Origin of the sequence: Endozoicomonas sp. ALE010 (assembly GCF_049310165.1) — a bacterium.
Classification (GTDB): domain Bacteria; phylum Pseudomonadota; class Gammaproteobacteria; order Pseudomonadales; family Endozoicomonadaceae; genus Endozoicomonas.
Genome location: NZ_JBLYNV010000044.1, coordinates 1 through 50,301, shown reverse-complemented (window position 1 = coordinate 50,301; position 50,301 = coordinate 1). Strand labels below are relative to the sequence as shown.

Sequence of the window (50,301 nt, the reverse complement as noted above, 5' to 3'; positions counted from 1 at the left end):
AGTGCTGGAAGGTGAACGGCGAATTCAGCCTGGAACTGCTGCGGGCCTTTTCCTCCATGATGAGCAGTAGGGGCTTGCCCGACAAAGCGAAGGTGGAAGCATTCGTTCAATGGCTACCCTCGGTTGAAAATAAGAATATTCTGAAACTTTCTTGCCGAATATTTGCAAGTTTTGGTTTGCCCTCAGCAGAAAAACTGACTGAAAATGAGAAAACACTTCGCCAATGTCTTAATCAGCATGGTTGTACCACTGAACATGGCGACGACAATAGTGATGAAGATCTTTTAGAATCGAGTCAAATGAAAGCACTGGCTCTGTTCTTCTCTGGGCCCGCAAAATGGCGCATGAAAATTGCCGAATTCCAACAATATCTGGCTGCCCACAAGAGTCCTCGAAATGACAGAGTGGCTGTTCGTGCTGCGCTGAAATCATTGCTACCGATATTGGCTATCCATGGAGGAACTGGTATCCAGTTCTGGATTGAAAAATATCGTGAAAATCCACGCGGCAAAGGAGTACTCACTAAAACATTATCCATTCCTGCACCATTGGCTTTAACAAAATTTGCACTAACGCAACTCCCTGAATCTGAGATGCAGGAATACCTTGAACTTTGCAGAAACCTGAAGCCAGCCCCAACTCAGGAACAGTGGTATGCATTAAAACCACTTTGCCAACAGCTTGGCCAGCAATTTGACTTCACGCAATCTAAACGCACGATGCTGGAGATTCTCTGGCAACAATCAGAAGATAACCGCTCAAAATACGCGGATAAGATGGATGAGCTATTCAAAACCTTGCCCACCGTCTCACAGTGGCGCGGGTTACATCGGGTGCTTGGACAACACAAAATGCAGCAATTCATGGATGCCTGTCTTGACTATCAGGCTACACCTGAAACCGCTCCTGATGTCACGATTCAGCAACGGTTGCTGGAAGGAATGCTGCTCACAAACCACTCTCTACCGGAACAAGAGAAAATACCGGATCTCTGCTTTTCAAATCGAGTGTCAACAGATGATAAAAGAGGGGTGATGGTCGGTGGTGATCCCGCCATGTCGGGCCAGGAACGCCTGTGGCGCTTTATCACGGCCATGTTAATTGAGCTTGAACAAACAGAATATCAATTCAAGAATCAAAGACTAACCGTTTTGCCAGCCGATGGCGATCCGGTTGTACTCCAAAATCCAGAGTTTACCCTCAGAGATACCGGCTTTGTTATAAAGAACTGGACATTGCAACAGTTAACCGCCTTTTTCAAGGCAACCGAGTTCACAGAACAATGGTATAAAAAGCCTCAGGACAAGCGCGATCCCTATGCGATCAGGCTTGAGGCAAAATTAGCCCAAATGAAAGCGAGAACCAAAGAGCCCAAGAAAGCCGAGCCTAAAAAAATACCACACCTGGTGGCACCCTCTCTGATTATCAGTCTAATCAATTGCAATAAACCATTAAAGCCTGCGGTCTGGTCATCTCTTGAACACTATGCCAGCAGCGGCCAGCTAAACGCCCGTTTATGCACGGCACTCAGCCCGGTTATCAAAGATGATAAAGACGGCATTGTTCCAGACCTCGTTAAGAAAGCACTGGTTGCAAAGTTGGAACAGATTGAGGCAGCAAAAACGCCAGTAGTAACATCAATCCCTCAGCAAGGACTTCCAGCAGGGGCAAGCATACCAACTCAAGGGAACCAGGTTGCCAACAGTCGCATTCAAGGGCCGCTATCTGACTTTGACGCGGCAATGGAAGCGCTGGATCGTTTTCGCGAATTGGGAAATGCAGAACTTGAACTGCTGGAACCCCACCGAAGCCGAATGACTTCTGTTGAATTAAGCACTGCTATCTGCAAAATGAGCTACGCAGTGGATTCAGAAACACGGAAAGAATGGAATGAAGCCAGCGAGAAAAGGAGAAGAGACCCACTTGGGCTTGATGAAATAGTGGAATGGGATTTGGATTCATTGGCGACATTGGATTCATTGGCGACAGAGTCAGAACTGGTCAACAACGATGACTGGATAGAAGAGTTCCTACAAGGGCTGTGATATGCATTAAGAAGGTCTTGAAACTGTTGGGACTGCATCACAGAATCTCCCATTTCAGGGCTTTACGACAGTTTAGACTCATCGCCCCTTAAGGAAAACATAGCCTCCTACAAGGATAAACCAGTTGCCCTGACACAAGCATTTTACGGTTAAAATGGCAACATACGCAGGTTAAATGGGCGCTTACCCCGGAACCGTCCCTTACAGTTATCCTCTTTATTGGCTTTTCAGGCTGATTTCTTAGTTGTGAACTCGCGGTTCAGGGAATAATAAGAAGAGGGCCGAAGACCTCTTTTATAAGTAGTTGGCCAAATGGAATCGTATATTTCTGGCTAAGTGGGCAGTTGCTATGCAAGGCGCAACGTAGGGAGCATAGCCGTAGCTATGTGACCGTAGTTGCAACGCCGCAGAGTGACTGACAACTTAGTCAGAAATATATGATTTCATTTGGTTAACTACTTACTACCAGATGATATCGTTACAAGTCTTGATAGCATCTTTCCGTTGTTCGCGGGACATTTCCTTAGGCTTCTTACGGAAGCCAAATTTGTTGGATACAACGGCCCAGTTCAAGGCAGCCTTATCACCGGCGAAGTTATGGTAGTAATCATCCGCCTTGGACTTGAAGATAGCCGCCAGGAGGGGGTTATCCTCCAGTCTGGCAATCTCCACGCACGAACGAACGCGGGTGTAGAGAGCCTTCTCAAGGCGAGGTGCATCCGCCATAGCCGTGGATGATACAAGCAGTGCAGCGATAATAAGCTTTTTCATTTAAAGCTCCTTAATAAGTTTGATAAGACGGTCGAAACCTTCGTTATTCTTGAATTGTTCCAGAACCAGTAAAAATCCCTCGTCATTTTATAGGATGAAAATTCAAACGAAATAAGTTGTAATACCAATAATAAAAAAGGAAACCCAAAGATTTTAAAGCCACGACAATCGTATTGGGTTCGCTAAAAGATCACTGTCTATTTCAGGATAACTCCCGACTCAGACTCGCTCTGGAGGTTTCCTGTCTGTTGGAAAAAAGCTGACCTGGGCATTATCTGTACCGCTGGCGTAATCGTTCAAGTCGCTGCATTTTCACCGTTATCTCTGTCGATAGAGCCCTGTTGGTGTCGACCTGTCGTGAACGTGCCTCAATGCAAAGCTGCCAGCTATTCAGCAATTGCCAATGAAACATTGCCCGATTGATGACTTGTATGCCCGTATACCCGGTTTGAGTATTTTGGGCCACTGTCGCACTGCCTGCCGTATCCAGTGTTTCGATTAATCGATTATGCTTTTCCAGTACTTCAAGCTGATGACGGATAGCACTCAGTCGCTGTTGATGTTGCAGCTCCTCAAGATGGAGTAAGCGGTTAATCATTTTTTTGCTGATGGCCATGACGAAGTCCGGAAATTAACGCCTTTAACTGCTGAACACTGTCTTCTAACGTCTCTCGCTCTTTGATATTTTGCTGCAAATAGCCAAGCATACCCGGCTCTGCAGCCATGGCCATATCCATATCAGCGTCATTACCCGGTTGATAGACCCCCAGTAATTTTAATTCACTCCCTTCACGGGCTTTTTCTAACAGTCGTCGGAAGGTCAACGACATCTTGAGGTGCTCTTCGGATACGGATTGCGGCATCGTCCGGCTGATGGAGGTCACCACGTCAATGGCTGGATAGTGTCCGGAGATTGCCAGAGCATGGCTGAGTACCAGGTGACCGTCCAGGATGGCCCTGGCGGATTCACCAATGGGGTCCGTATCTTGTTCCCCTTCCGTCAGAACGGTGTAAAAGGCCGTTAATGAACCACTTGATTGATAGCCATTGCCAGCCCTCTCAACCAACCGGGCAATCCTGTTAAAGACTGAGGGTGGGTATCCCCTGGCTGCGGGTGGTTCACCGGTAGCCAGGGCAACCTCCCGGCGGGCCTGGGCATAGCGGGTCAGGGAGTCCATTAATAACAGGGTATGATGTCCGGTATCCCGATAGTACTCGGCAATACGGTGTGCCACCAGCGCGGCTCGCAGCCGCATGACCGGTGAATGGTCGGCAGGGGCGGCAACAACAACGGAGCGCTGAAGACAGTGGTCATTGATATTCTGGCGGATAAAATCGCCAACCTCTCGTCCCCTTTCGCCAATCATGGCCAGTACCACAATATCGGCGCTGGTATTTCTGGCAATCATGCCCAGCAGTGTACTTTTGCCAGAGCCGCTCCCGGCAAACAGACCAATACGTTGTCCTCTGCCAATGGTCAGTAATCCATTAATAGAACGTACACCGACGTCTAATGGTGTGGCAACCGGGCATCGTTGCAGTGGGTTAATAGGAGGACTGTGAAGGCGGATATTAGCGCTGCCTGTGGGCTTTGCCTTACTGTCCAGTGGTCGGCCGACACCGTCAATAACCCGCCCCAGCAAGGCGTCGCCCACCACAATAGATGAATTATCCCCCATCGATGTGACTCTTGCGCCGGGGGATAATCCGTCATGGTAGTCAATCGGCATCAGCAGCAGCGTATTTCTGTCAAAGCCAACAACCTCGGCTTCTACAGTAAGACCATCACTGCCCTGAACCAGGCAACGCTGACCGGTCTGCATCCTGCAGCCCGCCACCTCCATAATCAGTCCGGATGCCTTGATCAGCTGCCCGGACAATCGCTGAGGTGTCAGCAGGGTGACCTGTTCTCCGGCCGACATCAATTGTCGGATTAGCCGGTCCCAGAGATCGGTTCTGGTATTGTGGGTTCTTTCAACCGGGGGGGAAGGAAGTGTCGAGAGGGGCACGCTGGCATCAACCATTCATTAATAACTGTTCATGCACCGTATCAATGCAGGCCATAACACGACTTTCCACTGTCGCATCAACTTCGCCATAATCGGTAATCAGACGACATCCGCCTGCTGTCAGACGGTCATCCTCCTGAATGGACCAGCCTTCCGGTAACTGTTTGACAATGTTGTCTATCAGAAGACGATCCACCGGATTGATCACCAGATGCCCCCCTTTAATATTCGGAAGCATGGTCAGAGAGTCGGTAACCAGTTGCTGTAATGACTCCCGCGAGGTCGCAAGTTCATGGTTTACTACCTGCCTGACCACTGTGCTGATCAGTTCGATCAGCGGCTGGCCTAAATGCAGCAGGGTCGATTGATGCAGGTTGTACAACTCATTCCAGAGGCTATTCATCAGAGCCAGCCATTGTTCCGCGCTGTCTTTCTGCTGTTGTTGTGATTCATGCAGTCCGGCCAGGTGTCCGGCTTCAAAGCCATTCTGATAGCCATCCTGGTAGCCGTCCTGTAAACCATGTTGCTGGCCTTCAGCATACCCGGCGTCTTCTGCTCTGCGACGATGGTCAAGTTGCCGTTTCCGGTTTCTTCGAACAATCTCACGCAGCATTTGGAAATTACCGGTTGGTGTTTGAGCAGGAGTCCCGTGGCCAGTGCCTTGGTCCTGTTGATAACAGGACGGTGGAAACTGATAGCGATGGATGCAGGGCTGCTCAGGTTCTGAGAACTCATCCCAGGGCAATCCGCCGTCCGATGGAGTCCCACTATTATGGGAATGGGTACGGGTCTTATTCCGGTCAGCACAGTGCATTTCAGCGCTTTGTCTTAATGCTGTGGTCTTGATCATCGGGTTACTCCAGCATTACTTCATTACCACGGGGCATTTCAATCTCTCCGCTTTTCAACAGATCGTCCATTACCTGCACCACTTTCTGCCTTGCCTCTTTGACTTTACTCTGTGGAACGGCACCTAATGCCTCTATTTCTTCCCGCAGGTAGTTGGCAGCTCTTTTGCCCATGGACTGGTAAATATGTTGACGAAAATCATCCGTTTCTCCTTTAAGCGCCATGGTTAAATCCAATGGATCAACACTGGTAATGAGTCTGGCAACATTATCTGTTGAAAGGTCGATGATTTGGGCAAATACCAGCATTTGCTCTTCTATTCGCACCGCCATGGCACTGTCAGATTGCTTCAGGTTGAGAAGAACCTGGTCCCTTGATTCACTGTCAAAAAGATTCAGAATGTTAGCGACTTGCTGCTCACCGTTAACGGGCAGAAAGTGGTCAATCGCCTGTTCATTAAGGAAAGACTGCAGAAAGGTTACAATGGCCCGCAGAGAAGTCTGGGACAAGCTGCCAAGATGGGCAATCCTTTCCAAAATACCCTGCACCCGTTCCCGGGGAAGCAGGTTAATGACATCCGAGGCCTGATCCGATTGCAGGCAGGCGAGCACTGCCGCCTGAAACTGCTCCGGTTCATCCCTGATCATGGTCGCCAGAAGTTCCGGCTTCATTAACTGCAGCCCGGTCAGTGGTTCCCGGTGGCTGCCAGGCGGGTTTACCAGACAGCGAGCCTGTTCTTTACCCAGTGCTTTTTGCAGGACCTGCCGCATCTGGATCTGATAATCACCCAGCAATAAACTGACATTGGCGTAAGACTGCTCGAACTGATTCAACATCATCATCAGCTGGTCACGATTCTTTACCCGTATTTTTTCAGAATATTGGCTGATGACTCTTATTTCGCCCGGTGTTAAGTGTTTTATCACGTTGGCGGCCGCCTGCTCACCGAGCAATAACAGAAAGACAGCAGCCTCCTCCCCGGAGCAATTGCTACCGGGCAGGCTCTGTGCGGAGCTGACAGGTTGCCCTGTTTGCGGCTCAGCCATTGGCGTGATTCCTGTTGATCCACTCTTTCAGTACGGCAGCGACTTTTTCCGGCTCATTCTGGGCCAGCTCCTGGTATCGGGCGACCTGCTCCTCCAGAGTGACCGGAGTCCGATCAGTGGGGATGTCACCATCGGCCACTGTTGACCTGAACTGATCCGCCATGGTGGAGACGGTGGTACTGTTACTGCCTGTCGGCCCGGGTGACGACAATAAGACTTCCCGTAAAAGCCTTCGACAACCCAATACAATTAACAGAAGGAGTGCCACCAATACTATCAATTGAATCACTTTGATACCGAGGTCAAGCCAGCGATGGAAGCTCTTCTGGTCGCTAGTGGTCAGGGGCGACGGAGTACTGGCAAAAGGGAGAATGGCGAGGCTGACGGCATCTCCCCTGGAGGCATCAAATCCTGCCGCTTGTTTGATCAGTGTCGTCAATCTTGCTTCACTGTCCTGTACCATTGTTTCGGGTTTTAACCTGCCGTCGTCAATGACCACGGCAATGGTTAATCGCTTGAGTTGACCGGGGTATCGGGTTTCGTTGCTGATCTGGCGGCTGACCTCATAATTACGAATCACTTTCTGTTTACCGACTTCTTCCTGACCGGGTTCAGGTGCTTTTGTCCCGGGTGCAGGAACTGCAGGTGCCTGGCCGACAGGGGCTGGTTTGTTCAGCAAAAACGGTGTACCGGACTCCATCGATTCGCTTCGTAAAACAATGTTTGGTTCAAACTGCTCGGAATTTTGTTCTATTTTGTCGTATGTCAGATCAACGGCGACATCGACCCGGTAGTAACCCGGGCCGACCACCGCATCGAGAATTTTCGATAACTGCAGCTCCAGATGGCTTTCAATACGGGTTCTGGCCGTAAGATAGGCATGACCGGTGCCATCAGTGCCGGTGATCAGTGAATTGGCAATAGCCTGGCTGAGCAGATTGCCGTATTGATCAACGACCGTAACCTCCTGTTCACTAAGCGTGGCAATACTGCCGCTCACCAGACGCATAATACCTTCAACCTGATCCGGCTGAAGCCGCATGCCACTGTAGAGTTCCAGATACACCGACGCTTTGGCTGCCGGGCGGCTCCGGAAAAAGACACTCTGTTCAGGGACAGATAAGTGGACGCGGGCATAGCGAACCGAATTGATACCACTGATGGTTTCGGATAACGATGTTTCCAACGCACCCAGAAACTGCATTTGCTCAACAAAGTGACTGCTGCCCAGCCCCGATGGCTCCGGCATCCATGGCTGTGAGCCGGTAGCGATAATTCCCCCGGTGGCCATGGTCATACGTGCCTCTGAAAGCTGGTTAGCGCGAACCAGTAGCTGCCCGTCGTCCGGGTTGATTCGGTAGCCAATTCCCTGTTTATCCAGAATGTCGATGATGGCTGACATATTGTAGTGTTCGCCATAACCATACAAAGGGCGGAAGCCATGGTCATGCCACCAGAGGGCGGTATTAATCAGCACCGCTATCAGCAAGGCACTGGCCACCAGCAGTATCAGCAGTCTCTGGTTGGTTCCAGAGCCTGTGGGCGTTTCTTTCAATATTGCAGCAAACCAGCCATACAGCTGGTGCCAGTATTTTTTAAACGCCGCACTGATACCATCTGACGATTGCAGGGAGGTGTTTTTATCCACCGTTTTTGCCCACTCTTTTCTTTGCCCACCAGAGATTCTAATCAGCCCCGGGCCTGTATTTTCACGACAATCTCAGGGTATATGTAATAAGTAGTTGGCCATGGGGGATCGAATATCTTTGGCTACTCAGGAATAGTTCCTGTACGGACGCTCCCCGCTGCCTGCCACCCGCTGCCCGAAAAGCCGTAACCGCTTGCGCTTTTGCGGGCAGCGACCTTTCCCAGACTGAGTAAAATGATGAAGCTGTTCCGGGACAAATCCTTAATAGACGACTGCTTGATTAAATCTGCTGATTAAAGGTTTCATGATATCCTTCAACGATACGATTTCTGACCTGTATCAGCATACTCATGGTCTGGCTCGCTTTTTGAATCGACATCACCGTCTCAATCAGATTATCCTGCCCCGCTTCCAGTTCAGTCATGTGCTGCTCTGCTTGCAGCTGGGTATTGTTGGTATGGTTCAACAGGGTGGCAAAGACCCGATGAAAAGAATCAGGTTGCTGAGCGCTGGCATTGATGGGGATTGGCATGAACTCCGACAGAGAACCTGCCTGAAACGCACTGTCCAAAGACAATATTACTGGATTGGGCATTGATAATTTACTCGCATACTTGAGCCGTCGCTTATTACTTCAATACACTCAACACGATGTTTAAAAGCAATGTTTAAAAAATGTTCTGATAACCGGTTCAGTTTTGAACCCTCTTAAAGATAGATTGTTTACTGGTACTTGCCATGATTAATGAGGCAGAGAATCTTCAGATTCTTCCATCGGGCCAGTGATGGTATCTCTCACAAGGGTAACCTCAACCCGTCTGTTTTTATATCGTCCGGCAGCAGTCGCATTGTTGGCGACAGGGTAGCGTTCGCCATGGTAACGGGTAATGACCTTGACAGGCCGGGCAATCCTGGCGTCCTTCAGGTATTGATCCAACTGGTTGCGCACAGCATCAGCACGTTTTTTTGACAGCTCCAGATTTTGTAATCGGTCAATGGTCTCATCGCTGCCCGTGAAGGGCGTATTATCACTATTGCCGTCAATGGTAATTTCGCTGATGCTTTTATCCACCGCTACATAGCGTGCAGTATCCAATAACCACTGTCGTTGATATTTATTTAATAAAAACTCTCCGAGGGCATAATGAAGATTGTATTGATGCAACTGCTGGAAGTTTCTGGGCAGCAGGCTGGTTATGCAGTCTGACATTTTTTCCATCGCTGGCAACATACCCACCGTGGGAATTCTGACTTCAATGGCATTACTGCTGTTTTCCGACGATTTTTTAACCATATAAACCGAGAGATAACTGCGACTGTCAAGCAGGTCAAGCAACTGCCTGACAGGCAGTTGCAGTTTCAGTTCAAGACCTTTCACCGGAACATTATCGGACAAATAATAATCAGTAATCTGGAGTTTTTGGCCGTATCTGCCTGGTGTGCTTTCGTCTGATGCGCTTTCGAAAGAGTCTTTAGAGGAATATTTCGAGGAATGATTGCGCCCCCATGGCTGGGGCCTGATCCAGACCTCTACTGATTCCGGCCGTGTTGGGAACAGCGAGGTTTCCAGCTCAATAGCCTGCTGGTGTCCCGCTTCAGCGATAATGGCAACGCCGCCAAATAACGGCACCTTCTGATATAAACGACATTTAAAGTGTTTTTTTTCATGTAGTTGCCAGTCAACATCATCCATCACTACATCATAGAGGCTGGCAGAATAGAGGCTGGCAGAGACTGGCGAATGAAGCAGCATCAACAATAATGCCCGGGTTATCAGGAAAACAGGGTTAGTAAGCAGTAATGACAGTAAAAAACTAATCTGTTTCATAGCACATTCATATCACAGGGTTCTGTCCGGCAGGATGGAAAAAAAAACAGTATGAACTACTTTTTCAGGAGGCTGCTGACGGGAAAGTATCGAATGCCTTCTACAGAGTTTAGTTCCCCGGGTCGTGGTGTGGAGCACAATTTGGCGAATAGCAGTGTGGCGAATAGCAGCAGTGATTCGGGGCTTTTGCAGCGAAGTTATCTGCATCAGATGTCCCCTTCGGTATTGCACATGACAAAGAAGCTGGAGACGCTTTCACAGTCATGTCCTGAGCAGATGCTGAAGGCTTTGGAGGAAATTATAGACAGCCCGATGATTGGTGCCCGCTGTCACTTCAATGGTGATGTTTATACGACGATTAAACAATTACAGCAGTTGCCCAGACAAACACTCTACCGTTTTCAGCTGCCGTTTGGTGATCAGCATTTTTCCAAGGCAATTTGCCGTGAATCCAGCTTTGCATTCTTACTGTTAGATCCGCAGCTGCCGGACTTTCTGACGGTCCTCTGCTTTGGTGGCAGCCTGTCTTCGCTGGCTTCCGGGGCTGAGGATTATGCACCTGACGGCTCTTCATCTGGCGGCTCTTTAGCTGACGGTTCTCCCCCGGCTTTTACCAGAGAGTTCACAAGAATTGGCAAACAACTTCTGGATCAGGTGGCCAGTGCGCTGGCAGAGGTCTGGATGGCGCTTTGTGCGGCTTATTGCTCAGTATCAGATACTGGCTTTTCTTCTTTGGCTGAACGGATGGGCGCTCAATGGATGGGGGGATCACGGATAACCCCCGTGTTATTCACGGATGACTGTCTGCTGAATCAGTTTGATCTTGAGTTTCATGACCCGGCTTACGCTGACTCGCCATGGTTAGTCCCTGTTTGCTTCTATACCCCGGTCAATGCTTTTACCAGTGCCATGGTAGAGCAGGGTTCAATGGCTGACAGGGAAACGTGTTCAAAGCCGTCATGCCGGGATCGTATCATGCGGTTTCTTGGCAAAATCGAAGTTGATATTACTGTTGATCTTGAGCCACTGTTTTTGCCGATGAGCAAATTATGTGATCTGAAAGTTGGTGATGTTCTATCGATACCCCATCCAGGAAAGTCACATATAAGCGTGGAGAACTCTCTCCTGTTTCGAGGAACTACAGGGCAGCATAGAGGTCACCTTACCGTGCGAATCAATGAGTGTTTAAGAGGAGAGAACAGTCAGTGAACGACTTAAGATCATCAGTTGATGAAAAGCCCTTAGCTGATGAAGAGCCCTTAGCTGATGAAGAGCCCTCAGCTGATGAAGAGCCCTCAGCTGATGAAAAGCCCTCAGCTGATGAAAAGCCCTCAGCGGTTACTAATCCAGAATCATCGTACACTACAAGAGAAGTCTTGCCGTATGAATCTTCTGATCAACCCGGGTTGAGTGGCTCTGATGAACAGCCTGTGAATGAGGTTGAGGCCGACAAATCAGCAGGCGTTCCTGAAGAGTATGATCATAATGAAGCAGACCATAAGACGTCAGAGTCGTTAGAAGATGGTCGTGCGGAACCAGTGACAGCAGACAATGCAGAGCCCGATTCCCATGAACAACCTGATGAACAGCCTCTGGCCAGGCTTACTTCGTCCAACCTGGGGCTTGTCGAGTCTGTAGAAGTCACTATGACCCTGAATGTCGGCAGCAAACGTATGACCATTGCCGATATTCTCAGCCTGCAACAAGGGTCTGTCGTCAGTCTGAACCGTCGGGAATATGACCCTCTGGATGTCTTGATTAACGGGGTATTATTTGCCCGTGGCGAAGTCGTTCGGACAGGGGAGTATTATGGCCTGCGCATTCTGGAAATCCTCTGATATTGATCTTTTGTCCGGTGTTTCAGGTATTCCTGTTTATGTCCGCCTTCTCTGGATACCCGTCACGCTGCTGATTTTACCCGCAGTATCCGAGGCATCGCTTCAGTTGCCGTTGTTATCCGTCACCTCCGGTGATAACCAGCAGGATTACACGGTTAACCTGCAGATTTTTTTAATATTGACGGCACTGGCTTTTCTCCCCGGGCTGCTGATGGTAACCACCAGCTTTACCCGGGTATTGATTGTTCTGGCCATACTTCGTCAGGCTCTTGGGCTGCAGCAAACACCACCTACCCGGATTCTGATTGCCGCAGCACTGATCCTGACGGCATTCATTATGAAACCGGTATTTAACGAGATCCGGGAACAGGCAGTGGAACCCTACCTGGCAGAGCGAATGCCATTTCGGGAAGCGATAGAAGTCGCGGGACTGCCGCTGCATCAGTTTATGCTGAAGCAAACCCGAAAGGTCGATATGGAGCAATTTTTAGTATTAGCCGGTGAAATTTCTCCTGTCGACGACAGCGGCGGTAAACCGGATGTGGTACCAGAGAATATTCCGTTTTCTGTACTGATGCCGGCTTTTTTAAGCAGTGAAATTAAAACCAGCCTGCAGATGGGGCTGATGATCCTGTTGCCATTTCTGGTTATTGACCTGCTGGTTGCCAGTATTCTTATGGCACTGGGCATGATTATGCTCTCGCCGATGTTGATCTCTCTGCCCTTTAAACTGTTGCTGTTCGTTCTGGTGGATGGCTGGGGTCTTATTATGGCTGGTACTATCAGGAGCTTTTCTACCTGAGAGGCTGTTTGGGAAAAGCTCGCCGCCCGCTTCCCGCAAGAGCACAAGCGGTTACGGCTTTTCGGGTAGCGGGTAGCGTCTGTAGAGTAGAAATGTGGAAGTTATTTCAGGGCAGTTCCTTACAACATGTTTTTTACGACGCGGGATACATAAATGTCACCTGATGATGCGGTCTACATGTTTGCCAGTGCGTTGCGGAGTGTTTCCTGGATGGCTCTGGTGCTGATTGCTCCCGGTCTTCTGGTGGGCCTGCTGATCAGCATTATCCAGGCGGCAACCCAGGTAACCGAACAAACCCTGAGCTTTCTGCCCCGGTTACTTATCACATTGTTAACGCTGTCACTGTCAATGCATTGGCTGGTTCAGGAATTAAGTGCCATCTTTAATGACTTTTTTGTTGCCATTGTGAATAGCCAGTGAGCATTATGGCACTTTCTGAGCTGTCACATCAGATTGTGCTTTATTTGCTGGTGTTCTGTCGTATTTCCGGATTTGTCATGACCTGTCCGCTGACCCGGGAGTGGTTACCTCTCTCAGCACGCTTACTGCTGGCTTTAGCACTGTCTGTGGCCGTCATGTTGCAACTGTCATCTGCAATGACTACCGATCTGTCACTGAGCCTTGTCCTTGCGGCCTGTTCTGAGTTTATTACCGGACTGTTATTTGGCGCGGTATTACTGATCTATTTCAGCGTGTTTACCCTCGCAGGGCATTTAACCGGCCTGCAGATGGCGCTGGGATTTGCAGAGCTGAGCGACCCTGCCAATGGCATCAGTGTTACCGTGGTTGCCCGTATCTATCAGGTTATGGCTCAGCTTCTTTTTGTTCTGATCAATGGCCACCTGCTGTTCTTTATGGTGGTTATTAACAGCTTTCATGCATTACCCATCGGGCATTTTCTGATGATTATCGACCGAGTACCAGCCCTGATCACCATGGCTGGCTGGATGTTCGGAGCCGGGCTGCTTATTGCTCTTCCCGCTATTGTCTGTCTGCTGATTGTCAATCTCACCTTTGGTTTCATGACACGATCAGCACCACAGATGAATCTGTTAACCCTCGGTTTCCCCATGATTGTTCTGGTCGGAATCGTACTGTTGAGCCTTAATATACTGCAGGTGCCTTATGTGGTCGAACAGCACATCCACTATGCATTGAAGACTCTTGGGTTTCTCCTTTCTGGTTAAGTGATGAATTCCGAACAGCAAGAACAGGGCAGTGAACCCACGGAGCAACCCAGTGAGCGGCAGAAAAAGAAAGCCCTGCAAGAGGGGCAGGTCTCCCGGTCAAGAGATCTGATGATTGCCATGCAGACCCTGGCCATTTTTTTACTGCTTGGCCATTCCCGTTATTTTGATCAGATCGACACCGTTATAGCCATGCTGGCACAGGTTGACGCACCATTGAGTGATGCCTCCGGAGCCCACGCATCAATCATGGACAGTCTGCAGACGGCATTTTCCGTATTTCCGTCGGTCATGATCACCATGTCCCTGGTGATTGTAGTCAGTGTCACCGCTGGTGCCCTGATTTCCGGCCCCTTTATCTTCAGTGTGACCATCGTGGCAGCAAAAGCCCGGCGGATAAATCCGGTGGCAGGGTTGAAGCGGATCTGTTCTGTTCAGGGGCTGGCTGAGGTGGTGCGGGCATCATTAAAAACCCTGTTATTAGCCGTGGCGCTTTTTTTGATTATCCGCTACCGATTGCCAGAAATCATGGCACTGCGTAACTACCCTGTGCCGATGGCCGCAACCCGGGCACTAACGCTGTTATTGTCCACCGGACTGGCATTATCGGGTGTACTTATGGTCATTGCCGCTGGTGATGTTGTGTGGCAAAAACACCGCCTTCAGAAACAACAGCTTCTTACACGACAACAAGTCAAAGACAATCTGAAGAACGAAGATGGCTCACCACAAACCCGGCAGAGGATTCGACAGACACGGCAAAAACTGGCCGCAGTGACGCGCAAAAAAATGCTGGATGCTATCCCCGGTGCAGATCTTGTGCTGACCAATCCGGGCCATTTTGCGGTGGTATTGAAATACCAGCCGGACAGTTATCGGGCTCCAGTGCTGGTGGCCCGGGGGGTTGATCATATGGCAGAACTGATTATCAGTATCGGGCGCTCGGCGGGCAAGCCGGTACTGATTCAGCCCATGCTGACCCGGGCCCTGTATTATCATACTGACATTGACCAGGAAATTGCCCCGGATTTGTATCAGGCGGTGGCAAAAATCATGGTCTACCTTTATCAACTTGATCGTTATCGCACTCACCAAAGTACCTTCTGTCCCAGCTCACCCAATATACAGATACCTGAAAAATATCAGCATTCATCAAGCACAGGAAATCCATAATGAGCAGTACCGGCTTGTTCCTGCCGACTCCTTCAAAGGCTTCCTTATTGGCGACACCGCTGCTATTGCTGGTGGTTCTGGCCATGCTAATGCTGCCTATTCCGCCATTTCTACTGGACTTCCTGTTCAGTTTTAATATTACCCTGTCGTTGATTCTGCTGATTCTTACCATTTACATAAACCGCCCCCTGGATTTTTCCCTGTTCCCGACACTGTTGCTGGTTGCCACTCTGCTGCGGCTGGCCCTGAATATTGCCTCAACACGGGTGGTGCTGATCAATGGTCATAATGGACCCTATGCGGCAGGCAAGGTGATTGAAGCTTTTGGCAGCGTGGTGATTGCCGGTAATTATTTTGTTGGTTTACTGGTTTTCCTGATTCTGGTGATCGTCAACTTTGTGGTTATTACCAAAGGTGGCAGTCGTATATCGGAAGTGACTGCCCGTTTTGTGCTCGATTCGATGCCAGGCAAGCAAATGGCCATTGATGCGGATCTGAACTCCGGCGTGATTGACCACAATGAAGCCAGGGTGAAACGGGAAGATATTACCCGTGAAGCTGATTTTTACGGGGCTATGGACGGTGCCAGCAAATTTGTCCGTGGTGATGCCATTGCCGGGTTGATGATTTTGCTCATCAATATTCTGGGCGGTGTGAGCATTGGCGTCTGGCAATATGACATGAGTGGTACCGAAGCCGTGCAGCTTTATGGACTGATGACTATTGGTGACGGGCTGGTGGCCCAGATCCCTTCACTGCTGCTATCCACCGCCGCCGCCATTATGGTGACCCGTATATCCGGGGCTGTGGACATGAACCAGCAGGTTCAACAGGAAATTATCGGACAACCCAGGGCGTTGATGGTCGCTGCTGCTGTATTGGTTGTGATTGGTCTGGTACCGGGTATGCCTCATGTGGCCTTTGTTATACCGGGCTTACTGATGATGTTGTTTATCTATCGACGTATATCCCTGGAAAGAGCGACTGAACGGAAAAATGCACTGGCTGGCAAAGGTGATAAAAGTGGCGTGGCATCAAAGGAGCGACTCACATGGCAGGATATATCGATCGTTGACCCCATTGGCCTGAATATTGGCTATCGTGTGATATCACTGCTGAGTCAGAACGCTGCGAATCATGTAACCAGTCATGTAACCAAAGGTGAATTGGCCAGTCAGATCAGGCACCTGAGACGGGAATTGTCGGAAAAATACGGCTTTCTGGTACCAATGATTCATATACGCGATAACCTGAATCTGGACCCGGACAGTTATTCTATTCAGCTGCATAATGTTGCCGTTGACCATTTTAAACTGCACCTGGATCAACTACTGGCCATTGCCATGGAGAATGCCCGGCCTCTGCCTTATGATCCTCCGGTCAAAGACCCCTGTTATGGGTTGACGTCTTACTGGATTCCAGTGACTGAACGGGAGGCATCATTACAGGCCGGCTATACCGTGGTTGACTGTGCCACCGTGATTACCACCCATGTCGGCAGAATGATCGAAAATCATATCGATGATCTCTTCGGGTTCGAAGAGACTCAGGGGTGGCTGACCCATCTCCGACAAATCTCACCGAAGCTATGCGACGAACTGGTTCCGGATAAACTGCCTCCGGGCCTATTGATGCAGGTTCTCAAGCGACTGCTGGCTGATAATATTTCGATTGCTGACAGCCCACGCGTTGCCGCTACATTACTGGCTGCTTCAGGGCCACAGCAGGATATTCTGACCCTACTGAGTCTGGTTCGTATCACCTTACGACGACAGATTATCGACCCACTGATCAATCATCAGGTTCTGCCGGAACAGCTTGTTGTGTTTACCCTGTCGCACGAACTGGAAAAAATGTTGTTGATGGCCAGAGAGCAGGCCAGACGGGATCCACAGTTTTCAGAAGAGTCTTTCGTTATCGAGCCCGGCCTGTCGATGCAATTGCAGAATAATATTCCGGAGTTGGTCAGTCAGGCCCATAACCAACAGGTAGAACCCGTACTGCTGGTTTCACCCCAGCTCTGGCCTCTGCTTTCCCGATACAGCCGCATCGCGCAATACCGCTCATTAACAATATTGTCGTTTCAGGAGATCCCTGATGATCTTCAGGTGGAAATTATCGGACAGCTGGGGTGAGATGATGTTGGGAGCATCAAAAAAATCCGGAGGGTCCATCAAAAAAAGGCTTATGGGAAGCTGCCATCAGGAATAACCGGGCAAACCCTTCAAGGGCTGTATCTTAACACCGTGAAGGTCTATCCTAGCGGCCAATTTATTGAATACGTTGGATTAACTGGTTATGCCCCTTTCTACCGAGGATCTCTCCAGACTGAAACAAAGCCTCTCCCGGGTTTCCAGTGAGTTGCCTCTGCCAGCCTTAAGAGAGGCCACAGAGCATCGGCAGGAGATCACTCCCATGCTTCTGCAGGCGCTGGAAGCGGTGAAAATACGTGGTCAGCGCAGCAGCTCATCGGCAAAAAGCCGTCTGGCACTTCATGCCCTTTATCTGTTAACGCAGTTTCGTGAGCCAGCGGCGTGGCCCATTGTTGTTGATCTGTTCAGCTCCATGAGTTCTGAACAGAATGTGGCGATTGGTGATGACTTTGATGAAGTGGTTTGTGATCGCCTGAGCCAGATTTTTGCCACTGTATGTCCCGGCGATATTCGCCCACTGCAGTCCATTATTGAAAACACCAGCATTGATGAATATGTCCGGGATGCCGCACTGGGAGCCCTGGTGGTCCGTTATCAACAGGGAGACCTGGAGCTTCAGGTGTTGACGACCTATCTGCATCAGCTGTATGAGTACGGTCTTGAGCAGGAAAAAAATCAGGTGTGGAATGCCTGGGTCCAGGCCTGCTACAACACCCAGCCCGAGTCTTTTATGATGGCCCTGAAAGACCTCTACGAAAAAGAGTGGGCGGATACCTATTACATCACCCTGGACGAACTGAAATTACGCTGCGGTGTTGCGCCGGAAGTGATTAATAAGTCAGTGATGAAGCAGGAAGGTGAGTTCTACTGCTATCTGGACGATGCTGTGGCGGCATTAAGGCAGTTGAGCTGCTATTCCGGAGAGGGCAACGAGCTGTTAACCAACCTGGAGAATATGGTGATCAATCAGACAGCACCAAAGCAGGGTGAACAGTCTCAGCGAGCATCGACGTTTACTTCATCACCCGCCGGTGTTGGCAGAAATGATCCCTGCCCCTGTGGCAGCGGCAAAAAATTCAAGAAGTGTTGTTTGCACTGATAACCAGTAGACGGTTTCAATGTCATTGATAGGTTTCCTCTATCAATGACTCCCAAACTCCGTTCGTCCTGAGCGGAGCCGAAGGGCGCTCAGGGTGAACGGAGATTGTATACCGGGGCATAGAGCGCAGAGCAGAAGCAAACCCGCAGGGCAAAAAAACGCCGGTACATTCCTGCAACCGGCGTTTTTATTGTTAGCTCAGGCGGCCATTAGCCCATCAGCTGAACAGCGTACTGTGGCAGACTTTTGGCCTGGGCCAGTATAAAAACCGGCCTGCATCAGCATCTGGCTCTTGGTCATGGAAGTGGTTTCCTGAGCGAAGATTGTTCGCATCAAGCTCATTGAAATGGTGTGCCAGTGCTGATGTCTGAAAGTGAAAATTTGCTTAGTGATATATTATTAACTATTAATTTAATACTTATTAAGTTATTTCAGAGCGATCAAATACCATGATGAAACTGACCACGCAGGGGCAGGTCACCATACCCGCCAATATCCGCAAAAGCCTTGGTCTTAAGCCCGGTGACCGGGTCAGCTTTCTGGAGAATGACCGTGGTGAAATCGTGGTTCAGAAAGTTGACGTTAAGTATTCCGACCCGGTAGAAAAAGCCGCCGACGATTTCAGTTTGTCCATGGGCGCTGACGAGCTGATGAAACTGCTGAGGGATGATCGCTGATGCCCAATCTGCTTATAGACACCTGTGTAATATTGGATATTCTGGATCGGGAAAGTCGCTGGCATAACTGGTCTAAAGATCAGTTCCGTCACCTTTCGAAGACCCATAGCCCAGTAATAAACCCCATTGTTTTTTCTGAACTCTGTGCAGGAATGGAATCTCCCGCTGTCGTTCTGCAGCTATTAAGCAGCCTGAGTATCAGCGAACAATCACTGAACCATGAGACCTTGTTTCTGGCCGCCAAAGCCTTTGTGCAATACAAGAAACGGGGTGGTACAAAAACCGGTGTATTGCCGGACTTCTACATTGGTGCCCAGGCTGCAGTATGCAGCTGGCCCCTTATCAGTCGCGACAAAGGGCGCTTTACCCGCTATTTTCCAACCGTTCAGGTTATCATGCCCGAAGCCATTAAATATAATTAATGTGAATTGGTGTCAGTAATTGTCCAGCCCCAACTGTGATTTACGACAGTATAATGAGTGGGTTTTGCATGCTAGAATGTCAGAATTTTTATATACGTCGCTGTCTGGCTAGATAAGTTTGGCATACTTAAAGCAACCTGCTCCGTACTTGGTAGCAAGGCTACATGGGCTGTTTCGATATATGCGTACTTTGCACCTTGTAAAACAAGTGGTGCATATCAAGTCTTCCTACCTGAATCCGTGCCATTGGTGGTAACGCCCTCTACTACTCGGAGACTATTTCGTAGAACATCAGGCGTCACCTGAGCTTCGGAATGATGTTTACTGCCCGACCTTCACCACCCCTTGGTAATATTTTGATTTTAAACGATTAAATATCGTGCCAACCATATATTCGAATAGAATATATGCTTCAAAATCAAATGATTACGCTATTTTGGTGGTGAAAGTGGGTTACTGCAGACATTTTTGGCTTTTCTCTCTTACGTTAATTCAGGAAAGAAGAAACAGCGAGCCAAAATATGGATTATCAGGATGGCTATTACTGGTACGGTAAATTCAATGTGATTTGGCCTATGCGTTTTGGGACGGGAACTATCTTAGGAAATATTGTATGGCGTCCGATACTTACAACACTTTAAACCTCGGGCAGTTAATGCCCGAGTTCGACACTATTCTTAACGGATTCCCCAATACCGGAGCCGAACTCAGTGCCTGGTTTGTGGCGGTACTGCTGGGTTTAACCGTTCTGTTCTTGTTGATTTCCCTGCGACAGGTATTTTTAGCTCGTCAGCGGATTGAGTGGATTAACGATCTGTTAAAAGGACACACATCAGAATCCATTGCCAGGAACCGGCAGGAATTGATCGAAAAAGCACAGGAAACCAAGCATGAAGCTGGTCATCTCTGGCTGGAATTTGATGAAACCCTGATTGAAGACCAACACTTGGGCAGGGTTAATCTTTATAACACATATGACGCCGCCTATTTTTTCAACAACTCTACTCTGGCTGCCGGTATCACCGAAAGCCGGTTGCTGGCGGCAGTGCCCGGATTTCTCACTGCCCTGGGCGTTATCGGTACCTTTGTGGGGTTGCAGCTGGGTTTATCGGAGCTCAATATCGCCGGTGATGTATCCATTGAAGAAATGAAGGGCGGCATTGCCGGAGTTATTAACGGTGCCAAGTTTGCCTTTATGACCTCGGTCTGGGGTGTGGCGCTAAGTGTACTTTTTAATTTTATCGAAAAATGGATAGAGCGAATTGCCCGCTCCAAGGTCTCCGAACTTCAGAACCGTATCGATAAGTTATTCCCCCATATCACTGCCGAAAACCAGCTGCAACGGATTGCTGATGACAGCAAACAATCCCGGGAAAGTTTACAGGGTCTGGCTGAAAAGATTGGCGAGAAAATGCAGGAATCCTTGCTTCAGGTCAGCACGAATATTCAAACAGGCTTAGAAGAGAGCCTGGAAAAAATCATGGCACCCGCTATCAATAAGCTGGTCGATGAAACCTCGGATGGCAACCAGAAAGCACTGGAAAGCCTGGTTGAAAAATTCATGGACAGGTTTGGTGAACAAGGCACTCAACAGCGTGTAGTCATGAACCAGACTTCCGAAAAAGTGAATGCTGCCCTGGATGGTTTGAATACGTCCATGTCCGACTTTATCAGTAGACTGGAAGCGTCACAAAATGCCTCTGGTGAACGAGAAATAGAACTGGTTAATACCATCTCCCGGCAAGTCTCACAGCTGGTTGAACAGGGTGATGAACAAAAGCGGATGCTTACCGGATTTGTCAATGAGCAGCTTGGCAATATGACCACGGAATACAACCGGCGGGAAGAGGCAGCACAACAACGGGAGCAGGCCCTGGTTGAAAAAATCTCTACTCAGGTGGACGCCCTTGTCTCCAACGCTAAAGAGCAAAATCAAGCCATGGCTGAATTTGTGGACAGCAAACTGGGGGCAGTCAGTCAAACCTTTGCAACCCACCAGCAGAGTGCCGCCGAACGGGAAACAGAAAGCAACCGTATTTTTGTTGAACAGACCACTGCCATGAAAGCTGGCACAGAAAAACTGATGGAACGTGTTGAACGGGGTCTTCAAACTCAAATGAACGCATCCAGTCAGCTGCTTGAACAAGGCAGAGCCCTCCAAACCAGTATTGAAACCTCTGTTCGTGCCAGTGCTGAAGCTTCATCAAGCATGAAAGCCACAGCCACCGAGTTAAATTCTGCGGCCAGCAGCATGAATTTGTTTGGTTCCCATATCAGAGAGGCGGGTAATCAGCTCTCGGGCGCTGTTACCAGCGCAGTAGAAAGTACTAATGATCTTGCCCAGCAAAATCAGCTCAGCAGTGAGAAGATGGAACAACTGCGTGGTCAGTTACGTCAGGATACCGCCCGGCTGCATGATGTTATTGAGAAAATGAATGATATTGTTGAGATAGCGGATAATACCTTCGACAACATGACCAGCCATCAAAATGCTTACCTGAGTGGGCTAAATAAAAATGTTAAGGAGTTAGCTGATCATATGACCCGGCTTCTTAATGATTACGCTGAACGAGCAAACAGCCAGACAGAACGTCATTTGAACGTCTGGGCTGAAGGAACAACTCAATATACAACCCAGATGAACAGTCTGGCTAAATCGCTCTCCAGCGTAGTAGACGAAATTCAGGGTAAGACTGGCCGCTGATATGAAACGACGATTTGGAACACAGCCGGTTCAAATTGACGAGGAGAACCCTTACTGGCTCTCCTTTTCCGACTTAATGTCAGCCTTACTGGTTGTTTTTATTCTGGCGGCGATTGCTCTTATTATAGAGCTGACCCAAACCCAGAAAATCATCCAGCAAGATATTGAAGAGCTGAGAAACGCAGAAAAAGCCCGGCGGGAAATACTCTACGAAATCAGAGATGAGCTGGAAAGACAAAATATTCTTGTTCAGATCACCGACAATGATACAGTCTTGCGTATTCCGGAAAGTACGTTGACCTTTGCGTCCAATAGCTACGACATACCCACAGATCCTGACGTACAGGCAAATATTATCGCTATCGGTAATGCATTGCACAACGCCATCGATAAGCCTTTTGATGACAGGGATTATAACTTTAAACGCTTTGAGTACCTGGACACGGTGTTTATTGAAGGTCATACCGATAGCCTGCGCTCTCCAAGAATCAAAGGTAACTGGGGGCTGTCATCATACCGGGCTATTTCACTCTGGGAATTCTGGGAAGAGCATCTGGAGCAGCAACCTCGCTTCAACGATATGACTAATGCGTTTAATCAGAAGCTATTTTCTGTCAGCGGTTATGCGGCCTCACGACGGGTACAGGCTGTGGAGACTACTCGTGAACAACGCAGTCACAATCGTCGTATCGACCTGCGCTTTACAATAAAACGTCCGTCTATTTCCGAGCTGGAGAAAATTTCAGACCGATGAGACTTAATATTGGACAACTGCCATTTTCATTACCCGATAAACCTTTTGGTGGTCGGCTGGAAACCATAAAAAAATTACAGGTTGAGTTAAGCCAGCTTGCCACCAGAGCGGGCACTGGTAATGTCAAGTTCGAGAAGGCTTTTGCCGATGTCTTAAACTGTGTGAGAGGAGGTCGTGATCTTTATCTTGTGATGGATGAGCCAATCAAGGTAAGAGCTTTGGCACTGGCTTTTAGTACGAAAATCGGGCCAGATATCCGAATTACACAGCCATTGCTGGATAATATTGACGAGCTGAGACCCACGCCAACAACCTTGTTTATTGAGAGTCTTTACCAGCACTTTTTGAAAATGTATGACCGGCTTGGCGATTATCAAATGGTCGCCCGCTGGCTGCTTAATGCCCTGCCAAAACGTAATTTGAAAAAAGATTTCCATAATCATCTTTTAGGGGAAAATGGCCCTCAATGGGTGGCTCAGCAAGCCATAAAAGAGCAGAGAGAATTTCACAATCAAGTGCAGCATATTGGGCTAGGTAACTACGTTTCCGGACGATTTATGACCGTTGCCAACAATATTTACTTTGTTGAGCAGCTAAAAACCATCCCAGTTAATGAACCCCATAGAATTTTGCAGGAAGTTCAGAAGCCATCTGTCTATGAAGCACCTTATGACAGTCGCTATCTTCTGGGTCATAAGATTCTTGAAACCCTGATAACCCGCGCGCAAAACACCAATGTCCATGACAGCTGGCTTCAAGTAGTCATCGCAATAGCAGGAGACCCCAGAGTTCCCAAAACTCATCCACGATATCAGAAGTGGTGGAGTCAGCTGGATAGCAGCCTTCATCGAGTGGTTCAGGGTTGGTTATCAAAACTGGACTTACGTTTGTTTCTTGAAGCACTTGAGGACTTTTCAAACCTGCCAGGTAAAGAAGAGTTACGCAGGATGTTCCCATCCCGGAAAAAATTTCTTGAGGGTTTGGACGATAAAGAGCTGGTTGGGCATACCCGGCTTTATCTTTCACGCGGTGCCGAGCAATATCTGAAAATGAACTACAAGAAGGAGCATTTGCCTGCTTATTCCCGGGTGAGTAACGGTGATAAATCGCTGATCTATGTTCAGCTGGCTAACGGGCAAGCTCATATGGTGGAAGGCAGTCATAGTTGCTATTTGTGGATCTACCGCGACTTACATGAGACTGCACTGGTTTTTGATCATGCAAGGACGTCTGTAAGTTACGACAATCTGACGAGTGGGTTAAATAGACATATGGAGAGACTGGGTTGCCGTGCAGAAGCCAATATTACGCATAATCCCAGCAATTTCCATTGGCAGCGGCAAGCGATAGAAACCCTCAGACGTATTGGCATCCATGTTAGTCCACAGGATGTTTTATCGCCACAGGATTATCAAAGCTTCAAGCGTCGATTCGGAGTGATGTGACAATGATCAAAGGATGGCTGAATAGATTACGGGGACTTTCCGGCTCCGCAGAAAACTATCGCTTTGAAGCTGATTTTGAAGGTTTAAATTTTTCTACAACAACAGTGAATTCGGAAAAAATCCCTACAGGGAACGCTGATGTCTGGATTACCCATCAGCATATTGCCCTGACTATGCTGGTTGAGCAGGGTGATGCTGAAAAAATACCAAACGGATTTATTGTTCCTACCGAAATCGCCGTTCAGCTGGATGAAGAGCATCGTGAGCTTCTGGGGTTGCCCGAGCAATGGCAGGGGCATATCCAGGCCGATATAAAAGGAGTGACCAGTGGCTCAAACTTCGGGGTCAGCCTGAAAGTAGAAACAGCTAATGGTCAACTAACGCAATCTTTCAAAATTGTCGGGCCGTTACTCCGTTTTACCGAAAAACAACAGTATATTCTCACCCCTGCTCAGCAGTTAATTTTCGGTGCTTATGATGCTCACGAAGCATCGGAAAAATCAGAGTATGACAATCTGAAACTACTGCTGGCCTTACAGAAAGGTCAAAGCATTGGAGCCAAAATTAATCTTGGCCATTTTGATAATGACAAAAAAGAAATCAAGGCACCGGACTCCATCTCAATAAAAGCAGAGCTGGATACTAACGGTAATCTGATTTTAACGCCCTTCATGGGGCAAAGTGCCAGTCCGGAAAGAATTGACAGGGTCTTGGGACAGCTACACTCTGACAAAGCCACCGCACTGCGAGTAGATGACGAAATCATTCTGTTTGACGAGCAGAAGCTAAAAGCCGTTCATGAAATACTGAATAACCGCACAGTTCCCAAGAACAAAGTTCAAGATTTCATTAAAAATCCTACGGCGTTTATCGATGCCAGCCTGGTTGATCTCGACCTTGGTTTTTCTCTCCGGGTTAAAGGCGCAACAGCGTTTAAACATGCTTATTTTGGAGAAACGGACGGTGCTGGTATTGACTGGTTTGGGCGATCTTCTTCTGGTTCAGAAGTGTTGCCTGCCAGTAAATTAGCCGAACAGGTTGAGGATCAGGATACACTCAATAAACTGAAAGGCGATATTGAAAATGCCCGGAAAACAGGGGCTCAGGAAATAAACTTTCAGGGAAAATCCTACGATATATCCTCAACAGAAGCTGTTGCACAAGCCTTAGACAAGATTGAGAAGCGTATTCAGGAGGGGGCAGATAAAGAGGATTCGGATGAAGCATTGGATGATGAGCCCACTGATCAGAGTGAAAACTCTGATAATGAACTGGAATACGATGTTCCTGCGGTTGTGGATATTGAGCTTAACGATGAAGACTTACAAGCGTCCTCACCATCAGTAAATAAAGCTATCAGTGATATTCCCTATCCTGCTGAAAAACTCGATTGGTCAAACTACGCCAGACAACCTTTCCCCCACCAATTGATTGGTGTGCAATGGATTGCAGGGTTGAACAAGAATAGTGATGGTGGCCTGCTCGCGGATGATATGGGCCTGGGCAAGACGTTTATGGCTCTTTCAGCTATTGACCAGATATATAAAAATACTCCTGACAGCTCGACAAAAAAACCAGCACTGATTGTTGCCCCTTTGAGTGTATTGGAAAACTGGAAAGATGAAGTCGATAAAACATTCACTGGCTCACCGTTCAAGTCAATTGTGATTCTTCAATCTGCTGGGGATTTGAATACTTATCGCTCAGGCGGAGTTGAAATCAGGAACCAAAACCTTAGTTCAGAAAAGACTATTTTCGATGATGGTCAGGCAGATATTAAATACTCCCTGAATATAGGCAAGAACTTTGGTCATGATCGTCTGGACATGCCAGAAAGACTGGTGATTACCACCTACCAGACACTGCGGGACTATCAGTTTTCCTTGTGTCAAATTGACTGGGGCATGGTAGTTTTTGATGAAGCACAAAATATAAAAAACCCCAATGCCCTGCAGACCCGTGCAGCTAAAGGTCTTAAAGCTGATTTCAAGCTGATCGCCACGGGTACGCCTGTAGAAAACAGTCTGGCTGATTTCTGGTGTTTGATGGATACAGCTTGCCCTGGTCATTTGGGCAGTTATCAATCATTCAGAGCAGAGTATGTTACCCCTATTCTGCGAGCAGCAGGTGATGAAATTGAAGAAGTCAGAGCAAGGGTTGGCCGTGACCTCAGGTTGAAAGTCGGCTCTTTCATGTTAAGGCGAGTGAAAGAAGACGAGTTGGAAGGCTTACCCCAAAAAACTATTTTTGTGGGTATTGAAGGTGACGACTGGTCTTTCATGGATTTACTGAAAACTGAAATGACCGGTCTCCAGCTGGATAGTTATAACGCAACTCTTGGGTTGCAGGTTGAAGCAGAAGGCAATCAGGTCCTGGCCTGCTTACAGCGGCTTCGTGATGTATCACTCCATCCACGGTTAGCTGACCAGGGACGGCTTGATGTTCCTAATCATAAAAAAGAGCTGCTGAACCTTTTTGGTGAATCCGCCAAAATGAAAAGCCTGATTGAAACGCTAGAGCAAATTAAACAGCGTAAAGAGAAATGCATCATTTTTTCCGTTAATAAACGGCTTCAGGCGTTTTTAAGTCTGGCTTTGGGCTCATGGTTTGGGTTGGGACCGTTATCGGTTATTAATGGCGACGCTAAGGCTGTGGCTAAGCGGGCTTTAGTGCCAACCCGTAAAAGCATGATTACTGATTTTGAGGCAGTCAATGGCTTCAACATCATTATTATGTCTCCAGTAGCCGCCGGTGTTGGCTTGACTGTAGTGGGTGCCAACAATGTGATCCATTTTGAGCGGCACTGGAACCCGGCCAAAGAAGCTCAGGCTACCGATCGTGTTTACCGGATTGGCCAACAAAAAGACGTGAATATTTACGTGCCTATTTTACATCACCCGGAGTTTGAATCGTTTGACGCTAACCTGCACAAGCTGTTGAGCAAGAAAACGTCCTTAAAAGATGCTGTTGTTACCACCGAACAGGTTATACCGACTCCGCCGGGGTTTGGTTCCAACGTATTTACGCCAGGCCACCGCATTACACCTGACGACCTGCTGAAAATATCCTGGGAACAGTTTGAAGCACTTTGTGGCCTGCTGATGGCAAAAAGCCTGAATGCAAGCAGTTGCTGGTTGACTAAAACCGGGGCTGATTATGGTGCCGATGCTGTCATCCTTGCAGATTCATGCGGTTATTTATTGCAATGCAAACACACCAAAAATGCCAGTTATGATGGCTACAGGGCTGTTACTGAGGTTTACACGGCCAAGCTCAAGTATGAAAACGGTGTAGGCAAATCAATTTCACATCTGTTGTTTTTGACTAATGCAAAGCAGTTATCTGCCAAAACTCGGAAGATTGCCAAAGAATATGGTGTAGAGGTGATGAGCTATGACCAGATCGAATCTTTACTTGAATTGCATCATATTTCATTTGAGCAGATACTGACACTCCTGAAAAAGAAACGACTGAATATTGATTAGTCAATTAGCACTTAATGTGGACAACCGGAAAAACAGGGGGGCTTGACTCTTGAGTGTGCCGTAGCGCAATTTCCAAATAATCTATAACCCGGATTCGGCCGATCACCTCCATATCCGGTTTCTGGGTACTTTTAACTTCCATACCTTTAAAGGTGATATGGAAGCTGCACAACGCCTTTTTATCGCCCTCCTTTCGCTAGTGCATCCAAGCCTTAATACCCATACATCTTCACACCTGCAGAGGACGGTCTTTGAAAGCCCACTTAAATGGCTTGGCCATCCTCTCATTGAAGAACTCAATGAAACCGTAGAGCCGTACCTTCAGGTCCTCTTTGGTAGTGAAGCTGTTCCTCTTCAAAAACCTTCTGACCAGGATGGAAAACCAGATTTCAATCTGATTCAGCCAACACGCATGCTTCGGTGTGTAGTGGAACATAATCTTGTGGGTTGGATCGGTCAGGTACATGGCACGGGTCTTTAGATTCTGCAATATCCCTGACTTACGTTTGGTGCCCAGTTCTTCTTCAGACGTCTTCTCAACCCTTGCTGCTGTCATCACTGCGGCTTCACACATATGAGTGTTCAGCAAATCGGAGAAGTCTATTTCGGCCCTTGTATCTCTGATCAGGGGAATGATTTTCCCGGTTACAACATCCATGTCGGCCTGATTTTAAAAAACGCCCCACCTGCCTCTGAGAGATAGATGGGACGATACCTTTATCTACTGCTGCCATGGCCAATGAGTTTTCTGACCAATGACTGAAGGGATAACCATGGTCTTCAGGTTTGTCGCAAGACATGGCGATAATCTGGCAAATTTGTTCTGCATTAAACTTGGGTATGGAGGAAAAGAAGGGATGGCAATCAAAACATACGTGCGTTTGTATGGATATCAGGGCTTCTCGGTACTAGGATGGTGGTACGCCCTATAGCTGGTTGAAAATCCGGGAAAATGCAGGGTATCAGAGAAGGGGGATAAAACCTCCCCACCCTGCCGCTGCCACGTTTGTCCGTAACGGTCTCTGTTATTTATCGTAAATACTTGAATTTAATCTTCTAAAAAATCGAGTTCAGTTGTTTGGGATAAATAATGGGATAACTCTGTGTGTTGGTCTTATAAGGCTTGCCATTCAGCGGGCAACACAGAACCGGGTAATGAGGTTCGTGCAATCCAGGCGGTTGGCATTGCTTTATCTGAACCGAAGAAGCATGCAGACAAAATTGCACCTAATGGAATGGCCCTTCCACAACTGTCACCCCCGCAGTAAATATTTTCTCTCACTGTTTTTTCATAGTTCTCGGCCTGCAGCAGAAGATGGGTAATCACTGTAAATGAGGCGTCAAGACCGCAGTGCATTCCCACTTCCTGTGCAACCTCTTTTGGGCTGCGCTTGAGCATTGATTCAGCGATTTTGATTGCCTTGGTAATGTCTTCGTTTACCTCTTTTGCCTTTTCCACGCACTGCTCAGGTGAAAGGCCCTCATGAGCACTTTTTATCATTATTGCAACGGCTCTGGCGTAGGTAACGGCACTGTCGTTATTATTGGTGACACGTACTGCTGATTCTACCTTTTCCATCAAGTCCTGGTTCTGGCCATGGACAGCAATCAGAGGTGGTAGCTTTGATAATGCCGGATTCTGGGTATCGTCAGCACCGCAGGCAGCAAGAGGTTCATCATTGCTCTTTCTTTGATGGAGATTGAGCAGGGTTTGCCTGGTTGGATGATCCGTATAACCTTGCCACTGACCACCAAAGTCAAACCATTTTTGGAAAGATTCTATGTAACTCTGCTCCGAATAATGGCTGTTGGCTATGATGGCATCCTGCATCGACAGCAACTGAGCGCCGTAATGGGAAAACTCACCGGCCTGTTTTCCTTCATGGGCAAAGTATCCCTTGTCCTGGTATTCGGCCCGGACAGGCGTATGAAACTCGGGACTTTCACCTCCGTACTTTGCAATCAGGGCCTGATCGTATAACCAGTGAAATCCCATGGCAGCGGCATCAGCGACCAAGGCACCAATAACTGATTCATAGGCTCTTTGTCGTTCATTCATTGCAATACCTTTCTGTTACGTTATATGCCTGTCTGAATTTTTAGCATACTCCCTGCATCATCACCCGGTTTCCTTTTGTGAAGGACTTTGTCTTGGTCAGGGGGGGCACCTGTTTTGACTTTTAATTGATAAACCTAAATTCAGCGGTTAACCCATCAGCTAAACTCTAAACCCTCAGCCATACCGAGGGTTCACAGATGGTTCGTCCACCAAAACCCGCTCCCCTAAAGGGTGAGCTGTCAGAAATGAAAAAAGACCCCTTGTCGGTCACGCTCGAAGTCGATTCTTTCGATGGAAAAATTCATGTTGAATGGGACCCGGAAGCTTCGGTCACTCCAATGGGGCAATTGGCTTTTTTTATCCAGTATTTAAAAGCGGGTCATCGATTTGGACCTTGGGTCGATGATTGCCCATTGATCTATAAAAGCCCCAATGCACCTCAAAAAGTTGATGTGCTTGGGTCTATAATGCTCTCCATACTTTCCGGACATAAACGATACGCACGCATTGGAACCATTAATCAGCTCGGGATAAATGCTGGTATAGAGCTCAGTTGAGAGGTTCAAAAGCTATCCCTGCGGGCATGGCTAAGGGGGGATCAACTGTTGAATTTAGGATGATGCTTTTGAGTGGGCAGAACGTAATCAGTTTGCCCATCCCGGGTTTTGAATGTTTTAAATGGTACGAATATTTAATTAAGTTAAAAGGGCGTGCATCCTAATGGCAAGGCAATCTATTGGAGTAGAGGGGAAGAGTGAGGGGGCGATTTGTATCGAGTGGTTGAAACCTCCCCACCCTGCCGCTGCCACGTTTGCCCGTGGCCGTAACGGTCACGGTGGGGGCTGCTGAGGTGAATCGGGCTTTCCGCTACAAGGCGGACCTGCACTCCAGCACCTGCCAGGAGCTCCCTGGGTAGTATTATCGGCTCGGGACGTATGATGACTGGCGAACAGGCCAGGGAGGTTTCTGCGGCATTATATCGACTATTGAGGAGATGTCTGCAAGTTTTTTTTGTTTTCGTGAACATCAGAAACGGTGATCAGATCAACGCTCCACGGCTGCCAGTGCCTGATCCAGTTTACCCAGCAGTTGGTCAATGTGCTCCTGGGTGTCCTGCTTCTCATCTTCATTCTGACGACGGCTCTGCATTAACTCGTAGCTGATATTCAGCGCGGCCATCACAGCGATTCGCTCAATACCGACAACTTTGCCTGAAGAACGGATTTCATGCATTTTTTCGTTCAGGTAGCGGGCAGCGGTGTACAGTGCCTCCTGATTGTCTTTGGGACAGGCAACACGGTATTCCTTATCCAGAATATGAACGGATGTCACTGATGATTTATCCGTCATGACTCGTGCTCCAGAGACCTGAGATGCTGGATCATCGCTTCTACTTTTGTACGTGCAACGTCATTTTTTTCCATCAACTTCGCTTTTTCAGCTACCCAGGACTGCTCCTGCTGTCGAAGTTGCCTGTTTTCAGTCGTCAGCTTCTGACAAAGGGCAACCAGATAGTTAATTTTCTGATCGAGGGCGATGAAATCGGATTCTTTCATAGCTTCCCTGAATGCTCGGTTATTAGGGTTACTATAGCCTCTGGAGAAATTCAGAACAATGACTTAATGGTTGACAATGTTTTATTTTTAATTTGTCGGGTAATACCTTGTACCAATGGATCAAGTTGTCCTTTGTTGAAGAGGATATAACGCGAAATGCCTGCAAACAGAGGCGACGCATTTTGGTTGATCGGGGTAATCATAGTAACCTTAAGACTGTCAGCCCGGGCTTGCAAAAACGACGTCCGTAATAAAACGGGCAAATCATGCGGGCTTTCTGGCAATAATCCGTATTTGATCCTGATCACCATGACTCCATACCGGGTAATGGGGAGCCTCACCCTGTTCGCATACTTCGATAACAAATCCGGCATGTTTCATTAATACTTCCAGTTGTTCGGACGCAAAAAAACAAAAGTCTCTGCCGGGGATATTAATTTTGTGGGCAGCCAAAACCGGATCGGTTATCTCCGGACAGTTAACTGCTTTGGCCGCCTCTGCCAGCAGGTTGAGATAATCCCGCTGACCGGTAACGGTTAACGGTGATTTTCTTACACCGTCGTGTATCTCCCTGCCCAGGTCGGTACTTTTCAGCACTTCAACGTCACAGGAACAGCAGGTAAGCAGAAGCGTGCCCCCTGGTTCGAGAATTCGGTAGATTTCATTAATAGATGGCACCACTTCTTCATTGGCCAGAAAATGGAAAACTTCGGCGCAGAGGATTCCGCAGAAGGCATTATCGGCAAAAGGGATATGCTGTGGCAGTTTTGCAGCTTTGCAGGTCACTGCTTTCTGCTGAGTCTCAGGCAAGTCCTTCAGCCATTCGGACAAGTCTGGTTTATCCATATCAGTGGCTATTACCTGTGCGCCATGCATCAGGGCTGCGTGAGTATTAACTCCGTGGCCACAGCCAATATCCAGCAGGGGTTTATCGTTTTTCCAGCTGCCTAGCCAGCGATCCAGATAGATAACCGGATTATGAAACGTAAAACCAACGCCCAGCTGATTTCTTTCGTACAAAGGCTCTGGCATGGCAGTATTCCAAACGGGTTGGACTTAAGTAGTTAACCAAATGAAATCATATTTTCTGACTAAGTGGTCAGTCACTCTGCGGCGTTACAACTCCGGTCACATAGCTAAGGCTATGCTCCCTTCGTTGTGCCTTGCATAGTAACTGCCCACTTAGCCAGAAATATACGATTCCATTTGGCCAACTACTTAGCAGGATAGACACTTTCTTTATTTAATGACTGACAAGTTTGCCCGGGAAGTCTGTTAGAATCCCGGTTAAGTTCGACTCAGTAATTTCAATGGCCCTATATCATGACGATCCACATTTCCCAGCCCGGCGACAAACCCACCTTCATATCGTTTGATGAACTCGCCAGTCATCTGGCAGAGCAGACTCATCCATCAGAGATTCATGGCTACCTATGCGGCCTGTTTTCCGCCGGTGCCCATCCGGGCCTTGAGAAATGGCTGGAGCAGCTTGCTGAGCAGATGGGTGACCAATCGATTGATGAACCTGCGAGGCAGTTATTAAGCCAGTTATTTCTGCATACTCAGAATGAGCTGAACTCTGGTAGTCTGGCGGCAACACTGCTGCTTCCTGATGATGATGAAGCGCTTGGGCTGAGGACGCAGTCACTTGGAATATGGTGCCAGTCATTTATCTCTGGCTTTGGTCAAGGGCTGGACAGTCGTCAGGTCAGTGAGATGGTGGAAGAAGTGCTCAGGGACTTTGCCGAAATCAGCCTGATAGAAACCGCAGAAGAGAGCGAAGAATCAGAAAAGCTGTATGTTGAAGTGAGTGAGTTTGTTCGTTTGGCCTGGCTGAATGTCTATGCAGAGGTTTGTGGTTTGCCCGAGCTGCCCGACGATGATGGCAGTGCTGGACAACGTTCTGTAAAACAAGGCGCTGCCAAAACCCTGCACTGAGCAGAGTTCCACAAAATCATGGTGGAGGCTGAAACGTGAATAATTCTACAGACAAGATGGATTTCGATGTTTTGGTGATTGGTGCCGGGCTGGTGGGAGCCAGTCTGGTCTGTGCATTGGAACAAGTGGTTATCAAGCAGGGGTTGAGGCTGGCGATGGTGGAAACCCATGACCTGAGTCAACCCAGAGATATTCCGCCGAGTTTTGATGCCCGTGCCTCGGCGCTGTCCTGGGGAACCTGTTGTATTTACCAGCAGCTTGGGCTGTGGCCGGATCTTGTGGATCAGGCTCAGGCGATTACCGATGTTCATGTGTCTGATCGGGGCAGTTTTGGGGTTTCCCGCTTGCGGGCTTCTGATGAAGGTGTCCCGGCACTGGGGTTTGTGGTCAAGAATCATGTGCTGGGTGATGTGCTTTTGCAACGGTTAAAGGGTTTCCAGAAGCAGGGCAGGGTGACCATGTTCAGTCCTGATAGGGTGGCAAGCCTGAGCCCTGTTCCCGGAGGTATGAAAGTTCAGCTCAGGCACTCAGAGATTTCCGCCTCGCTGGTGGTTCTGGCTGATGGTGGCCGCTCAGGGTTGATGGATCAGCTGGGAATTGGGCTGCAGCAGTGTGACTATCATCAGCAGGGGATCATTGCCAATCTTGCCCTTGACCGCTCGCATAATGGTGTGGCCTGGGAACGCTTTGCCGGTCAAGGTCCGATGGCACTGCTTCCGTTAACCGGTGATCACCATTTTGCACATCGGGCAGGGCTGGTGTGGACGTTACCGGATGAGGAAGCCGATTCGCTTTATGCTCTGGCAGATGATGATTTTCTGGCGTTATTGCAACAGCGGTTTGGCTATCGGGCCGGCCGCTTTATTGCCGTGGGTCAGCGGGACAGATACCCACTCACCATGCGCATCGCCAAGGAGCAGGTAAGGCCGGGGCTGGTTATTTTGGGTAATGCTGCTCATGCCATCCATCCAGTGGCAGGTCAGGGTTATAACCTTTCTATTCGGGATACCCTGGCTCTGGCAGGCAATATCTCGGACTCATTGGAACGCCAAATCCCCGTAGGTGATCTTGGCCGGTTGCAGGAATACTGGCAACAACAGTTGAGCGACCAGAGTCTGACCAGCCAGTTTTGTGATGGCCTGGTGCGCCTTTTCTCACGGACTGACACGGCCTCGGTAGTGTCCCGGAATCTGGGATTGGTGGCGCTGGATTATTGCCATCCGGTGAAGTCAACATTCACCCGCAGGGCCATGGGATTATAAACCGGCGAGACTCTACAGTCTCCCGTACCTTTGAATCTGGGAAATAGGGATCAGAAATGCAGACAATTGACGTCATTATTGTCGGGGGAGGTATGGTGGGGGCCTCTCTGGCCCTGGCGCTTGCCCGATCTGGTATGCAGACGGCCCTGGTTGAGCAGCAGACATTGCAGCCCGGCTCGCTTTCGATGGATGATCCCTGGCAGCCCAGGGTCAGTGCCTTGACGGAAGCATCGATAAAACTGCTGAACTATCTGGGGGCCTGGGAAGGAATCATTGCCCAGCGGGCCTGTCCTTACACTCACATGACCGTCTGGGATGGTGAGGGTACGGGACAAGTTGAGTTTGACGCAAAATCGCTGCCACAAAAAAATCTTGGCTACATTGTCGAAAATGACGTGATTCGCAACGCACTGTTGCAACAGCTGGCCAGTTCAACCGTGCAATGTTTTGATCAACAGACCACCCTTGAATACAAACTGTCCGGCCAGGGCGGTGAAATAGTTCTGGAAAATGGTGACGTGCTTTGCGCTCCTCTGCTGGTGGCTGCGGATGGCGGCGAGTCGCGTTTGCGAAAATTGTCTGGCATTCCGGCAAATCAGAAGGACTATAAGCATCATGCGCTGGTCACCACCGTGGAGACAGAGCTGTTTCATCATCACACAGCGAGACAGGTGTTCCTGGATTCCGGCCCATTGGCATTTCTGCCCCTGCAAAGTCAGGGAGGGCGGCATTATTGCTCAATTGTCTGGTCCCTTTTACCGGCAGAGGCAGACCGGATAGAGGCCTTGAGTGACGATGCTTTCTGTCAGGAGCTGGCGAGAGTTTTTGAGCATCGGGCGGGCAATATTCTGAAGGTTGATCAACGGTTCCGCTACCCACTGCGTCAACGGCATGCCCGGCAGTATCATCGACAAGGTGTGGTTCTGGTGGGCGATGCTGCTCATACCATTCATCCCCTGGCGGGGCAGGGGGTAAATCTGGGCTTTATGGATGTGGCCGTGCTGGCGGATGAGTTGATCAAAGCGGCCGGTCGCGGCGATGACTATTTTGCCGCGCACGTTCTGGATCGCTATCAGCGTCGTCGCATCGGAGATAACTCGTTGACGATGGCGGCCATGACTGGCTTTCAAAATCTGTTCGGGGCCAATGCCCTTGGTATTCGCTGGATACGGAATACCGGGCTCAGTCTGACCAATCGATTACCATTCATTAAGGATATGATTGTGGATCAGGCCTCCGGGTTATCAAAGGATATTCCCGGGTTTCTTCAGTAAATCTCAACCAGTCCCTCAATTTTTTCCTATCCTGTCTGCTGGACGTAATTATCACGCAGGCAGGGTATGAAACTTCAGTCTGATATTAAAAAAAGAGGTTTGGTCTTTGGTGCTGTATTTGCCATGTGTTTGCTATCTATCCGTTCTGATGCAGCGGATATTGAGTCGGCATTAGCTGCACCCGCTGATTACCTTATCAGCCTTGTCAGGCACGGCGACCGCTCTCCCAGGGATCTTGGGGGAATGACAAAATACTGGCCAATGGGGCCCGGGCAGTTAACGGCTGCAGGCCTTCAGCAGGAGTACCTTTTGGGGCAGACAATCCGGAGATACTATTTTTCTGAAACCCTCCCCGATTCCTGGTCACCCAAAGTCAGTCAACATTTTGCCAAAGGTCTGGATCGTACCATTCAGAGCGCCAGTGCCTTATTGCTGGGGTTTTATCCTGAACAGGCGGGTAAAACAGGCTTGCCGGGGGGCATTCAGGTTCCTCCGGTTTATGCGTCACCCTTGGCCCATGATGATCTTTTTTCAGCGCAAAGATTATGTCCGGGGTATCTTCATCGTGTTCAGGCGCTGGAAAAAAGTGCTGACTGGTTAAGAAAAAAAGAACAACACCTTGATCAGCTGGCTTTATGGCTTGAACTGAGTGAGCGTGAAGGTAATGGCGATCTCTACTCTTTTCTTCCCCTGATCGATCAAATTGCCATACATAGAATTCACCAGCTGCCAATGCCCGAAGGTATTTCAAATCAACAGGCGGTGGAACTGGAGGAGTTATTACATTGGATTGTGAGCCGGATTGTGGCTAATTATGAAATTGCCCAGCTTATCGGTTCCCCTTTAGCCAAAGCGATGATCAGGGATTTCAAGCGGGTGCAGCAGTGTCTGCAAGAAAAAGGCAGTTGCCATTCCTGCCAGCGATGGACGCTTTACTCAGCCAGTGACAGTAACTTATTGGCGATCATGACCATGCTGGGTGCGCCATCTGACAAAATGGTGGATTATGCAACACACTTTGGCGTCCAGCTTAACTGGAATGATGGTCACCCGGAAGTTGCCCTGTCCTTGAATCACCAACCTTTTGCGGTACCCGGGTGTGCGGGACGCTGCTCGCTGGATCAGTGGCTGGTTTTGCTTGAGCAATCATTGCCCGAAGACTGGGATTATTTGTGTGCCAGGGAGCGGGGTGGAATGAACTTTGAACCTTATATCCCCACGGGGAGTGTCGCTGTCCGTTAATTACCGACCTCCTGTTGTGGGTGAAACATTAATGTATTCAGGCTGTTACTGTTATTAATCGCGGTGCTCCGGAAACCGTAAAGCAACTCATGTCATTGGCCTTCAAAGGGGAAGGGCATTATCGATAGGTTAATAAAATCAAGTGCCTTCAGGGAAATCAGAAAAAAAACTGAACTATATTTAATCAGTTCCGTCAAAACTGTATTGAATAACAAGTTCATTAGTTTCTTTGAAGGAGTAATTAAATGCAGAAATATTTTCTGGCGGCAGTATTGCCGGTGGTTGCAATACTGATTGGTCTGCAAGGCTGTAATAAAGCCCATGAGTGTCCAGAGGTCACGACGGTAGTGTTTGAAGACATGGCCGGTGTCGATCAGGGGGCTGAGTCCTATACCTGTAATAATCCAGACAAAACCAGCCTGCTTGAGCAGACATGGTGTGAAGCCAAAGACCAGTTCGAACAGCGTGGTCAATCCACCAGTTCGGATGATTTTCTGGTTTATATCAACGGATTTCGTGAGGGATATGCATTGGCCAACCAGGCGGCTGACAGTCGATTGGGCCTTGGCGGTGATATCGATAGCCTATCTGATACTCCCTATGACATGGGCTATCGCGACGGTTATTTTGTCGTTATGGAGGCAATGGGCATTGTAGAGTATAACTGTGCTTCAGCAGACTTGATGAGTGAGTATAAAGATCGCTGGTGCGAAGCTGCCGATGCTTATCGGAACACCGGTGCTGGCAGTGATAACAATCCGTTTATCAGGGGGCGGTTTATTGATGGTTATATGACCGGAGGGCGTGTTGCCTTAACGGTTCCTACCTCAATGGAGGCATTTTTTGGTGGCGAGAATCCTGAGGGTAAACAGCCTGCCGTTGTTCAGCCATCCGGTGAGTTGAGGAGCACAGAGCAGGCTTTCTACCGGGGCTTTGATGTTGGCTACAAGGCAATGATTGATAGTATTCGGGATTCCATCAATCAGGTCATGCAACAGATGCAAATTCCCAACAATATGGATTTTCCTGAAGGGTTGATGCCTCCGCCTCCCGGGCAATAACTGCCTGGTTTTCCGGCAGTTATGGTTATAAGCCGGGTACCTGGTACCCGGCTTATTAAGGAAATGGTCCTCGAACAAGCGATTTTGTGTCTGAAAACGATTAATTTGCTGATTCCAGTGACACAGGTGAAGAATCTGGATAGCCCACTTCTTAGAAAACTAACCGTAATTTAGCCTTGTTCTATAACCTTTGTGAGAGAAGGTTGCTAAACTGAGAGGTGCCTTCTTTTAACGATTAGTCTTAATAAGAAACACAAAGGTTTGAGCAATGCATAAGGCTGTGTTCTCCGTAAAACTCAATTCTGAGCAAGTTCTTCAGTTCTATAAAGGGCAGAAGCAATCTGTAAGAGTTCGCACTGAATCGGGCCAGAGTATGAGTATTCCCTATGACATCATGCTGAAATTTGTCACCAGAGAGGGAATTTATGGTCGTTTTGAAATTTCCTATGGTGATGATGGCAAGTTTCTGGATCTTATCCGTCTAACCTGATTCTGAGAAACTCTGGTAAGCGGCTCCTTGGCAGCAATTCCTTAAGATGGCTGCCAGTTTTTGTGCGGCAGGGCCAATATAGCTGAGGTCAGGAAATACCAGGTACAGCTGATGGTGGACTGGCTTTTGAAAATTGCCTCCGAAGCCTGGGCAAAGCCGCCATGTTCTACCACTGCCTGAAGCATACGCCATTGATCGAGAGTTGCCTTTGACATTTTGCAGGTCTCTATATATCCAAAAAATCGATACATTCATGCAGTATTTTGAACTTTTCTTTCGTTAATTTCGACGATAAATTTAAACCATGCATACAACAATCAAGTAAATAACAATAGTGATCTGAAAAGGTGGGAAGCATGGCTAAATTACTCCAAATCAACAGCAGCCTGTTTGGTGAACATGGGCAGTCAACCCAACTGTCACAGAAGTTTGTTGAGCGATTTCTGACAGCGAACCCTGACACTCAGCATCAGGTAAGAGACCTGGCTAACCAGCAGATTCCCCATCTGGATGCGGAAATCGTGATGGGCTTTGGTATCCCTGAGGACCAGAAAAACCATCGACAGGCTGAAATGACAGCGCTTTCTGATCAGTTGATTGAGGAAGTAAAGACCGCTGATATTCTGGTAATAGGCTTGCCTATGTATAACTTCAGCTTGCCTTCAACCCTGAAATCCTGGTTCGACTTTATTGCCAGGGCTGGGATCACATTTAAATATACCGAGCGTCTGAAGCTGGATGCCGCAAATGTAACGATACGTTTGCGGCGTATTGTCAGGCAGCAGTGATGATCAAATACTTTTCCATCAACTCATCCTGAGTTTCTTCGCAGTCCGGGTTCTTCGGAATGCAGTCTACCGGGCACACCTGTTGGCACTGAGGTTCATCATAATGGCCAACGCACTCCGTGCACAGCAGTGGGTCAATCTCGTAAATTTCTTCCCCGGGTGAAATAGCACTATTCGGGCATTCCGGTTCGCAGACGTCGCAGTTAATGCAATCGTCAGTAATCATTAAAGCCATAGGCTCCTGGCTACCTTTCAGCTTGTAAAAACAATTGAATAACGGACAGTATCTCAGTTTCCGTTGAACTTATCTGTCAGTGCTTTCTGAACACATGGTGATACAAACTTGGAAATATCCCCATTCAGAGAGGCTATTTCCCGAACCAGTGTAGAGGAAATATAGGAGTATTGCTCTGCTGGTGTCAGAAAAAGGCTTTCCACTTTGGGTGCCAGCACCCGGTTCATATTGGCCATCTGAAACTCATATTCAAAGTCAGAAACGGCTCTTAACCCCCTGAGAATAACCTGGGCCTGCTGCTCCGCCACAAAACTGGCAAGCAGAGAGCTGAAGCCGGTTACCTGAACATTTGGCAGATGAGCGATGGATTCTTTGGCCAGATTGACCCGGGTTTCCAGATCGAACAATGGCTTTTTCTTGGGGCTTTCAGCAACGGCAATAACAATGGTATCAAACAGCTTGGCCGCTCTTTCAACAAGATCCATATGACCCTTGGTAATAGGATCAAACGTACCAGGATAGATTACCTTGATCATTAAAAATGACTCTCCGGCCACAAATCCAACAACAGATCAGAGATACAAAACATTTCAGGAGTTCCGTTGTTTACCAGAAAACTGTCTTGTAATTTGCTGGACAGACTCCCGTTGACGTCATTCACTGATCTGCGAATATGGCGACCTTTTTTTAGTAAAAGGGCATGTTAACGAAATAGTCAAAAGGGTTCAAATGATCAGCGTTCTGTGGCACTTAATGTTGGGAATATGAGGATTTTCAGAAGTTATGCGTTTATATAGTCATGGCGCTGGAATGGTTATTAAGTGTACAGATTCATGTTAAAAGTCTGAGAATATTAAACTGCAATGCGGACTTAAACGGTGGGTAGAGCAAACGACTGGCCCCTGACTGACATATTATCTCTTTATCCAGCTTGACAAGCCCTGGCCAGGGCCTTGCCACAGCACGATAAACGCGCTCCTGTTTGTCAAACATAGTTTGCCTGTGAACCCGGACAGAAGGCAGGGCACGCTATCCCCGTGGTTGATTTCTTCCCGGCGATGTCAGGCTGTAAAAATACTGGAGGGTCACTCTGAATGCCGTTGCCTGATAATAGGAACGGATTCATCAGTTCTGGTTGGGACTGAACAGGCGTTGTGTAGTTAGAGTTAGCATCTAAACTTTCTGCTCCCAATAAAGGTGGTGCCGATGGTAGCTTCAGGCTCTGTTGCTGCCCATTGGCAAGGGGGTCCTGTTTGGTACAGGTGGTGATCTGTCGCTGCCGAAGCTTGACGCACTCGCTACCATAGCAGGCAATAAGAAAACAGGTGGTGAGGGTTGCACCAACACCAGCGCCAGCATATGCACCGGCCAGTAAACCCATTTCGCCGCCGCGAACGCAACCTATGAGACCACCAAAAAGGCCAGAGGGAATTGTGCTCATGACAATCGGGCAGGCCCATTCGTTAGAGAAGTCATCTGGACAAGTACAGGTGTAATCCGATGCCCGTTGGGCAAATTGTTTAACGGTTGTCAACGGTAAAGTCAGTGCATTACATGGATTCATGTTGCGTATTTCCTCAAAATAGAAGCTGCTTCCACCCCATACTCTGTTGGCAGTTAACCTGACAGAAAATTGGTACTTTACTTTCAGACTGATTTATCCCGCAAAAGTTCCTATGTCCTGAGTTGCATAAGGAATAATGGAAGTTGCGTAATAACTCGATGGATTTCAGTGCCGACGAAATTGATCATCTTCGTAAGTTTCTGGTGTTCAGTGAAAATACGTACCTGAACGTCTGAACCAGTTTTTGCAGGACCGCTGGCAAGCGGCCCCAAAGTCTGAAAGAGGCAGGGTCTATTTCTGGCCGGAAAGGAACCCCAGCATTTTTTTCTGCAGCCAGCCGCCATAGGGCGGGTAGATCATTTTAGTGCTGTTCAGCTTGCCTTTGGTTAACACCGACTTGGCCTTGGAGAATGTCAGGAAGCCCTCATGGCCGTGGTAGTGCCCCATGCCTGATGGGCCAATGCCGCCAAACGGCATATCTTCAACAGCGACGTGTAACAAACACTCATTAATACAGACACCGCCAGAGTGGGTCTGTGCCAATACGGCTTCCTGATTGTTTGTATCAGAACCGAAGTAGTAGAGTGCCAGTGGCCTGGGTCGTTGCTGGACAAACTGAATGGCTTCATCAAGGCTATCGATGCCGATGACAGGAAGCAGCGGGCCAAAAATTTCTTCCTGCATAACGCCCATATTATCAGTTGGATTCTCAATTAAGTGGATGGGGATCCGACGGCTTCCGTCGTTAATTTCCTCATTGCCCGGAGTGTGGATGGTTGCGCCCTGCGCTTTGGCATCAGCCAGTAATTTCAATAATCGCTGGTGGTGGCGGTCATTGATGATCGAGGTGTAATCATTATTTCCGTTGACCGTTGGGTACATTTTTCGAAAGGCGTTGAGATAGTGCTCAATAAAGGCTGCCTTCTGGTCATTTTTCACCAGAATATAGTCCGGCGCTACGCAGGTTTGACCGGCGTTCAGGGCTTTTGCGTAGCAGACTCTTTCTGCCGCTTCCTGAATCGGGAAGTCGTTATCCACAATAACCGGTGACTTACCACCCAGCTCCAGGGTTACCGGGGTCAGGTTTTTTGCAGCGGCTTGCATAACATGGTGACCGACCGCTGTCGAACCGGTGAAAATAATGTGGTCAAAGTGCAGGCTGGTAAACTCGGTTGCCACTTGTGCATCACCGCAAACGACGGTGACCAGATCAGCAGGAAATGTTTGCTCAATGATTCGGGCAACCAGCTCCGAGGTTTTTGGTGTGAATTCCGACATCTTGATCATGGCCCGGTTGCCGGCGGCAAGAATCGTCAGCAATGGACTTAGAGACAGGAACAGTGGGTAGTTAAAGGGCACCACAATACCGACCACGCCCAAGGGCTGGTACACGACTTTTGCTGAGGCAGGTAATAACTGAGGGTTCAGCTTTCGCTTGCTGGGTTGCATCCATTTTTTAAGCTGCTTGATCGTGTAGTGGATATTGCCCAGGTTCGGTATGATTTCAGTCAGTGATGACTCACTTCTGGATCGGCCGCCAAAATCTTCATCCAAAGCAGACAGTAATGCGTCTTTATTGCTCAACAATGCTTTCTTAAGGGCCTTCAGGCGATCCACCCGCTCCTGATAGCTGGGGTTAGGGTCTTGCAGAAAGGCTTTCTTCTGGGCGGCAAGCAGATCTTCCAGGGGAGGGGGGATTTGCCGGGTCACTTTCCTGTGCTCGGACATAATGGGTTCGGCAGCGGTCATTGTTGTTTCCCTCTTGGGCGCTAATGGTTTATTTAATAATTTTTATTGTCTGTTTTCTTGTGTTGATGACGTAGACAAAAAGAAAGGCTCACATAGAGCCTTTCCTGTATTTTTGTATCACTGACCAGGCAAACTGCTCAGCAGATACGGTCAGCCTTGTAGTATGACTCGCCGGTATCGATACCTGCATCAAATTCAGTCTGGCCGCTACGGCTGGACGTCCTCAACGCTTCGCGGGAGGCAGCCGTTTCTTCAGGCAGCAGGTGATCTACCGCTGCCTTTTCTTCTAACAGCTCCTGTTCAGTTTTCTTCATCATTGACTGACCGTAGTCGTTAATGTGAAGGCTCTGAACAATCTGGTAGCTGCCAAATTCACAAACGACAGGGAAAGAGTAGTAGATGCCTTTGGCAACACCGTAGCTGCCATCGGAAATTATGCCCATGGATACAATACGACCATCGCTGCCCAGGGCCCAGTCACGCATGTGGTCCAGAGCGGCCTGTGCGGCGGAGGCGGCACTGGAGAGGCCACGCCACTCGATGATTTCGGCACCACGCTTCTGGATACGAGGGGTGTATTCTTCCTTGTACCATTGCTCATCGATCATATCGATGGCCGCTTCATCACCCAGTACCTGGGCGTGGTGCAGGTCAGGGTACATGGTTGGGGAGTGGTTGCCCCACACGCAGACCCCTTCGATATCCGCAGGATTAACCCCCAGTTTGTTACCCAGGATGCCCTGTGCACGGTTGTGGTCCAGTCGGGTCATGGCGCAGAACTGGGATGGTGCCAGGTCGGGCGCATTGCGGGACAATATCAGACAGTTGGTGTTTGCCGGGTTACCCACCACCAGGGCTTTAACGTCACGGTTAGCCACTTCGTTCAGCGCCTTGCCCTGTTCGGCAAAGATAACGGCGTTGGCTTCCAGCAGGTCGGCGCGCTCCATACCCTTGGAACGGGGACGGGCACCGACCAGCATGGCGTAATGAATGCCACGGAAACCATCAAACGGATTGTCGTGCAGACTGATACCGTGAACCAGTGGGAAGGCGCAGTCTTCCAGCTCCATGGCAACGCCACGAAGTTTGTCCATAGCCTGTGGGATCTCAACCAGTTGCAGAATCACAGGCTGATCAGGTCCCAGCATTTCACCGGCAGCGATTTTGAACAGCAGAGAGTAGCTGATGTTGCCAGCTGCACCTGTGACCGCAATTCGTACGGGTTGTTTCATGGGGAACTGCTCCTTAGAGTTTTCAGGTTCATTCTTAGATTAGCAATGCGTCTAAATCACCATGAGCCGTTCTTTAAAGCAGCTTTTCGTGCTTTCTTGCACTTAAAAGTCATAAAAGAGACATCCGGCCACGGCCTACTGAATGGTAAGCCTGTGGATGATACAGCGTTCAGACGTACTGTTTATTTGATAAAGATCAGCCGCGCACAGATTACTGATATCATTTCGGTAAGTCCATATGTGAGACGTTGGTTATTGTTGTTTTTTCATGCGCGACCAGAGGCTGAAGCTTACTTGTCCTGCGGTTTTGCACTTTTCCAGCTGCCAGTTCTCCGGGGTTGGCAAAGGGTTCAGCTCTTTCTCTACCTCAATGTAAATATGGCTGTTTTCATTCAGGTAACCATTGCTTTCAAGCAGCTGGCAAGCAGGCTCCAGCAGGTTCATTCGAAACGGTGGGTCCAGGAAAATCAGGTCAAAACCGGTTTCAGCCGGTTGGTTTAACCAGGTAAGGCTATCGCACTCAATCACCCTGGCACGCTCAGCTTTTAACAGTGCAAGGTTGCTCTTCAACGTTCTTGCGGCAACCGGACTTTTTTCCAGCAGCACTGCTGACGATGCGCCCCGGGAAAGCGCTTCCATGGACAGTGCGCCGGTACCACTGAATACATCCAGCACCCTGGCTCCCGGTGTCATCATGGTCAGCCAGTTAAATACTGTCTCTCTTACCCGGTCTGATGTTGGGCGCAAGCCGGGTACATTGGCTACGGGTAACTTACGACTGCGCCATTCACCCGCAATAATCCGCAGCAGACCACCACCGGTATGAGCAGGGCCGGTGTTAGCGCGTGATTCAGGATGCTTGGGATTTCGAGACTTGCGAGGCATTAACAGGCTCCAGCCGGGCAGGGGATCAACAGGGAGCGTAAGCATACTCGTTTCATCGCTTCAGGTCATGGAGTTACCAGTCATCCTGGTGTGTATAGACAGCAGAGTCTGGTGAAATACAACAAACCCGGAGAAAAGTGTCAGACTTCCAGTAACCCGAAGTCGCCGTTTTTTATTGTGGATGGTTCCATTCGGGTTCATGAAAGATGGACTATTTTCCCTGAGAAAGTTCGTTTCGTGACAGTCTGAATTAAGATAGGATTAGCGATTATCCATAGCCTGCATGATGGATTGTCATTGCGTTTCATCGCCTGTTACGGGGACTTCTCCGGCCAGGCTTCAGATCGATGGCAATCCTGATAGGAGCCTGTCCGAGAATAGCGCCCGACTAGGCGTCCCCGTAGCGAGGATGGCAGAAAATTGAGGATAAAAATTTCATTTTGTGAGGTGAATAGCGGGGCTATTTGCCGAACAAAACGGAATTTTTAGACCAATTTGCTGCCACCGCAGTAGGGCAGTCTATTCTCGGACAGGCTCCTAGTCATCAGGCGCTCCCACCAAGGTTATAGAAGTAGTCTATGTTCGGTTCGCGCAAAGACGATGAGAAAAAAGCCAAACGCAGTTTTTGGCCCTGGGGTCGACGTTCCCGGGATGAAGTTTCTGAAGAACAGGTAGAGGCAAAGGCTGAGCCTGAAGTAGAAGACGTTGTATCCACTGTAGAAACACCGGAAGTTACTGCTGAGTCGGCTTCTGAGTCTTCAGCCGGTGTTGTTGACGTTGTGCATGAGATAGTGCCTGAGATTGTGCCTGAGATTGTGCCTGAGATTGCGCCTGAGGTCTTTCAGGGCACTGAAGATAAGCCTGTTCATCCTGAATCCACTCATAAAGCACCTGAGGCTTCTGACAAAGAAGTACCGGTTGTTGCTGCCCCTGGAATTCCCCGGGTTGCTGAGCCAGAATCACCGCCCGAAAAAACGCCGGTTGAGCCAGAGAACAAGCCTGAAGCCAAAGGTGGCTTCTTTGCCCGGATGCGTCAGGGGTTGAGCAAAACCCGTAACGTTCTGGTTGAAGGCGTTGCAGAACTGTTTATCGGTAAAAAGGAGATCGATGATGATCTTCTGGATGAACTGGAAACTCAGCTGCTGGTCGCCGATGTGGGCGTTGAAGCCACCACTGACATTATTGAAAAGCTGACCAGAAAAGTTAAGTACAAAGAGCTGGATGATGCGGATGCCCTGATGGCTGCGCTGCAATCCGAGCTTGCTGATATTCTTGAACCGGCTGACCAGCCACTGGTTATCCCGAAACAGGACACCCCTTTTGTTATCCTGGTGGTGGGCGTTAATGGTGTGGGCAAGACCACCACGATTGGCAAGCTGGCCCGTAAGCTTCAGTCCGAAGGCCGCAAGGTTATGCTCGCGGCTGGCGATACATTCCGTGCGGCTGCGGTTGAACAGTTGCAGGTGTGGGGTGAGCGCAATGAGATTCCGGTGGTTGCCCAGCATACCGGTGCTGACAGTGCTTCCGTTATCTTTGATGCCTTCGAAGCAGCAAGAGCCCGCAATATCGACGTCCTGATTGCCGATACCGCTGGCCGCCTTCACAACAAGGATCATTTGATGGAGGAGTTGAAAAAGGTGAAGCGGGTGCTTGGGAAGCTGGACCCTGATGCGCCTCATGAAGTGTTACTGGTACTGGATGCGGGCACCGGGCAGAATGCCCTGAGCCAGGCTCGTCTGTTCCATGAAGCGGTGCAGTTAACCGGCATGGCCCTGACCAAACTGGATGGAACCGCTAAAGGCGGGGTGATCTTCGCGCTGTCCAAACAGATGAAACTGCCAATCCGTTTCCTGGGCGTGGGTGAGCAGATAGATGACCTGAGACCCTTCTCGGCTAAGGAATTTGTTAAAGCGCTATTTTCCCGGGAAGGTTGATATGACCTGCAATGAGCGACAAATGTCGCTCATTAGAGTGTTGGTGACTTGAATACCATCCAATAGATTAAGGACAGCTGGATGATTCGCTTTGACGGTGTCAGCAAGCGTTACCCGGGAGGTCATGTTGGCCTTGAGCAGGTCAGTTTTCACCTGGAGCGGGGAGAGATTGCGTTTCTGACAGGCCATTCTGGTGCAGGAAAAAGTACCCTGATGAAGCTGATTATGCTTCTTGAGAGGGCCAGTGCAGGTCAGGTCTGGGTGGGAGGGCATAACCTGCGGGCTCTGAAGAACAGCCGGATTCCCTATCTTCGCCGCAATATTGGTGTGGTTTTTCAGGATCACCAGCTGTTGTTTGATCGTACTGTTTTTGAAAATGTCGCTTTACCACTGCTGATCGCAGGCTATTCTCCCAGTGATTGCGCTGGTCGGGTTCGCGCTGCCCTGGATATGGTCGGGTTATTAAATAAGGAAAAGTTATTGCCAGTGGCTCTGTCCGGTGGTGAACAGCAGCGGGTTGGCCTGGCGCGGGCAGTCGTGAATCGCCCGGCTTTGATTCTTGCGGATGAGCCCACTGGAAACCTTGATCCGCAGTTGTCCACGGAAATCATGAAGCTGTTTGAGAACTTTAATCAGGTGGGTGTTACCGTGTTGATTGCCAGTCATGACCTGGCGCTGGTGGCCCGGATGCGACACCGTATTTTGACCCTGGATCATGGCAGGCTGGTTGCAGACCAGGAGGTTCAGTGAGTCTGTTTAGTAAGAACAACAGGCGACAGCAACATGGTCGTCGGCACACAGTGGATGAACAGGCGGGTATGGGCAAAACCGCTGGAAAGAGTGCGGGAAGCCTGGTTTCTAAAGAAGCCAAAGATACCCACAAAAGAGGTGCCAATCGCCAGACCGTAGCAACCCTGACACTGCACTCTTTCGTTAGCCTGCATCGGCAGGTGGGCAGGGATGCACTGACCCGTCTGCTGAACAACCCTGTGGCCAGTCTGTTGAACAGCTTGCTGATCGCGGTTGCCTTTTCCCTGCCGGTTTTACTGTTTGTTCTGGTGAGTCATGTGCAGGTGCTGGGGGCCGCCTGGGATGGGCAGCCCAAAATCTCCATTTACCTCAATCATGGGGTTAGCCAGAAAATTATCGATCAACGTATTGCGGATTATCGTCAAGACCCTCTGATTAAAGAAGTTGTCTACCTGTCACCGGAACAGGGGGTGAACGACTTTCAGCAAAAGGCCGGACTGCAGGATGTAATTAGCCAGCTTGGGTTTAATCCATTGCCGGGGGTGGTTGAGCTGCTGCCTGTCAGTGAGGCTTCTTTTGAACAATTGGATGATGCCGTGGTCCATTATCAACAAATGGAAGGGGTTGACCAGGTTCGGCTGGACCGGCAGTGGGTACAGAGGCTGCAGGCAATTTTGACGATGCTTGAACGCTTTGCCATCATGCTTGGCGGGATTCTCGGGCTTACCGTGGTTCTGGTGATTAGCAACACCGTGCGCCTCAGTATTGAAAGCCGCCGTGATGAAATCAAAATTATCAGTATGGTGGGTGGAACCCGGGGCTTTATTGCCATGCCCTTCATCTATATGGGGATCTGGTATGGCGTGATTGGTGCCATTCTGGCTCAAGTGATTGTTTTTTCATTATTAGCTGTCCTGAGTCATGAAATGATGAATATTGCCGGACTGTATAATAGCGAGATGGTATTATCTGGCCCCGGTTTTGGCGTGTTGGGCGTATTGTTGCTGGCCGGAATAGCGTTTGGTGTTCTGGGGGCAATGAGCAGCTGCTATCGACATTTTCAGGCTTTAGTACCTGACTAGGAGGCTGACCGAGAATAGACTGTGTAAAGTAAGAAAATGTCCTGTAAAGTCGATAGCGATTGTGAACCGAATTGTTGTTATTATTAGTATTCGTTTGAACTTCAGCTATTTTAACAGAGTCTAAATAAGAGGGTATCTTGACGGAGTCAGTTATGGGCACCAGTCTTCAACCAGTCGATATGTTAGTTCCTGGCCGCAATATTGATGCCTATGTTGCGTCAGTCAGCAGTATTGCTGTGTTGTCTGCTGAACAGGAAAAGACCCTTGCTGAGCGCCTCTTCTTTCATAATGATCTGGAAGCGGCTCGTCAGCTGGTCATGTCTCACCTTCGCTTTGTTGTTCACATTGCCAAAAGCTATTCCGGCTATGGTCTGCCACTGGCAGATCTGATTCAGGAAGGCAATGTGGGTCTTATGAAAGCGGTTAAGCGTTTTAACCCTGAAGTTGGGGTAAGGCTCGTCTCCTTTGCTGTGCATTGGGTCAAAGCGGAAATACACGAATTTATTCTGCGCAACTGGCGTATTGTGAAAGTCGCGACCACGAAAGCGCAACGCAAACTTTTCTTTAACCTGCGCAGCGCTAAAAAGCGGTTGTCCTGGTTAACCAATGATGAAGCGGATGCCGTAGCCAAAGATCTGGGTGTTGAAGCTAAAGTGGTTCGCGAAATGGAAAGCCGAATGGCTGGCCAGGATACCGCTTTTGATGGCTATGGTGACGATGATAGCGATACCGCTTATCAGGCACCTGCTTACTATCTGGAAGACCATAACTCAGACCCTTCTTCTCTGCTTGAAGATGCCGACTGGTCCGACAGTTCGATTTCCCAGCTGAGAAGTGCACTGGCACAGCTGGACGAACGCAGCCGGGATATTCTGCAAAAGCGTTGGCTGGCAGAAGAAAAGGCAACGCTGCATGAGCTGGCGGATACCTATGGAGTATCTGCTGAGCGTATCCGCCAGTTGGAAAAGAATGCGATGAAAAAGCTGAAAGGCTCTATGGAAGCCTGACGCCGATTAAACGTTCTGGAAAAAGCCGCTACGCAAAATAGTGGCTTTTTTTATGAGGTTAAAAAATTCAGGGTGTTGACTTTTATCCACACCTGCGTAAAATGCGCCGCTCTTCCACGGGCTAACCTGAAACGGTCACCCATGGATCAGCAGAATGAATCATCATAGCTGACCGGGAAGTGCGGTTTGAAAATGGGTTGTTTGGAGATGAACGAAAAACAACCGGTTGACAAATCAAACTGGCGCGGTAAGATGCGC

At 48.8% G+C, this 50,301-nt stretch carries 48 protein-coding genes and 1 other RNA gene; 27 read left to right on the top strand and 22 right to left on the bottom strand.

The window, feature by feature from the left end; genetic code table 11:
* A partial coding sequence (locus ACO6UY_RS16985; protein ID WP_422490711.1) for a hypothetical protein occupies nucleotides 1-2,045 on the top strand: 2,045 nt, incomplete at its 5' end.
* A 462-nt stretch (nucleotides 2,046-2,507) separates the two neighbouring features.
* Here ACO6UY_RS16985 and ACO6UY_RS16980 read toward each other — a convergent pair.
* From ACO6UY_RS16980 to ACO6UY_RS16945, 8 genes are all read right to left on the bottom strand, one after another.
* Entirely contained in the window at nucleotides 2,508-2,816 is a 309-nt protein-coding gene (locus tag ACO6UY_RS16980) for a hypothetical protein (RefSeq protein ID WP_422447139.1), read from the bottom strand.
* A gap of 271 nt (nucleotides 2,817-3,087) precedes the next feature.
* The gene (locus ACO6UY_RS16975) at nucleotides 3,088-3,432 is read right to left on the bottom strand and encodes a hypothetical protein (protein WP_422490710.1); all 345 of its coding nucleotides are present in this window, start codon (nucleotides 3,430-3,432) and stop codon (nucleotides 3,088-3,090) included.
* Complete coding sequence (locus tag ACO6UY_RS16970; RefSeq protein ID WP_422490708.1) at nucleotides 3,407-4,840, bottom strand: FliI/YscN family ATPase; 1,434 nt, start codon at nucleotides 4,838-4,840, stop codon at nucleotides 3,407-3,409. The genes ACO6UY_RS16975 and ACO6UY_RS16970 overlap by 26 nt, the downstream gene beginning before the upstream one ends.
* Nucleotides 4,833-5,675, bottom strand: coding sequence for a FliH/SctL family protein (locus ACO6UY_RS16965; protein ID WP_422490706.1), 843 nt, complete (start codon nucleotides 5,673-5,675; stop codon nucleotides 4,833-4,835). The genes ACO6UY_RS16970 and ACO6UY_RS16965 overlap by 8 nt, the downstream gene beginning before the upstream one ends.
* Before the next feature lie 4 nt (nucleotides 5,676-5,679).
* Nucleotides 5,680-6,720, bottom strand: a complete 1,041-nt coding sequence (locus ACO6UY_RS16960; RefSeq protein WP_422447131.1) for a flagellar motor switch protein FliG — start codon at nucleotides 6,718-6,720, stop codon at nucleotides 5,680-5,682.
* Entirely contained in the window at nucleotides 6,713-8,368 is a 1,656-nt protein-coding gene (gene fliF / locus ACO6UY_RS16955; protein ID WP_422466580.1) for a flagellar basal-body MS-ring/collar protein FliF, read from the bottom strand. The genes ACO6UY_RS16960 and fliF overlap by 8 nt, the downstream gene beginning before the upstream one ends.
* A gap of 280 nt (nucleotides 8,369-8,648) precedes the next feature.
* Complete coding sequence (fliE, locus tag ACO6UY_RS16950) at nucleotides 8,649-8,963, bottom strand: flagellar hook-basal body complex protein FliE (RefSeq protein ID WP_422447127.1); 315 nt, start codon at nucleotides 8,961-8,963, stop codon at nucleotides 8,649-8,651.
* A 147-nt stretch (nucleotides 8,964-9,110) separates the two neighbouring features.
* Nucleotides 9,111-10,196 carry an OmpA family protein gene (locus tag ACO6UY_RS16945; protein ID WP_422447125.1) on the bottom strand — a complete coding sequence of 362 codons (1,086 nt, stop codon included), beginning with the start codon at nucleotides 10,194-10,196 and terminating at the stop codon, nucleotides 9,111-9,113.
* Between the two features lie 93 nt (nucleotides 10,197-10,289).
* On the opposite strand from ACO6UY_RS16945, the gene ACO6UY_RS16940 reads away from it, so the two are divergent.
* The 14 genes from ACO6UY_RS16940 to ACO6UY_RS16875 all read left to right on the top strand — a co-directional run bounded on the left by ACO6UY_RS16940 (nucleotide 10,290) and on the right by ACO6UY_RS16875 (nucleotide 27,935).
* Nucleotides 10,290-11,405, top strand: a complete 1,116-nt coding sequence (locus ACO6UY_RS16940) for a FliM/FliN family flagellar motor switch protein (RefSeq protein ID WP_422463452.1) — start codon at nucleotides 10,290-10,292, stop codon at nucleotides 11,403-11,405.
* Nucleotides 11,402-12,034: a FliM/FliN family flagellar motor switch protein gene (locus ACO6UY_RS16935; RefSeq protein ID WP_422463454.1), complete on the top strand. Its 633-nt coding sequence runs from the start codon at nucleotides 11,402-11,404 to the stop codon at nucleotides 12,032-12,034. The genes ACO6UY_RS16940 and ACO6UY_RS16935 overlap by 4 nt, the downstream gene beginning before the upstream one ends.
* Nucleotides 12,006-12,836 carry a flagellar type III secretion system pore protein FliP gene (gene fliP / locus ACO6UY_RS16930; RefSeq protein ID WP_422447119.1) on the top strand — a complete coding sequence of 277 codons (831 nt, stop codon included), beginning with the start codon at nucleotides 12,006-12,008 and terminating at the stop codon, nucleotides 12,834-12,836. Before ACO6UY_RS16935 ends, fliP begins: the two co-directional genes overlap by 29 nt.
* A gap of 153 nt (nucleotides 12,837-12,989) precedes the next feature.
* On the top strand, nucleotides 12,990-13,256 hold the full coding sequence (locus tag ACO6UY_RS16925) for a flagellar biosynthetic protein FliQ (protein WP_422447117.1): 267 nt from the start codon (nucleotides 12,990-12,992) through the stop codon (nucleotides 13,254-13,256).
* A gap of 5 nt (nucleotides 13,257-13,261) precedes the next feature.
* The gene (gene fliR, locus ACO6UY_RS16920; protein WP_422447115.1) at nucleotides 13,262-14,023 is read left to right on the top strand and encodes a flagellar biosynthetic protein FliR; all 762 of its coding nucleotides are present in this window, start codon (nucleotides 13,262-13,264) and stop codon (nucleotides 14,021-14,023) included.
* A 3-nt stretch (nucleotides 14,024-14,026) separates the two neighbouring features.
* Nucleotides 14,027-15,196: an EscU/YscU/HrcU family type III secretion system export apparatus switch protein gene (locus ACO6UY_RS16915; RefSeq protein ID WP_422463456.1), complete on the top strand. Its 1,170-nt coding sequence runs from the start codon at nucleotides 14,027-14,029 to the stop codon at nucleotides 15,194-15,196.
* Nucleotides 15,196-17,331 carry a flagellar biosynthesis protein FlhA gene (locus tag ACO6UY_RS16910; RefSeq protein WP_422447111.1) on the top strand — a complete coding sequence of 712 codons (2,136 nt, stop codon included), beginning with the start codon at nucleotides 15,196-15,198 and terminating at the stop codon, nucleotides 17,329-17,331. The genes ACO6UY_RS16915 and ACO6UY_RS16910 overlap by 1 nt, the downstream gene beginning before the upstream one ends.
* A gap of 163 nt (nucleotides 17,332-17,494) precedes the next feature.
* On the top strand, nucleotides 17,495-18,448 hold the full coding sequence (locus ACO6UY_RS16905; protein WP_422447109.1) for a DUF1186 domain-containing protein: 954 nt from the start codon (nucleotides 17,495-17,497) through the stop codon (nucleotides 18,446-18,448).
* 449 nt (nucleotides 18,449-18,897) lie between these two features.
* On the top strand, nucleotides 18,898-19,125 hold the full coding sequence (locus tag ACO6UY_RS16900; protein WP_422447107.1) for an AbrB/MazE/SpoVT family DNA-binding domain-containing protein: 228 nt from the start codon (nucleotides 18,898-18,900) through the stop codon (nucleotides 19,123-19,125).
* The gene (locus tag ACO6UY_RS16895) at nucleotides 19,125-19,547 is read left to right on the top strand and encodes a type II toxin-antitoxin system VapC family toxin (RefSeq protein WP_422447105.1); all 423 of its coding nucleotides are present in this window, start codon (nucleotides 19,125-19,127) and stop codon (nucleotides 19,545-19,547) included. Before ACO6UY_RS16900 ends, ACO6UY_RS16895 begins: the two co-directional genes overlap by 1 nt.
* Before the next feature lie 613 nt (nucleotides 19,548-20,160).
* Complete coding sequence (zorA, locus tag ACO6UY_RS16890; protein WP_422447103.1) at nucleotides 20,161-22,251, top strand: anti-phage ZorAB system protein ZorA; 2,091 nt, start codon at nucleotides 20,161-20,163, stop codon at nucleotides 22,249-22,251.
* 1 nt (nucleotide 22,252) lies between these two features.
* Nucleotides 22,253-23,005, top strand: a complete 753-nt coding sequence (locus ACO6UY_RS16885; protein WP_422447101.1) for an OmpA/MotB family protein — start codon at nucleotides 22,253-22,255, stop codon at nucleotides 23,003-23,005.
* The gene (locus ACO6UY_RS16880; RefSeq protein ID WP_422447099.1) at nucleotides 23,002-24,450 is read left to right on the top strand and encodes an EH signature domain-containing protein; all 1,449 of its coding nucleotides are present in this window, start codon (nucleotides 23,002-23,004) and stop codon (nucleotides 24,448-24,450) included. Before ACO6UY_RS16885 ends, ACO6UY_RS16880 begins: the two co-directional genes overlap by 4 nt.
* Nucleotides 24,451-24,452: 2 nt before the next feature.
* The gene (locus ACO6UY_RS16875) at nucleotides 24,453-27,935 is read left to right on the top strand and encodes an SNF2-related protein (RefSeq protein WP_422490705.1); all 3,483 of its coding nucleotides are present in this window, start codon (nucleotides 24,453-24,455) and stop codon (nucleotides 27,933-27,935) included.
* Between the two features lie 229 nt (nucleotides 27,936-28,164).
* Here the strand turns inward: ACO6UY_RS16875 and ACO6UY_RS16870 are convergent, their stop codons facing one another.
* Nucleotides 28,165-28,593: a transposase gene (locus ACO6UY_RS16870; protein WP_422447095.1), complete on the bottom strand. Its 429-nt coding sequence runs from the start codon at nucleotides 28,591-28,593 to the stop codon at nucleotides 28,165-28,167.
* A gap of 456 nt (nucleotides 28,594-29,049) precedes the next feature.
* Nucleotides 29,050-29,994 (bottom strand): ADP-ribosylglycohydrolase family protein, encoded by a 945-nt coding sequence (locus ACO6UY_RS16865; RefSeq protein WP_422447093.1) that lies wholly within the window; start codon nucleotides 29,992-29,994, stop codon nucleotides 29,050-29,052.
* Between the two features lie 197 nt (nucleotides 29,995-30,191).
* Between ACO6UY_RS16865 and ACO6UY_RS16860 the strand changes: the two genes are divergently transcribed.
* Nucleotides 30,192-30,551 carry a hypothetical protein gene (locus ACO6UY_RS16860; RefSeq protein ID WP_422447091.1) on the top strand — a complete coding sequence of 120 codons (360 nt, stop codon included), beginning with the start codon at nucleotides 30,192-30,194 and terminating at the stop codon, nucleotides 30,549-30,551.
* A gap of 227 nt (nucleotides 30,552-30,778) precedes the next feature.
* On the opposite strand, the gene ssrS is transcribed toward ACO6UY_RS16860, so the two are convergent.
* The 4 genes from ssrS to ACO6UY_RS16840 all read right to left on the bottom strand — a co-directional run bounded on the left by ssrS (nucleotide 30,779) and on the right by ACO6UY_RS16840 (nucleotide 32,582).
* Nucleotides 30,779-30,958: non-coding RNA, 6S RNA (ssrS, locus tag ACO6UY_RS16855), on the bottom strand.
* Nucleotides 30,959-31,038: 80 nt separating this feature from the next.
* Nucleotides 31,039-31,344, bottom strand: a complete 306-nt coding sequence (locus ACO6UY_RS16850; RefSeq protein ID WP_163373137.1) for a cell division protein ZapA — start codon at nucleotides 31,342-31,344, stop codon at nucleotides 31,039-31,041.
* Nucleotides 31,341-31,550, bottom strand: a complete 210-nt coding sequence (locus tag ACO6UY_RS16845) for a TIGR02449 family protein (protein ID WP_101749308.1) — start codon at nucleotides 31,548-31,550, stop codon at nucleotides 31,341-31,343. The genes ACO6UY_RS16850 and ACO6UY_RS16845 overlap by 4 nt, the downstream gene beginning before the upstream one ends.
* 264 nt (nucleotides 31,551-31,814) lie before the next feature.
* A complete protein-coding gene (locus ACO6UY_RS16840; RefSeq protein WP_422447089.1) occupies nucleotides 31,815-32,582 on the bottom strand; it encodes a class I SAM-dependent methyltransferase in 768 nt (255 codons plus the stop codon).
* Nucleotides 32,583-32,873: 291 nt separating this feature from the next.
* On the opposite strand from ACO6UY_RS16840, the gene ACO6UY_RS16835 reads away from it, so the two are divergent.
* The 6 genes from ACO6UY_RS16835 to ACO6UY_RS16810 all read left to right on the top strand — a co-directional run bounded on the left by ACO6UY_RS16835 (nucleotide 32,874) and on the right by ACO6UY_RS16810 (nucleotide 38,817).
* Nucleotides 32,874-33,488, top strand: a complete 615-nt coding sequence (locus ACO6UY_RS16835) for a UPF0149 family protein (RefSeq protein ID WP_422447087.1) — start codon at nucleotides 32,874-32,876, stop codon at nucleotides 33,486-33,488.
* A gap of 35 nt (nucleotides 33,489-33,523) precedes the next feature.
* A complete protein-coding gene (gene ubiH, locus ACO6UY_RS16830; protein ID WP_422447085.1) occupies nucleotides 33,524-34,750 on the top strand; it encodes a 2-octaprenyl-6-methoxyphenyl hydroxylase in 1,227 nt (408 codons plus the stop codon).
* 56 nt (nucleotides 34,751-34,806) lie between these two features.
* Nucleotides 34,807-36,024, top strand: coding sequence for an FAD-dependent oxidoreductase (locus ACO6UY_RS16825; protein WP_422447083.1), 1,218 nt, complete (start codon nucleotides 34,807-34,809; stop codon nucleotides 36,022-36,024).
* A gap of 66 nt (nucleotides 36,025-36,090) precedes the next feature.
* Nucleotides 36,091-37,266: a histidine phosphatase family protein gene (locus tag ACO6UY_RS16820; protein WP_422463161.1), complete on the top strand. Its 1,176-nt coding sequence runs from the start codon at nucleotides 36,091-36,093 to the stop codon at nucleotides 37,264-37,266.
* Nucleotides 37,267-37,511: 245 nt separating this feature from the next.
* Nucleotides 37,512-38,327, top strand: a complete 816-nt coding sequence (locus ACO6UY_RS16815) for a hypothetical protein (RefSeq protein ID WP_422490703.1) — start codon at nucleotides 37,512-37,514, stop codon at nucleotides 38,325-38,327.
* Nucleotides 38,328-38,595: 268 nt separating this feature from the next.
* Complete coding sequence (locus ACO6UY_RS16810) at nucleotides 38,596-38,817, top strand: DUF2835 family protein (RefSeq protein WP_101745609.1); 222 nt, start codon at nucleotides 38,596-38,598, stop codon at nucleotides 38,815-38,817.
* Nucleotides 38,818-38,858: 41 nt separating this feature from the next.
* Here ACO6UY_RS16810 and ACO6UY_RS16805 read toward each other — a convergent pair whose 3' ends face one another.
* Nucleotides 38,859-39,032, bottom strand: a complete 174-nt coding sequence (locus ACO6UY_RS16805; RefSeq protein ID WP_422463157.1) for a LysR family transcriptional regulator — start codon at nucleotides 39,030-39,032, stop codon at nucleotides 38,859-38,861.
* 141 nt (nucleotides 39,033-39,173) lie between these two features.
* Between ACO6UY_RS16805 and ACO6UY_RS16800 the strand changes: the two genes are divergently transcribed.
* A complete protein-coding gene (locus ACO6UY_RS16800; RefSeq protein WP_422490701.1) occupies nucleotides 39,174-39,605 on the top strand; it encodes an FMN-dependent NADH-azoreductase in 432 nt (143 codons plus the stop codon).
* On the opposite strand, the gene ACO6UY_RS16795 is transcribed toward ACO6UY_RS16800, so the two are convergent.
* The 7 genes from ACO6UY_RS16795 to rsmD form a co-directional block, all read right to left on the bottom strand.
* Nucleotides 39,592-39,840 (bottom strand): YfhL family 4Fe-4S dicluster ferredoxin, encoded by a 249-nt coding sequence (locus ACO6UY_RS16795; RefSeq protein WP_101745606.1) that lies wholly within the window; start codon nucleotides 39,838-39,840, stop codon nucleotides 39,592-39,594. The two genes, ACO6UY_RS16800 and ACO6UY_RS16795, sit on opposite strands and share 14 nt — an antisense overlap.
* Nucleotides 39,841-39,893: 53 nt before the next feature.
* Complete coding sequence (coaD, locus tag ACO6UY_RS16790) at nucleotides 39,894-40,376, bottom strand: pantetheine-phosphate adenylyltransferase (RefSeq protein ID WP_209200829.1); 483 nt, start codon at nucleotides 40,374-40,376, stop codon at nucleotides 39,894-39,896.
* Between the two features lie 295 nt (nucleotides 40,377-40,671).
* On the bottom strand, nucleotides 40,672-40,833 hold the full coding sequence (locus ACO6UY_RS16785; protein ID WP_422490700.1) for a hypothetical protein: 162 nt from the start codon (nucleotides 40,831-40,833) through the stop codon (nucleotides 40,672-40,674).
* On the bottom strand, nucleotides 40,826-41,404 hold the full coding sequence (locus ACO6UY_RS16780; protein ID WP_422490698.1) for a hypothetical protein: 579 nt from the start codon (nucleotides 41,402-41,404) through the stop codon (nucleotides 40,826-40,828). Before ACO6UY_RS16780 ends, ACO6UY_RS16785 begins: the two co-directional genes overlap by 8 nt.
* Nucleotides 41,405-41,695: 291 nt before the next feature.
* The gene (locus ACO6UY_RS16775) at nucleotides 41,696-43,153 is read right to left on the bottom strand and encodes a coniferyl aldehyde dehydrogenase (protein WP_422463151.1); all 1,458 of its coding nucleotides are present in this window, start codon (nucleotides 43,151-43,153) and stop codon (nucleotides 41,696-41,698) included.
* A gap of 137 nt (nucleotides 43,154-43,290) precedes the next feature.
* The gene (locus tag ACO6UY_RS16770) at nucleotides 43,291-44,385 is read right to left on the bottom strand and encodes a malate dehydrogenase (RefSeq protein ID WP_422468213.1); all 1,095 of its coding nucleotides are present in this window, start codon (nucleotides 44,383-44,385) and stop codon (nucleotides 43,291-43,293) included.
* A 252-nt stretch (nucleotides 44,386-44,637) separates the two neighbouring features.
* Nucleotides 44,638-45,315 carry a 16S rRNA (guanine(966)-N(2))-methyltransferase RsmD gene (gene rsmD, locus ACO6UY_RS16765; protein ID WP_422463149.1) on the bottom strand — a complete coding sequence of 226 codons (678 nt, stop codon included), beginning with the start codon at nucleotides 45,313-45,315 and terminating at the stop codon, nucleotides 44,638-44,640.
* A 533-nt stretch (nucleotides 45,316-45,848) separates the two neighbouring features.
* On the opposite strand from rsmD, the gene ftsY reads away from it, so the two are divergent.
* From ftsY to rpoH, 4 genes are all read left to right on the top strand, one after another.
* Nucleotides 45,849-47,204, top strand: coding sequence for a signal recognition particle-docking protein FtsY (ftsY, locus tag ACO6UY_RS16760; RefSeq protein ID WP_422490696.1), 1,356 nt, complete (start codon nucleotides 45,849-45,851; stop codon nucleotides 47,202-47,204).
* Nucleotides 47,205-47,285: 81 nt separating this feature from the next.
* A complete protein-coding gene (gene ftsE, locus ACO6UY_RS16755; RefSeq protein ID WP_422447063.1) occupies nucleotides 47,286-47,954 on the top strand; it encodes a cell division ATP-binding protein FtsE in 669 nt (222 codons plus the stop codon).
* Nucleotides 47,951-49,036: a permease-like cell division protein FtsX gene (gene ftsX / locus ACO6UY_RS16750; protein ID WP_422447061.1), complete on the top strand. Its 1,086-nt coding sequence runs from the start codon at nucleotides 47,951-47,953 to the stop codon at nucleotides 49,034-49,036. Before ftsE ends, ftsX begins: the two co-directional genes overlap by 4 nt.
* Before the next feature lie 152 nt (nucleotides 49,037-49,188).
* The gene (gene rpoH, locus ACO6UY_RS16745; protein WP_269672902.1) at nucleotides 49,189-50,043 is read left to right on the top strand and encodes an RNA polymerase sigma factor RpoH; all 855 of its coding nucleotides are present in this window, start codon (nucleotides 49,189-49,191) and stop codon (nucleotides 50,041-50,043) included.
* Nucleotides 50,044-50,301 lie beyond the last annotated feature (258 nt).

What these genes read in the sequence shown, in the direction of transcription:
- ACO6UY_RS16980 (WP_422447139.1), bottom strand. Translation starts at nt 2,816, where the DNA reads ATGAAAAAGCTTATTATCGCTGCACTGCTTGTATCATCCACGGCTATG.
- ACO6UY_RS16975 (WP_422490710.1), bottom strand. Translation starts at nt 3,432, where the DNA reads ATGGCCATCAGCAAAAAAATGATTAACCGCTTACTCCATCTTGAGGAG.
- ACO6UY_RS16970 (WP_422490708.1), bottom strand. Translation starts at nt 4,840, where the DNA reads ATGGTTGATGCCAGCGTGCCCCTCTCGACACTTCCTTCCCCCCCGGTT.
- ACO6UY_RS16965 (WP_422490706.1), bottom strand. Translation starts at nt 5,675, where the DNA reads ATGATCAAGACCACAGCATTAAGACAAAGCGCTGAAATGCACTGTGCT.
- ACO6UY_RS16960 (WP_422447131.1), bottom strand. Translation starts at nt 6,720, where the DNA reads ATGGCTGAGCCGCAAACAGGGCAACCTGTCAGCTCCGCACAGAGCCTG.
- fliE (WP_422447127.1), bottom strand. Translation starts at nt 8,963, where the DNA reads ATGCCCAATCCAGTAATATTGTCTTTGGACAGTGCGTTTCAGGCAGGT.
- ACO6UY_RS16945 (WP_422447125.1), bottom strand. Translation starts at nt 10,196, where the DNA reads ATGAAACAGATTAGTTTTTTACTGTCATTACTGCTTACTAACCCTGTT.
- ACO6UY_RS16940 (WP_422463452.1), top strand. Translation starts at nt 10,290, where the DNA reads ATGCCTTCTACAGAGTTTAGTTCCCCGGGTCGTGGTGTGGAGCACAAT.
- fliP (WP_422447119.1), top strand. Translation starts at nt 12,006, where the DNA reads ATGGCCTGCGCATTCTGGAAATCCTCTGATATTGATCTTTTGTCCGGT.
- ACO6UY_RS16925 (WP_422447117.1), top strand. Translation starts at nt 12,990, where the DNA reads ATGTCACCTGATGATGCGGTCTACATGTTTGCCAGTGCGTTGCGGAGT.
- fliR (WP_422447115.1), top strand. Translation starts at nt 13,262, where the DNA reads ATGGCACTTTCTGAGCTGTCACATCAGATTGTGCTTTATTTGCTGGTG.
- ACO6UY_RS16915 (WP_422463456.1), top strand. Translation starts at nt 14,027, where the DNA reads ATGAATTCCGAACAGCAAGAACAGGGCAGTGAACCCACGGAGCAACCC.
- ACO6UY_RS16910 (WP_422447111.1), top strand. Translation starts at nt 15,196, where the DNA reads ATGAGCAGTACCGGCTTGTTCCTGCCGACTCCTTCAAAGGCTTCCTTA.
- ACO6UY_RS16905 (WP_422447109.1), top strand. Translation starts at nt 17,495, where the DNA reads ATGCCCCTTTCTACCGAGGATCTCTCCAGACTGAAACAAAGCCTCTCC.
- ACO6UY_RS16900 (WP_422447107.1), top strand. Translation starts at nt 18,898, where the DNA reads ATGATGAAACTGACCACGCAGGGGCAGGTCACCATACCCGCCAATATC.
- ACO6UY_RS16895 (WP_422447105.1), top strand. Translation starts at nt 19,125, where the DNA reads ATGCCCAATCTGCTTATAGACACCTGTGTAATATTGGATATTCTGGAT.
- zorA (WP_422447103.1), top strand. Translation starts at nt 20,161, where the DNA reads ATGGCGTCCGATACTTACAACACTTTAAACCTCGGGCAGTTAATGCCC.
- ACO6UY_RS16885 (WP_422447101.1), top strand. Translation starts at nt 22,253, where the DNA reads ATGAAACGACGATTTGGAACACAGCCGGTTCAAATTGACGAGGAGAAC.
- ACO6UY_RS16880 (WP_422447099.1), top strand. Translation starts at nt 23,002, where the DNA reads ATGAGACTTAATATTGGACAACTGCCATTTTCATTACCCGATAAACCT.
- ACO6UY_RS16875 (WP_422490705.1), top strand. Translation starts at nt 24,453, where the DNA reads ATGATCAAAGGATGGCTGAATAGATTACGGGGACTTTCCGGCTCCGCA.
- ACO6UY_RS16870 (WP_422447095.1), bottom strand. Translation starts at nt 28,593, where the DNA reads ATGGATGTTGTAACCGGGAAAATCATTCCCCTGATCAGAGATACAAGG.
- ACO6UY_RS16865 (WP_422447093.1), bottom strand. Translation starts at nt 29,994, where the DNA reads ATGAATGAACGACAAAGAGCCTATGAATCAGTTATTGGTGCCTTGGTC.
- ACO6UY_RS16860 (WP_422447091.1), top strand. Translation starts at nt 30,192, where the DNA reads ATGGTTCGTCCACCAAAACCCGCTCCCCTAAAGGGTGAGCTGTCAGAA.
- ACO6UY_RS16850 (WP_163373137.1), bottom strand. Translation starts at nt 31,344, where the DNA reads ATGACGGATAAATCATCAGTGACATCCGTTCATATTCTGGATAAGGAA.
- ACO6UY_RS16845 (WP_101749308.1), bottom strand. Translation starts at nt 31,550, where the DNA reads ATGAAAGAATCCGATTTCATCGCCCTCGATCAGAAAATTAACTATCTG.
- ACO6UY_RS16840 (WP_422447089.1), bottom strand. Translation starts at nt 32,582, where the DNA reads ATGCCAGAGCCTTTGTACGAAAGAAATCAGCTGGGCGTTGGTTTTACG.
- ACO6UY_RS16835 (WP_422447087.1), top strand. Translation starts at nt 32,874, where the DNA reads ATGACGATCCACATTTCCCAGCCCGGCGACAAACCCACCTTCATATCG.
- ACO6UY_RS16825 (WP_422447083.1), top strand. Translation starts at nt 34,807, where the DNA reads ATGCAGACAATTGACGTCATTATTGTCGGGGGAGGTATGGTGGGGGCC.
- ACO6UY_RS16820 (WP_422463161.1), top strand. Translation starts at nt 36,091, where the DNA reads ATGAAACTTCAGTCTGATATTAAAAAAAGAGGTTTGGTCTTTGGTGCT.
- ACO6UY_RS16815 (WP_422490703.1), top strand. Translation starts at nt 37,512, where the DNA reads ATGCAGAAATATTTTCTGGCGGCAGTATTGCCGGTGGTTGCAATACTG.
- ACO6UY_RS16810 (WP_101745609.1), top strand. Translation starts at nt 38,596, where the DNA reads ATGCATAAGGCTGTGTTCTCCGTAAAACTCAATTCTGAGCAAGTTCTT.
- ACO6UY_RS16805 (WP_422463157.1), bottom strand. Translation starts at nt 39,032, where the DNA reads ATGTCAAAGGCAACTCTCGATCAATGGCGTATGCTTCAGGCAGTGGTA.
- ACO6UY_RS16800 (WP_422490701.1), top strand. Translation starts at nt 39,174, where the DNA reads ATGGCTAAATTACTCCAAATCAACAGCAGCCTGTTTGGTGAACATGGG.
- ACO6UY_RS16795 (WP_101745606.1), bottom strand. Translation starts at nt 39,840, where the DNA reads ATGGCTTTAATGATTACTGACGATTGCATTAACTGCGACGTCTGCGAA.
- coaD (WP_209200829.1), bottom strand. Translation starts at nt 40,376, where the DNA reads ATGATCAAGGTAATCTATCCTGGTACGTTTGATCCTATTACCAAGGGT.
- ACO6UY_RS16785 (WP_422490700.1), bottom strand. Translation starts at nt 40,833, where the DNA reads ATGTTTGACAAACAGGAGCGCGTTTATCGTGCTGTGGCAAGGCCCTGG.
- ACO6UY_RS16780 (WP_422490698.1), bottom strand. Translation starts at nt 41,404, where the DNA reads ATGAATCCATGTAATGCACTGACTTTACCGTTGACAACCGTTAAACAA.
- ACO6UY_RS16775 (WP_422463151.1), bottom strand. Translation starts at nt 43,153, where the DNA reads ATGACCGCTGCCGAACCCATTATGTCCGAGCACAGGAAAGTGACCCGG.
- ACO6UY_RS16770 (WP_422468213.1), bottom strand. Translation starts at nt 44,385, where the DNA reads ATGAAACAACCCGTACGAATTGCGGTCACAGGTGCAGCTGGCAACATC.
- rsmD (WP_422463149.1), bottom strand. Translation starts at nt 45,315, where the DNA reads ATGCTTACGCTCCCTGTTGATCCCCTGCCCGGCTGGAGCCTGTTAATG.
- ftsY (WP_422490696.1), top strand. Translation starts at nt 45,849, where the DNA reads ATGTTCGGTTCGCGCAAAGACGATGAGAAAAAAGCCAAACGCAGTTTT.
- ftsE (WP_422447063.1), top strand. Translation starts at nt 47,286, where the DNA reads ATGATTCGCTTTGACGGTGTCAGCAAGCGTTACCCGGGAGGTCATGTT.
- rpoH (WP_269672902.1), top strand. Translation starts at nt 49,189, where the DNA reads ATGGGCACCAGTCTTCAACCAGTCGATATGTTAGTTCCTGGCCGCAAT.